At 72.9% G+C, this 57671-nt stretch carries 46 protein-coding genes (2 of these 46 cut by a window edge); 12 read left to right on the top strand and 34 right to left on the bottom strand.

Translation table 11 applies throughout. The annotated features are described in order from the left end of the window. Positions 1–659, bottom strand: the 5' portion of a protein-coding gene (locus FGW37_RS24260; RefSeq protein ID WP_179082974.1) for an ABC transporter ATP-binding protein. 184 nt of this gene lie to the left of the window's left edge; only the first 659 of its 843 coding nucleotides appear in the window; its start codon is at positions 657–659; the stop codon falls past the left edge of the window. Between the two features lie 313 nt (positions 660–972). Between FGW37_RS24260 and FGW37_RS24255 the strand changes: the two genes are divergently transcribed. Then, positions 973–2643 carry a sensor histidine kinase gene (locus FGW37_RS24255; RefSeq protein WP_179082973.1) on the top strand — a complete coding sequence of 557 codons (1671 nt, stop codon included), beginning with the start codon at positions 973–975 and terminating at the stop codon, positions 2641–2643. 3 nt (positions 2644–2646) lie between these two features. Beyond that, on the top strand, positions 2647–3324 hold the full coding sequence (locus FGW37_RS24250; RefSeq protein WP_179082972.1) for a response regulator: 678 nt from the start codon (positions 2647–2649) through the stop codon (positions 3322–3324). A 68-nt stretch (positions 3325–3392) separates the two neighbouring features. Here the strand turns inward: FGW37_RS24250 and FGW37_RS24245 are convergent, their stop codons facing one another. Then, entirely contained in the window at positions 3393–5513 is a 2121-nt protein-coding gene (locus tag FGW37_RS24245) for a DNA gyrase/topoisomerase IV subunit B (protein WP_179082971.1), read from the bottom strand. 442 nt (positions 5514–5955) lie between these two features. Between FGW37_RS24245 and FGW37_RS24240 the strand changes: the two genes are divergently transcribed. Beyond that, positions 5956–6186, top strand: coding sequence for a DUF7455 domain-containing protein (locus tag FGW37_RS24240; protein ID WP_030368645.1), 231 nt, complete (start codon positions 5956–5958; stop codon positions 6184–6186). On the opposite strand, the gene FGW37_RS24235 is transcribed toward FGW37_RS24240, so the two are convergent. The 7 genes from FGW37_RS24235 to FGW37_RS24205 form a co-directional block, all read right to left on the bottom strand. After that, entirely contained in the window at positions 6146–7267 is a 1122-nt protein-coding gene (locus tag FGW37_RS24235) for a S1 family peptidase (protein ID WP_179082970.1), read from the bottom strand. The genes FGW37_RS24240 and FGW37_RS24235 overlap by 41 nt on opposite strands. A 179-nt stretch (positions 7268–7446) precedes the next feature. Continuing rightward, the gene (locus tag FGW37_RS24230) at positions 7447–8997 is read right to left on the bottom strand and encodes an RNA polymerase sigma factor (protein WP_281394903.1); all 1551 of its coding nucleotides are present in this window, start codon (positions 8995–8997) and stop codon (positions 7447–7449) included. 433 nt (positions 8998–9430) lie between these two features. Continuing rightward, a complete protein-coding gene (locus FGW37_RS24225; RefSeq protein WP_079110903.1) occupies positions 9431–10369 on the bottom strand; it encodes a FadR/GntR family transcriptional regulator in 939 nt (312 codons plus the stop codon). A 158-nt stretch (positions 10370–10527) separates the two neighbouring features. Further along, complete coding sequence (locus FGW37_RS24220; protein ID WP_179082968.1) at positions 10528–12447, bottom strand: ABC transporter ATP-binding protein; 1920 nt, start codon at positions 12445–12447, stop codon at positions 10528–10530. Positions 12448–12664: 217 nt separating this feature from the next. Continuing rightward, a complete protein-coding gene (locus tag FGW37_RS24215) occupies positions 12665–13426 on the bottom strand; it encodes an NUDIX hydrolase (protein WP_179082967.1) in 762 nt (253 codons plus the stop codon). Between the two features lie 89 nt (positions 13427–13515). Continuing rightward, positions 13516–15453 carry a glycogen debranching N-terminal domain-containing protein gene (locus FGW37_RS24210; RefSeq protein ID WP_179082966.1) on the bottom strand — a complete coding sequence of 646 codons (1938 nt, stop codon included), beginning with the start codon at positions 15451–15453 and terminating at the stop codon, positions 13516–13518. 230 nt (positions 15454–15683) lie between these two features. Continuing rightward, positions 15684–17096 carry a DUF4192 domain-containing protein gene (locus FGW37_RS24205; protein WP_179082965.1) on the bottom strand — a complete coding sequence of 471 codons (1413 nt, stop codon included), beginning with the start codon at positions 17094–17096 and terminating at the stop codon, positions 15684–15686. A 146-nt stretch (positions 17097–17242) separates the two neighbouring features. Between FGW37_RS24205 and FGW37_RS24200 the strand changes: the two genes are divergently transcribed. Both FGW37_RS24200 and FGW37_RS24195 read left to right on the top strand, forming a co-directional pair. Further along, positions 17243–19408: a RecQ family ATP-dependent DNA helicase gene (locus FGW37_RS24200; protein ID WP_179082964.1), complete on the top strand. Its 2166-nt coding sequence runs from the start codon at positions 17243–17245 to the stop codon at positions 19406–19408. A gap of 217 nt (positions 19409–19625) precedes the next feature. Continuing rightward, positions 19626–20204, top strand: a complete 579-nt coding sequence (locus FGW37_RS24195; RefSeq protein ID WP_179082963.1) for a hypothetical protein — start codon at positions 19626–19628, stop codon at positions 20202–20204. Positions 20205–20291: 87 nt separating this feature from the next. Here FGW37_RS24195 and FGW37_RS24190 read toward each other — a convergent pair whose 3' ends face one another. From FGW37_RS24190 to abc-f, 5 genes are all read right to left on the bottom strand, one after another. Next, positions 20292–20885, bottom strand: a complete 594-nt coding sequence (locus FGW37_RS24190; protein ID WP_179082962.1) for a hypothetical protein — start codon at positions 20883–20885, stop codon at positions 20292–20294. Positions 20886–20944: 59 nt separating this feature from the next. Continuing rightward, entirely contained in the window at positions 20945–21646 is a 702-nt protein-coding gene (locus FGW37_RS24185; RefSeq protein WP_179082961.1) for a ribonuclease HII, read from the bottom strand. Positions 21647–21744: 98 nt separating this feature from the next. After that, entirely contained in the window at positions 21745–22644 is a 900-nt protein-coding gene (locus FGW37_RS24180) for an ADP-ribosylglycohydrolase family protein (protein ID WP_179082960.1), read from the bottom strand. Between the two features lie 11 nt (positions 22645–22655). Continuing rightward, entirely contained in the window at positions 22656–23315 is a 660-nt protein-coding gene (locus FGW37_RS24175; RefSeq protein ID WP_179082959.1) for a histidine phosphatase family protein, read from the bottom strand. Between the two features lie 37 nt (positions 23316–23352). Continuing rightward, positions 23353–24969 carry a ribosomal protection-like ABC-F family protein gene (gene abc-f / locus FGW37_RS24170; RefSeq protein WP_218650599.1) on the bottom strand — a complete coding sequence of 539 codons (1617 nt, stop codon included), beginning with the start codon at positions 24967–24969 and terminating at the stop codon, positions 23353–23355. 105 nt (positions 24970–25074) lie between these two features. Here abc-f and FGW37_RS24165 point away from each other — a divergent pair, with 105 nt between their 5' ends. Then, positions 25075–25785: a TetR/AcrR family transcriptional regulator gene (locus FGW37_RS24165; protein ID WP_179082958.1), complete on the top strand. Its 711-nt coding sequence runs from the start codon at positions 25075–25077 to the stop codon at positions 25783–25785. A gap of 70 nt (positions 25786–25855) precedes the next feature. Here the strand turns inward: FGW37_RS24165 and FGW37_RS24160 are convergent, their stop codons facing one another. The 3 genes from FGW37_RS24160 to FGW37_RS24150 form a co-directional block, all read right to left on the bottom strand. After that, positions 25856–26461 carry a YdbC family protein gene (locus FGW37_RS24160; protein ID WP_179082957.1) on the bottom strand — a complete coding sequence of 202 codons (606 nt, stop codon included), beginning with the start codon at positions 26459–26461 and terminating at the stop codon, positions 25856–25858. 34 nt (positions 26462–26495) lie between these two features. After that, complete coding sequence (locus FGW37_RS24155; RefSeq protein ID WP_179082956.1) at positions 26496–27329, bottom strand: arylamine N-acetyltransferase family protein; 834 nt, start codon at positions 27327–27329, stop codon at positions 26496–26498. A 63-nt stretch (positions 27330–27392) separates the two neighbouring features. Continuing rightward, entirely contained in the window at positions 27393–27959 is a 567-nt protein-coding gene (locus FGW37_RS24150; RefSeq protein ID WP_179082955.1) for a TetR/AcrR family transcriptional regulator, read from the bottom strand. Positions 27960–28062: 103 nt separating this feature from the next. Here FGW37_RS24150 and FGW37_RS24145 point away from each other — a divergent pair, with 103 nt between their 5' ends. Further along, complete coding sequence (locus tag FGW37_RS24145) at positions 28063–28509, top strand: nuclear transport factor 2 family protein (RefSeq protein ID WP_179082954.1); 447 nt, start codon at positions 28063–28065, stop codon at positions 28507–28509. A 101-nt stretch (positions 28510–28610) separates the two neighbouring features. On the opposite strand, the gene FGW37_RS24140 is transcribed toward FGW37_RS24145, so the two are convergent. Further along, positions 28611–31505 (bottom strand): vitamin B12-dependent ribonucleotide reductase, encoded by a 2895-nt coding sequence (locus FGW37_RS24140; RefSeq protein ID WP_179082953.1) that lies wholly within the window; start codon positions 31503–31505, stop codon positions 28611–28613. Between the two features lie 112 nt (positions 31506–31617). Continuing rightward, the gene (nrdR, locus tag FGW37_RS24135; RefSeq protein ID WP_179082952.1) at positions 31618–32130 is read right to left on the bottom strand and encodes a transcriptional regulator NrdR; all 513 of its coding nucleotides are present in this window, start codon (positions 32128–32130) and stop codon (positions 31618–31620) included. Between the two features lie 559 nt (positions 32131–32689). Between nrdR and lexA the strand changes: the two genes are divergently transcribed. Continuing rightward, positions 32690–33475, top strand: a complete 786-nt coding sequence (gene lexA / locus FGW37_RS24130) for a transcriptional repressor LexA (protein ID WP_058047270.1) — start codon at positions 32690–32692, stop codon at positions 33473–33475. A gap of 90 nt (positions 33476–33565) precedes the next feature. Here lexA and FGW37_RS24125 read toward each other — a convergent pair whose 3' ends face one another. The 5 genes from FGW37_RS24125 to FGW37_RS24105 form a co-directional block, all read right to left on the bottom strand. After that, positions 33566–35545, bottom strand: coding sequence for an ATP-dependent DNA helicase (locus FGW37_RS24125; protein ID WP_179082951.1), 1980 nt, complete (start codon positions 35543–35545; stop codon positions 33566–33568). 43 nt (positions 35546–35588) lie between these two features. Next, the gene (locus FGW37_RS24120) at positions 35589–37364 is read right to left on the bottom strand and encodes an IucA/IucC family protein (protein ID WP_246430524.1); all 1776 of its coding nucleotides are present in this window, start codon (positions 37362–37364) and stop codon (positions 35589–35591) included. Positions 37365–37408: 44 nt separating this feature from the next. Further along, positions 37409–38260, bottom strand: coding sequence for a GNAT family N-acetyltransferase (locus FGW37_RS24115; protein ID WP_179082950.1), 852 nt, complete (start codon positions 38258–38260; stop codon positions 37409–37411). A gap of 108 nt (positions 38261–38368) precedes the next feature. Then, positions 38369–40417: an IucA/IucC family protein gene (locus FGW37_RS24110; RefSeq protein ID WP_179082949.1), complete on the bottom strand. Its 2049-nt coding sequence runs from the start codon at positions 40415–40417 to the stop codon at positions 38369–38371. A 27-nt stretch (positions 40418–40444) separates the two neighbouring features. Further along, entirely contained in the window at positions 40445–41917 is a 1473-nt protein-coding gene (locus FGW37_RS24105; protein ID WP_179082948.1) for a diaminobutyrate--2-oxoglutarate transaminase family protein, read from the bottom strand. Positions 41918–42166: 249 nt separating this feature from the next. Between FGW37_RS24105 and FGW37_RS24100 the strand changes: the two genes are divergently transcribed. Then, entirely contained in the window at positions 42167–43360 is a 1194-nt protein-coding gene (locus FGW37_RS24100) for a trypsin-like serine peptidase (protein WP_179082947.1), read from the top strand. A 162-nt stretch (positions 43361–43522) separates the two neighbouring features. Here the strand turns inward: FGW37_RS24100 and hflX are convergent, their stop codons facing one another. The 6 genes from hflX to miaA all read right to left on the bottom strand — a co-directional run bounded on the left by hflX (position 43523) and on the right by miaA (position 51631). Then, positions 43523–45016, bottom strand: a complete 1494-nt coding sequence (gene hflX / locus FGW37_RS24095) for a GTPase HflX (protein ID WP_179082946.1) — start codon at positions 45014–45016, stop codon at positions 43523–43525. Positions 45017–45152: 136 nt separating this feature from the next. Then, positions 45153–46640, bottom strand: coding sequence for a M1 family metallopeptidase (locus FGW37_RS24090; RefSeq protein ID WP_179082945.1), 1488 nt, complete (start codon positions 46638–46640; stop codon positions 45153–45155). Between the two features lie 168 nt (positions 46641–46808). Further along, positions 46809–48938 (bottom strand): RelA/SpoT family protein, encoded by a 2130-nt coding sequence (locus FGW37_RS24085; protein WP_179082944.1) that lies wholly within the window; start codon positions 48936–48938, stop codon positions 46809–46811. Between the two features lie 203 nt (positions 48939–49141). Next, positions 49142–50032 (bottom strand): diaminopimelate epimerase, encoded by an 891-nt coding sequence (gene dapF, locus FGW37_RS24080; RefSeq protein ID WP_425506586.1) that lies wholly within the window; start codon positions 50030–50032, stop codon positions 49142–49144. Between the two features lie 73 nt (positions 50033–50105). Next, complete coding sequence (locus FGW37_RS24075; protein ID WP_179084880.1) at positions 50106–50585, bottom strand: hypothetical protein; 480 nt, start codon at positions 50583–50585, stop codon at positions 50106–50108. 107 nt (positions 50586–50692) lie between these two features. After that, positions 50693–51631: a tRNA (adenosine(37)-N6)-dimethylallyltransferase MiaA gene (gene miaA / locus FGW37_RS24070; protein ID WP_058047261.1), complete on the bottom strand. Its 939-nt coding sequence runs from the start codon at positions 51629–51631 to the stop codon at positions 50693–50695. A 194-nt stretch (positions 51632–51825) separates the two neighbouring features. Here miaA and FGW37_RS24065 point away from each other — a divergent pair, with 194 nt between their 5' ends. Further along, positions 51826–52068, top strand: a complete 243-nt coding sequence (locus FGW37_RS24065; RefSeq protein WP_179082943.1) for a hypothetical protein — start codon at positions 51826–51828, stop codon at positions 52066–52068. A gap of 31 nt (positions 52069–52099) precedes the next feature. Further along, a complete protein-coding gene (locus FGW37_RS24060) occupies positions 52100–52348 on the top strand; it encodes an antitoxin (RefSeq protein WP_179082942.1) in 249 nt (82 codons plus the stop codon). A gap of 265 nt (positions 52349–52613) precedes the next feature. Here FGW37_RS24060 and FGW37_RS24055 read toward each other — a convergent pair whose 3' ends face one another. Both FGW37_RS24055 and miaB read right to left on the bottom strand, forming a co-directional pair. Beyond that, entirely contained in the window at positions 52614–53324 is a 711-nt protein-coding gene (locus tag FGW37_RS24055; RefSeq protein ID WP_179082941.1) for a class III extradiol dioxygenase subunit B-like domain-containing protein, read from the bottom strand. 79 nt (positions 53325–53403) lie between these two features. Continuing rightward, positions 53404–54900: a tRNA (N6-isopentenyl adenosine(37)-C2)-methylthiotransferase MiaB gene (gene miaB, locus FGW37_RS24050; protein ID WP_179082940.1), complete on the bottom strand. Its 1497-nt coding sequence runs from the start codon at positions 54898–54900 to the stop codon at positions 53404–53406. 122 nt (positions 54901–55022) lie between these two features. Between miaB and FGW37_RS24045 the strand changes: the two genes are divergently transcribed. Continuing rightward, a complete protein-coding gene (locus FGW37_RS24045) occupies positions 55023–56018 on the top strand; it encodes a TAXI family TRAP transporter solute-binding subunit (RefSeq protein ID WP_179082939.1) in 996 nt (331 codons plus the stop codon). 9 nt (positions 56019–56027) lie between these two features. Here the strand turns inward: FGW37_RS24045 and FGW37_RS24040 are convergent, their stop codons facing one another. Then, positions 56028–57464, bottom strand: a complete 1437-nt coding sequence (locus FGW37_RS24040) for a sensor histidine kinase (RefSeq protein WP_179082938.1) — start codon at positions 57462–57464, stop codon at positions 56028–56030. Positions 57465–57479: 15 nt separating this feature from the next. After that, on the bottom strand, positions 57480–57671 hold the 3' portion of the coding sequence (locus FGW37_RS24035; RefSeq protein WP_179082937.1) for a response regulator transcription factor. 516 nt of this gene lie beyond the right edge of the window; the window shows 192 of its 708 coding nt (coding positions 517–708); the start codon falls outside the window, past its right edge; it ends in the stop codon at positions 57480–57482.

Genomic DNA, 57671 nt, shown 5'->3' with positions numbered 1-57671 from the left:
ACCTTGTCGGCGAGGGCGATCGCCTCCTCCAGGTCGTGGGTGACGAAGATGACGGAAGCGGCCCGCCCGCCGGGGCGGGAGCCGCCCCACAGCTCCAGGAGCTCGTCCGACATCAGGGCCCGGGTCTGTACGTCGAGCGCCGAGAAGGGCTCGTCCATCAGCAGGATCTCCGGGTCGCCCACGAAGGTCTGGGCGAGTGCGACGCGCTTGCGCTGGCCTCCGGAGAGCTGGTGCGGATAGCGGTCGGTGAAGGCCGCGAGCCCCACGCGGCCGAGCCACTCGCGCGCCCGCTCCCGCGCCTCGGCCTTGGGCACGCCGCGGAAGCGCGGTCCCGCCATGACGTTGGACAGCACCGTCCGCCAGGGGAAGACGGCGTCCTGCTGGAAGACGAAGCCGACTTCCGGCCGGATCCCGGTCACGGGTGCGCCACCGATCAGCACCTCGCCCTCGGTCGGCTCCTCCAGGCCGCTGACCAGCGTGAGCGTGGTGGACTTCCCGCAGCCCGTGGGGCCGACGACGGCCACGAACTCGCCTTGCCCCACGGCCAGGTCGAGATCCCGTACGGCCGTATGCGAGGCGCCCGAGGGCGTACGGAACACCTTGCTCGCTCCGCGCAGCTCGATCGCCGGGGCGTGGCCCGGCGGGGTGCCGCTGATCATCGTTGCCGCCTCCTCCTGTGCAGGTTTCCGGCCATGGGGGTGGCCGGTGGTGGAGGCTAGATGTGGCGCGTGGCGCTCAGACAGCCTTGTGAGCGCTGTGCGGCTTCAGCGCACGAACCCTGTTCTGCTCGTTTTGCTCGCGGTAGAACAACGAAAGCGCCACGGAAGCGGCAACGAGGGGCAGGACCGGCTACGTTCGGTCCACAGTGCGCAAACGGAACGCCGCTGAAGCGGAGCTGGACACTCCGGTAAGCGGCCGGCCGGTCACCCGGCCGGAGGACGACATCAGAACGAGAGGGAGGGGGACACACGCATGCGCCCCCGCTGGCCCCGCCGCGTCTTCGCCGAGGTCCTGCTGGTCCAGCTGCTGATCATCACCGGGGTCGCCGGGCTCGCCGCCGGGCTCTTCCTCGCGCCTCTCGCAGCCCAGCTCGACGACCAGGCCGAGCGCCGCGCGCTGGCCATCGCCCAGGCCACCGCCGCCCAGCCCGGCATCGCGCACAGCCTGCTGGCCGGACCGCCCTCACCCGACGGGCCGGTGCAGACCGACGCCGAGCGCATCCGCCTGGCCACCGGGGCGAGTTACGTCGTGGTCGTCGACACCCGCGGCATCCGCTACTCCCACACCGTCCCCGGGCGGATCGGGCAGCGCGTCAGCACCGACCCCGGCCGGGCCCTGGGCGGGCAGGAGTGGACGGGCATCGGGCGCGGCACCCTCGGCCGCTCCGCGCGCGGCAAAGTGCCCCTGCGCGACGGCGAGGGCGCCATCGTGGGCGCCGTCTCCGTCGGCATCGCCTATGACAACGTGCACGCACTGCTGTTACGCGCCGTGCCGGGCATCCTCATGTACGCGGGTGCGGCCCTCGGCGTCGGGGCGCTCGCCGCGCTCGCCGTCTCCCGCCGCCTGCGCAAGCGCACCCACGGCATCGAACTCACCGAGATCTCCGCCCTCCTGGGCGAGCGCGAGGCCATGCTGCACGGCATCCGCGAGGGCGTCGTCGCCCTCGACCGGCACGGGCGCGTCCGCCTGCTCAACGACGCGGCCGCGCGCCTGCTGGGCATCGGCCAGGACGCCATCGGCCACCCCCTCGACCGCGTCCTGCCGCCGGGCCGCACCACGGACGTGCTGGCGGGCCGCGTGACGGGCACCGACCTGCTGACCGTACGGGACGGCCGGGTGCTGGTCGTCAACCGCAGGGACACCGCCGCCGGCGGCACCGTGGCGACGCTGCGCGACCGCACCGAGCTGGAACAGCTCCGCCGCGAGCTCGACGGCACCCGCGGCCTGACCGACGCGCTGCGCGCCCAGGACCACGAGCACGCCAACCGCCTGCACACCATCGTCGGCCTGCTGGAACTGGGCATGTACGAGGAAGCCGCCGACTTCGTCGCGGAGGTGACCGGGGCCCACCGGGCGACGGCCGAGCAGGTCACCGAGCGGGTCCGCGACCCCCTGGTGAGCGCCCTGCTGGTGGGCAAGAGCGCGGTCGCCGCGGAGCGCGGGGTGGCCCTGCGGGTGAGCCCGGCGACCCGGCTTCCCGACCGGGTCGTGGACCCGCGCGATCTCGTCACCGTGCTCGGCAACCTCGTGGACAACGCCTTGGACGCCACGGCGGGCGCCGCAGCGGCCGCCCCCACGGGAGCGCAGGGCGTGCCCCGCGACGCGCCGTTCGTGGAGGTGGAGCTGCGGGCCGTCGGGGAGACGCTCGTCGTCCGGGTGGCGGACAACGGGCCCGGGGTGCCGGCCGCGGTCCGCGAACTGGTCTTCACCGACGGCTGGTCCACGAAGGAGACCGTCCCGCACCGCCGCCGGGGCCTCGGCCTCTCGCTCGTACGGCGGCTGGCCGAGCGGTACGGCGGCTCGGTGCGGGCCGGCGAACGGGACGGCGGCGGCGCCGTGTTCACCGTGGAACTGCCCGAAGCGCTGCGCTTACCTGCCCACTCGGCCGCCCACCCGGCCCACTCAGCTCGCTCGAAGGGGTGAACGATGATCGAGGTCCTGGTCGTGGACGACGACTTCCGCGTCGCCGAGATCAACGCCGCGTACGTGGCACGGGTTCCCGGATTCCGCGTCGGCGCCAAGGCCCACAACGCGGCACAGGCCATGGCCGTGCTGGAGAAGGGCGGCATCGACCTGGTGCTGCTGGACCACTTCCTCCCGGACGAGACCGGCCTGGGGCTGGTCCGCCGGCTGCGGCAACTCGGCGACCTCACCGACGTGATCATGGTGACGGCGTCGCGCGACGTCGCGACCGTGCAGGCCGCCATGCGCTACGGGGCCCTGCAGTACCTGGTCAAGCCGTTCACCTTTCCCGGGCTGCGGGTGAAGCTGGAGGCGTACGCACAGCTGCGCCGGACCCTCGACGACGCACAGGAGGCCGGGCAGGACCAGGTCGACCGCATCTTCGGCACCCTGCGCACGGCGGCCACCAGCACGCCGCTGCCCAAGGGCCACTCGGCGCCCACGGCCGAACTGATACGCCGGGTCCTCTCCGATGCCGCGTCCCCGCTGTCGGCGCACGAGGTCGCGGCGCGGTCGGGACTGAGCCGCTCGACGGCGCAGCGCTATCTGAAGCGGCTGGAGGAGTCCGGGCGGCTGAGCCTGACCCTCAAGTACGGCGAGACGGGGCGCCCGGAGCACCGCTACGCGTGGACGGGCCGCTGAGCCGGGGCCCGGACGGGCCGGGCCCCGGAAGCGGAAACGCCGAAACGCAGCAAACGCAGCAAACGCGGTCAGGCGTCGATGCGGGAGCGGTCCAGGGTGGCAGCGGAGTTCGTGATGAACTCCTTGCGGGGTGCCACCTCGTTGCCCATCAGCAGGTCGAAGGCGCGCTCGGCCGCCTCCAGATCGCTGATGTTGATCCGGCGCAGGGTGCGGTGGCGCGGATCCATCGTGGTCTCCGCGAGCTGGTCGGCGTCCATCTCACCGAGACCCTTGTAGCGCTGGATGGCGTCCTTGTAGCGCACGTTCTTGCGCTCCAGCTCCAGCAGCGTCTGGCGCAGCTCGGCGTCCGAGTAGGTGTAGATGTACTTGTCCTGCCCCTTCTTGGGGTGGGTGAGCTCCACGCGGTGCAGCGGGGGCACCGCGGAGAAGACCCGCCCCTCCTCGACCATCGGGCGCATGTAGCGCTGGAAGAGGGTGAGCAGCAGGCAGCGGATGTGCGCGCCGTCGACATCGGCGTCGGCGAGGAAGATGACCTTGCCGTAGCGGGCCGCGTCGATGTCGAAGGTCCGGCCGGACCCCGCTCCTATGACCTGGATGATCGCGCCGCACTCGGCGTTCTTGAGCATGTCCGAGACCGACGACTTCTGGACGTTGAGGATCTTGCCGCGGATCGGCAGCAGCGCCTGGAACTCGGAGTTCCGCGCGAGCTTGGCCGTGCCGAGCGCCGAGTCGCCCTCGACGATGAACAGCTCGCTGCGCTCGACGTCGTCGCTGCGGCAGTCGGCGAGCTTGGCCGGCAGCGAAGAGGACTCCAGCGCGGTCTTCCGCCGCTGGGCCTCCTTGTGCTGGCGCGCCGCGATACGGGTGCGGGCCGCGGCGACGACCTTCTCCAGGACCGCCCGGGCCTGCTGCTTGGCGTCGCGCTTGGTGGAGGTCAGGAACGCCTTGAGCTCCTTCGCGACCACGTTCGCCACGATCCGGGAGGCGGCCGAGGTACCCAGGACCTCCTTGGTCTGCCCCTCGAACTGCGGCTCGGCCAGGCGTACGGTCACGACCGCCGTGAGCCCTTCCATGGCGTCGTCCTTGACGACGTCGTCCTCGGCGACGCGCAGCAGCTTCGACGAGCGCAGGACCTCGTTGACGGTCTTGGCGATCGAGCGCTCGAAGCCCGTCACGTGGGTGCCGCCCTTGGGGGTGGCGATGATGTTGACGAACGACCTGACCGTGCTGTCGTAGCCCGTGCCCCAGCGCAGGGCGATGTCCACGCCCAGCTCGCGGGTGACCTCGGTGGGGGTCATGTGGCCGCGGTCGTCCAGGACCGGCACGGTCTCCTTGAAGGTGCCCTGCCCGCTCAGCCGCAGCACGTCGCAGACGGCCTTGTCCTGCGCCAGGTACTCGCAGAACTCGCTGATGCCGCCGTCGTAGCGGAAGACCTCCTCGGTGGGCTGCTCGCCGTCGATGCCGCGCTCGTCGCGGACGACGATCGTCAGGCCAGGCACCAGGAAGGCGGTCTGGCGGGCCCGCCCGTAGAGGGTCTCCAGCGAGAGCTTGGCGTCCTTGAGGAAGATCTGCCGGTCCGCCCAGTAGCGGACGCGGGTGCCGGTGCGCGCCTTGGGGATCTTCTTCCCCTTGAGCAGGCCGTTGGCCGGGTCGAAGGGGGCCTCCGCGCCGGATTCGGTGAAGATGCCGGGGACGCCGCGGCGGAAGCTGATCGAGTGGGTCCTGCTGTTGCGGTCGACCTCGACGTCCAGGCGCGCGGAGAGCGCGTTGACCACCGAGGCGCCGACGCCGTGGAGACCGCCGGACGCCGCGTAGGAGCCGCCGCCGAACTTGCCGCCCGCGTGCAGCTTGGTCATGACGACCTCGACGCCCGACAGCCCGGTCTTGGGCTCGACGTCGACGGGGATGCCGCGGCCGTTGTCGCGCACCTCCACGGAGCCGTCGTCGTGGAGGAACACCTCGATGCGGTCGCAGTAGCCGCCCAGGGCCTCGTCGACGGAATTGTCGATGATCTCCCAGAGACAGTGCATGAGGCCGCGGCTGTCCGTCGAGCCGATATACATACCGGGCCGCTTGCGGACGGCTTCCAGGCCTTCGAGGACGAGCAGGTGCCGCGCGGTGTAGTTGGACCCGTCCCGGTCTGCCCCGGTCAGCAGCGCAGTGGACGGCACGGACGTTTCGGCGGTCACGCGGGTTCGCTCCTCGCTGAATTTCTTTTCGGCCCCGGTCGGGCGGGCCGGCGGCCCGGTTGCCGTTCAGAGGGTACCGATGCCTGGTAGAGCCTTTGTGCAGCCACCCGTGGGAACGCCCATGCTAGTCCAGTGATCGATCACACGTTCGATGACACGATGGAGTGACGTGCACATCACGTTCCCTTGGAGGCATGAACCATTTAGGCTCCGGGCACGTCCTGAAGAACACCGGCAAGCCGGCCGGGAGGACGAAAGCCCCCAGCGATGTGAAACCGTAGGCCTACGCAATACGGCTCATTCGCCGCCAACCGTCAAGATCTGGCCGACTCGGAAGCGACTCGGAAGGAACTTTCGAGGAAAAGCCGCGAGCGGGAACGTTTTCGGCCTGGTTGGATGTTGACCCTGGTACGACAGCTCGTCGAGCTAGAGAAGAGGCGACGTGACTACTGTTCTGACCCCCGCGAGCCCGCTGACGGCCGCTGACCGCTGCGACCGGTGCGGCGCTCAGGCCTACCTGCGCGTCGTTCTCATGAGCGGCGGTGAACTGCTCTTCTGCGCCCACCACGGGCGCAAGTTCGAGCCAGAACTCAAGAAGATCGCCGCGGAAATACAGGACGAGACGGAGCGGCTCACCGCCCCCCCGGCGTCTGCGCCCGACGAGGACCGCTGAGTCCGTAGCGGAACGCTGACACATCGCATCCGACGACGAGCGAGGTCCGGCCCTTCACAGCCGGACAGCCGCGGGCGGCTGCCCCCACACCGGGGGAAGCCGCCCGCTCTCGTACGCTCTTGCGCACCTTCGCGGCGTGGTGCTGCTGGTGTTTCTGCGGCTGCGGTGCTGTCGCCGCTGCGGCCCCTTGCTGAACGGCGGGAGCAGCCGGCTGGGCGGCCGGAGGCCGGCCCTGCGCCGCCTGCTGGGCCGGCTGGGCCGGCAGGACGCCCTCGCCGCCGTGCGCCGCCACCAGCGCCGTATAGGCCGACATCCGCGTGTACACCCCCGGATACTGCGGCTGCCCGCAGCCCGCCCCCCAGGAGACCAGGCCCACGAGCTTGCCCTGCGCCACAAGCGGGCCGCCGCTGTCCCCCTGGCAGGCGTCCCGCCCGCCGAGCGGCATCCCGGCGCACAACATGGAGGCCCGGCGGAAGACGCCGTCCGCACTCCCCGGGTACGCCCGCTCGCAGACCGCATCCTGCAGGACCTGCACCTTCGCCCCGCGCAGGATCTCCGAGTAGGTGCCGTTGCCGATCACGTCGCCCCAGCCGTAGACCGTGGCTCTGGTGCCCACCCGGTAGGCGGCGTCGCCCTGCTGCGCCACCGGGATCACATAGCTCTCCGGCACCGGGTTGCGCAGGCTGAGCACGGCCAGGTCCCCCGCATTGGTTCCCGGGTCGAACCCCGGGTTGACCCAGGTCTCCCGCGGCTCCACCTCGGCTCCGACGGCACCCCGCAGGTCATCACGGCCCACGATGACCCGCAGGTCCCTCGCCTCGCTCACGTCGACGCCGAGCACCTCGCGGCTCAGGCAGTGCGCCGCCGTGACGACCGTCCTGCGGCCCACGAGGACCCCGCCGCAGAACTGCCCGGCCCTGGCGGCCCCGAACCGCTGCCGGCTGCCCAGAGCCACCACCCAGGGCGCCTCCGAGCCCCTCACGGCCTGCCCTCCGACGACCGCACGGTCCGCCACCGCCGGGGCCGGGACCGCGAAGACCAGGGCGATCGATCCGGCCAGCAGACAGCTCAGCGAACGCATACGATCTCCTGACTCTGCGGGGTTCCTTGCACACCCAGAGTCAACCCGCACGGCGATCGGCGCATCCGGAACCTGGACGGCATGCCTCCGGATCGACGGCACTGTCACCCGTACAGCCCGCAGGGCCCGGCTCCTCGGAGAGAGGTGCCGGGCCCTGCGGGGTCGTCGTCCGTCCGGTCCTAGTCCAGGTAGTCGCGCAGGACCTGGGAACGGGACGGGTGGCGCAGCTTGGACATCGTCTTCGACTCGATCTGACGGATGCGCTCACGCGTCACCCCGTAGACCTTGCCGATCTCGTCGAGGGTCTTCGGCTGGCCGTCGGTGAGGCCGAAGCGCATGGAGACCACGCCCGCCTCGCGCTCGCTGAGCGTGTCCAGGACGGAGTGCAGCTGCTCCTGGAGCAGGGTGAAGCTCACGGCATCGGCCGGCACGACCGCCTCGGAGTCCTCGATGAGGTCACCGAACTCGCTGTCGCCGTCCTCACCCAGGGGGGTGTGGAGGGAGATCGGCTCACGGCCGTACTTCTGGACCTCGATGACCTTCTCGGGGGTCATGTCGAGCTCCTTGGCCAGCTCCTCCGGGGTGGGCTCGCGGCCCAGGTCCTGGAGCATCTGGCGCTGGACGCGCGCGAGCTTGTTGATGACCTCGACCATGTGCACCGGGATACGGATGGTGCGGGCCTGGTCGGCCATCGCGCGCGTGATGGCCTGGCGGATCCACCAGGTCGCATACGTGGAGAACTTGTAGCCCTTGGTGTAGTCGAACTTCTCGACCGCGCGGATCAGACCGAGGTTGCCCTCCTGGATCAGGTCCAGGAAGAGCATGCCGCGGCCGGTGTAGCGCTTGGCCAGGGAGACCACCAGGCGGAGGTTGGCCTCCAGGAGGTGGTTCTTGGCGCGGCGCCCGTCCTCGGCGATGATCTCCAGCTCGCGCTTGAGCTTGGGGGCGAGCTTGTCGGAGTTCGCCAGCTTGTCCTCGGCGAACAGGCCCGCCTCGATGCGCTTGGCGAGCTCCACCTCCTGCTCGGCGTTGAGGAGGGGGACCTTGCCGATCTGCTTCAGGTAGTCCTTGACCGGGTCGGCGGTGGCGCCGGCGACGGCGACCTGCTGCGCGGGAGCGTCGTCCTCGTCGTCGTCGGAGAGGACGAAGCCCTTGTTCTCGCCGGTCTCGTCCTCCTCCTCGCCCTTGCCCGGGGCCGGGGTCTCCTCGACGAGGTCCTCGTCGAGGAGCTCGTCGGCATCCTTCTTCGCGGCGGTCTTCTTGGCCGCCGTCTTCTTGACGGCGGTCTTCTTCGCCACCGTCTTCTTCGCTGCCGCCTTCTTGGTGGCAGCCTTCTTGGCGGGCGCCTCCGCGCTCTCGTCGTCGCCGTACGCCGCCGAGGCGGACGTGGCGGACGCCGAGGACGCGGCCTGCCTGGCCGTGACCGTCTTGGAGGCGACGGCCTTGGTGGCGGTGCGCTTCGCCGGGCTCTTCGCTGCGACGCTCTTGCGGGTGCGCTTGGGCGCCTCGGCGGCACTGACCATCAGCGTCACACCCTCCTCGTCGAGGACCTGGTTGAGGCTGCGCAGAACATTCTTCCACTGGGTTGGCGGAATCTGGTCAGCCTCGAAGGCCCGACGCACGTCGTCGCCGGCGATCTGCCCCTCGGCCTTTCCCTGCTCGATGAGCGCCATCAGAGACTCGGATTCGGCGATCTCCGGCGGGAGCGTACGGGATGTGCTGGCCGACACGAACAACCTCTCGGAACGATGGAAACGGCTTCCGGCCCCGGCCCGCCCTGAACGGGGAACCGGTTCCGACGACCGCCGGCATGGATGAACCGACGGCGCGCGGGTGATGAGATGCAGACGGACACAGCGCCCCGGACGAGGCCCGTATTCCCTCCGCGTCCACCACCTCTTTAGTCATCGCACTGCCTCAAGGAGCGTTACGCCCAATCCTCGTGGCCCGAGTCACACCCCAAAACGGAGTGAATGCCCGCTCAACTGGACAGAACACTCCACTTCCTGGCGTCCCGGTCCGAGTTCCGGGAGGGGCGCCGGCGCCACCGGACGGCTCACGGGTGCGGTCGTGCATCCGGCCGCACGCGTGAGCCCTGTCCCGGCCCGGCGCGTGCGGCCCTTCCGTACGAACCCACCCGTACCGCCCCGCTCCTCTCCGCGGTCAGTGCTCGCGCGGCGCGGGCACCACGCGCTCGACGTCCGGGTGGGCGATGAGCAGCTGCCTCATCGCGGCCTCGGCCCCGGCCCCGTCGCCCGCGCCGACGGCGTCGACGATGCGGAGGTGGTGCCCGACGCCGGCCTCGGTGGGGCGGTCGCAGCCGCCGGAGGGCGCGCCCGAGACGTGCAGGGCGGAGGAGACGATGCCCGCGAGGTGCTCGAGCATGCGGTTGCCGGCGACCTGCAGGAGCAGGGAGTGGAACTCGGCGTCGGCGCGCGTGAAGGTGAGGGAGTCACCCTGGGCCAGCGCGTGGCCCATGATCTCGGCCATGTCGGCCAGGCGCTGCTGGACGTCCTCGCGGCCGTGGCCGGCGGCGAGGCGGGCGGCGAGGGGCTCGATGGTCCAGCGCAGCTCGCACAGCTCGCGGCGCTGGTCCTCCCGCTGGGGGCCGAAGGCCCGCCACTCGATGATGTCGGGGTCGAGGAGGTTCCAGTCGCTGACGGGGCGGACGCGGGTGCCCACGTTGGGGCGCGCGCTGACGAGGCCCTTGGCCTCGAGGACGCGCAGGGATTCGCGGACGACGGTCCTGGAGACCTCGAAGCGCTGCCCGATCTCCTCGGGGACGAGCGGGCGGTCGGCGCCCAGGTCCCCGGAGACGATCATCTGGCCGAGCTGCTGCACGAGCTGGCCGTGCAGGCCCCGGCCCCGGCTGCCTGCGGCCCGGCGGCCGGCGCGGCTGAGCTCGGCCTCGCCGTCCCAGGCCGGCGGGGCCCCGCGGTCGTGCCCGGAGGCCTCCGCGTAGGAGTAACGGTCAAGCTCGCCCGGGCCTGCGAGGCCGGAGTCGGCGGGGCGAGCCGCGGTCATCATGGTGTGCGCAAGGGTACTCACGCCTCCTTTGTCGGCGACACCTCGAAGTCCCTTGAGGTCTTTGGTGAAAAGCACACGAAAGGGTGATCGCCCATTACCTCACAATTGACGGCCAAACGGACAGAATCGGGCACTCTCCGAGATGGCTCGTATGCGGAGCGTGATGGTGGCGGCCTGCCAACTCCGCACGTGGGAAGGGGCGTCGGGGGTCCGGAGCCCCGCGGCGGCGGCCCTCACCGAGGCCTGCCGCGGAACACCGCGAGGACATAGGCGCCGAGGAGTGCCGTGAGTGACAAAGCGAGCGCCCAGCCGACCGGTTGCGACACCAGCCGCAGGGCGGTCGAGACGCCCCGGTCCATGCCCGAGGGCCACTGCACGACCGCGGCCGCGCGCAGCCGCTCCGGGAGCCCCACGAGCGAACGGGCCGCGGGCTCGGCGAGCACGCTGCCCAGGACCGGCACCACGAGCGTCGGCACGGCGAGCACCGCGACCAGCCCGAGCGCCGCCGACCGGAAGAGCCCCGCGGCCAGCAGGCCCGCCCACGCGCAGCCCAGGGTGAGCGCGGCCCAGCCGGCGAGCAGGACGGCCCAGTCGCGCGGGAGGGAGACGACCTCGTCGCCGAAGAGCAGCCCGAGGACGCAGGCATCGAGGAAGAGGGAGGCCAGGGCGAGGAGGACGGCCGCCACGGCGGTGACGGCGAGCTTGGCGGCCAGCAGGCCGAGCCGGCGCGGGACGGTGCCCTGGTCCGGGGCGAGGGCCGGATAGCGGAACTCCTGGCCGAAGGCCATCGCCCCGATGAGGCCCGCCCCGAAGACGGCCGGCGGCAACGGCAGCAGGGCGGGCCAGCCGGTGAGCACGCGGGGCGCCGGGGCGGATCCCGCCCGGGCGAGGAGGACGGACACGAGCAGGGAGGCCGCGAGCGAGGCGGCCGCCACGATCCAGCCGGTCCGCACGCCGGTGGCACGGCGCAGCTCGTAGCGCAGCGGCCAGGCGGGGTCGGGGGCCGGGAGGCGGGGGTGGACACGGGGGAGCTCTACGGCGAGCTCGGGCGGGACGGCGGTGCCGGGTGTGCCCGCGTGTGCGGACCGCACGGCGGGGCCGGGGTGGCCGGAGGGCTCCGCTTCCCCGGCGGGCGCGGCGCTGCCCTGTGTGTCCGCACAGGGGTCTGCGGGGGCGTCTGCGACAGCCTCCGGGTGCGTCGTGCTGGGCGGCGCCGCAGCGGTGTCGGCCCGGCGGCCGTCGGCCCGCAGCAGCGGGGGCATGGGGCCGCTGTCGCCGATCTCCTCGGTCAGCCGGTGGACGAGGATTCCGTGCCGGTAGGCCGTTTCGCCCACGGCTGCGCAGGTGCTGCCGTAGACCGACAGCCGGCTGCCGCCCTCCTGCACGACCTCCACGGCCTGCCGGCCCTCGGCGGCCTCCGCCTGGTCGGCCTCGGCGGTGAGTGCGTGGGCGAGGCGGGCGGCCAGGGGCGACCGGACGGCGACACGCGGCCGCAGCCGGGTACGGGAGAACTCGGCCGCCTCCTGGTCGGCGACGAGGCGGCCGTCGTCGATGGTGACGACCCGGTCGGCGATGCGGGCCGCCTCCTTGGGGTCCTGCGAGGTGACGAGGACGGCGCCGCCGTGGTCCGCGTAGGCGCGCAGCATTCCGTGCAGCCAGGCGGTCTCGCGGGGCGAGAGCTCGTGCGCGGGCTCGTCCAGGACGAGGGTGTGCGGATCGCCGAGGAGGGCGGCGGCGATGCCGAGGCGCCGGTCCATGCCCAGGGAGAAGTCGCCGAGGTGCTGGCCGGCGAGGCCCGTCAGGCCGACGACCTCGAGGACGTCGTCGGCGCGCTCGGCGGGGACGCCGGCCGCGGCGCTGAGCATGCGCAGGTGCCCACGGGCGCTGCGGGCCGGGTGACCGGGGACGTCCCCGAGGACGACGCCGATCTCGCGGGTGGGGTGGGGGACCCGGTCGAGGGGGCGGCCGCGGAAGAGCGCGACGCCGCGGCCGGGGTCGAGGCGGAGGAGGAGGCGCAGGGCACTGGTCTTGCCCGCCCCCGGGTCACCGAGCAGGACGGTGACCCGGCCGGGGCGGGCCTCGAAGGTGAGGTCGTCGACGGCGGGGAACCGGTTGCGCTGGGGGGCGCTGGTGAGTCCGATGGCCTGGATCATGGCTTCTCTCGCGGGGCGTGAGACGGCTCGGCGGCACCCCTCGGCCCGCTCGGTGACCGAGGCGGCCGAGGGCGCGGAGGAACTGCGGGGAGGTACGGCAGCACCGTAACCCGCTATGTCCTATTTGCTACGCAATGTAGGCAGTTGTGAGGCGTGTCCCACCCCCGGGCATGCCAGAACCACGGGGCGCCCGGGACGCGCGCGTTCCCCGGCGGGACTAGGCCTCGGGGCGCAGCATGGGCGGGTTGAGGAGCGTGGCCCCGCCGGCCCGGAAGAGCTGGGCGGGACGGCCGCCCTGGCGTGTCGTCGTGCCGCCGGTGGGGACCAGGAAGCCGGGCGTGCCGGTCACCTTCCGGTGGAAGTTGCGCGGGTCCAGAGCGACGCCCCACACCGCCTCGTAGACCCGGCGCAGCTCGCCGACGGTGAACTCCTGGGGGCAGAAGGCCGTGGCCAGCGAGGAGTACTCGATCTTCGAGCGGGCGCGCTCGACGCCGTCGGCGAGGATCTGCGCGTGGTCGAAGGCGAGGGGGGTCACCTGCTCGCCGTCGCGGCCGTAGCCGACCTCCTGGTCCAGCAGGTCCTCCACCGGCGCCCAGCGCACGCTGTGCGCGTCGCCTCCGGGGCGCGGGGCGGGCAGATCGGGCGCGAGCGCCAAGTGCGCGACGCTCACCACCCGCATGCGCGGGTCCCGCTTCGGGTCGCCGTAGGTGGCGAGCTGTTCGAGATGGGCGGCGTTGGCCGGCGAGGGGCCCGCCGGGTCGTGAGCGCTCAGCCCGGTCTCCTCGGCCAGCTCCCGCGCGGCTGCGGTCGTCAGGTCCTCGTCCCCCCGCACGAAACCGCCCGGCAGCGCCCAGCGGCCCTGGTACGGCGGCTCGCCGCGGCGGACGGCCAGCGCGCACAGCGCGTGGCGGCGCACGGTGAGCACGACCAGGTCGACGGTGACAGCGAAGGGCGGAAAGGCCGACGGGTCGTAGGGCATGACGCGATCATAGTCGTCTTCCTGACGATAAACAGGGTCTTGAGCAGGGCCGGCGAGCGCCCCCTCCGCGAGCTCGGGATTCAACCGGCTCACACCCCCAGCTGCAGGCCGTCGGCGGCTTCCTCGACCATGCCGAGGCCGAGTCTGCTGATCCTCATCGCGAACGGCTGCTCCGCGATGCGCAGCCCGGTGAACCTCAGCGCACCGAGCGGCGCGGTGTGCAGCGGCCGCACCGCCACGCACCCCGCCGGGGCGTCGGGGCGCAGACCGGCGAGCGCGGTCAGCAGGTGCACCGCCCCCGCGGCGGCGACGGCCGCGGGCCGGCACGCGGCCGGGTGCGGCAGCGGCGCGCTCCCGGCGGTGCGCTGCTCCCCGGCGTACATCTCCGGCAGCCGGTGGCCGAAGGCTGCCGCCGCGTCCAAGGTGCCGCGCAGCAGGGCGCCGGCCTCCTTCTCATAGCCGGCGGAGGCCAGGCCCGCCACGGCCACGGCCGTCTCGTGGACCCGGACGGCGCCGCTGCGGTGGCCGAAGGGGTTGTGGCCGGGTTCCTTCGCCCCGAGGCTGCGCAGGCCCCAGCCGGAGTCGAGCGCCGGTCCGCCGAGCAGCCGGGCGAGCTGCTCGGTCTGCACCTTGTCGAGCAGGCCCGGTGCCTGCATTCCCCCGCCGAGCAGGCCGGTGTCGAGGAGGTGCGCGGCGGCGCTCCCCAGGTGCGGTATCCGGCGCCCCTCGGGCGTGCGGGCGGCTGCGGGGCGCCCGCCGCCCGGGTCCTCCACCCAGAAGTCCTCGCGGAAGCGTCTGCGCAGCCCGGCCGCCCAGCTGCGCCAGCTCTCGGCCCCGGGAAGGCCGTAGGTCTCCAGGAGGTCGGCCCCGAGCACGGCCGCACGGTGGGCGTGCGCCTGCGTCTCGCAGCGGTACGGCCCTCCGGGCAGGGGATCCGCGAGGTAACCCTCGTCCCCCGCCGCGGCCCGCAGCCACTCGAGGCAGCGCTCGGCCGTGGGCAGCAGCGCCTCCGCCTCCCGCTCGGGGAGCCCCCACCGCCGGGCCTCGGCCAGGACGGCGGGGAACAGCAGCGTGGCCTCGGTGCCGGTGCAGCCGGGCGGCAGGTGGGCGCCGGCGTGGCGCAGCGCCCCGGGGATCCGCCCCTTGTCGGGGCCCGGCCCCGCGATCTGCGTCCGGGCCAGGGTGCGCAGCGTGCCCGCGGCCAGCCGGACCCCGAGGGGGAGCGTCATCCGCGCCGCCCAGAGGGCCTCGGCAGGTGCGAGGCCGCAGCGCCAGGGGACGCCGGCCGCCAAATGGACGTCACCGGGGCTGCCGGGGTCGCGCACGAGCAGGGCCCGGAGGTCGTCGAGAGCGGAGGCGAGCAGTGCACCTGCCCGGGGGTCGTCGCCCTCGGCCTGCGGATCGCCCCAGGGCACCGTGGAGGCACGGCCCGGGGGGACGACCGCCTCGGGCTGGCGGACCCTGCCGGGCTGCTCGGGCAGGACGCGCAGCTCGATGCTGCGGGTGCCGCCAGGCGGGAGCTCGATCTCCCAGCAGAGCATCCCCGCCGATGCCAGGGCGTCCCCCGGAGGGGGGTCGGTGGTGACCGCCGCCTGCACCTCGCCGGTGGACCACCTAAGCCCGGAGGCGTGCACCCCGGCGGGGACCTCGGGCCCGGGGGCACCGGCCGCGACCGCGCCCAGCTCCGCGAGGTCGGTGCCGAGCGACACCTCGACGGGCAGCCGCAGGGGGCGGGTCGCAGTGCTGCGCAAAGCGATCCGCTCCACGCCCTCCGCCGTCCGCAGGCGCTCGACCGTGACGGCGGGGTCGGGGCCCGAGTCGGCAGCGGTCCGCACGGCGCCGACGAAACGGGCCCGGTCGGCGCCGAGCATGCGTCCCTGGACGGGCAGCGGCTCGGCACCTGCGATCTTCAGCCGGCAGCGGGCCAGGAGCCGGCGCCCGCTCCGGTAGAACCCGTCGAGCCCCTGCCCGGTCATCTGCCCGTGCTCCCCGGAAATCGCCAGGGCGGGCAGTGCGACGCAGATCATGGCCGTGTGTACGGGCTGCGGGGCCGGCGGACGCCCCGGAGCGGGGCGTTGCGGCGGGGCGGAACGGGGCCGGGGCGGCTGACCATGGGGGACGATGCCTTGCACTTGACTGCGCTCCCCTGTGGGTGTCACGAACCGGGACGACGGACGACGTTTGCGGGCCACCCGGATGAACGGCGGCGGCCCTGCCGAAGTCACGGTGTGCGGGGCCGCCTGTGTGGGCCACGGGTTCACTGGGACCGGTCCTCGTGGCTGTGGTCCCTCTTGCGCGTGCTCCTGCGCCGTGCGCGGGGCCTGCCCGCCGGGCCGCCCGGACCTGCGGGGCCGGTGCTGCCTCCGGGCCCGCCCGGCCTCGTCCGGCGCCGGACGGCCCTCGTGGCGCCGGTGCCCTCCGCTCCGGCCGCCGTCGCCGCGGCCGCCGCCTCGATGCGCTCCACCTCGGCCCGGACCGCGTCCTGCAGGGCGCGATCTGCTTTCTCATGGCGCAGGCACTGGCGCAGCGGCTCGGGGTCCAGCCCTTCGTTGCACGCGCGGTAGAGCAGCTGGGCGAAGACGTACTCGGGGTCGGCGCCGAGGGCCCGGCTCAGCGCGACCCTCGCCTCGGGCTGGTCGTCGGTGGCCCAGGCCACCCAGCCGGCGAGTGCGACGGGCGCGGCCGCGTACTCCGCGTACGGGGGCACGCAGCGGCGGGCGAGGGCGCGCCACAGCCGCAGGACGGCCGGGGCCTGCGGGCCCTCCATCCACTCCGCGGCGTGGTCCCGCGTGACGCGGTCCTGGAGGCCGACGATGACCGCGGCGGCCTCCTCGTCGGTCAGGAGGGAGTCGTCGCGGGCGTCGGATGCGAGGCGGCCGGGGAGGGGCGGTGCCTCCCGGAGCCGGTCGGCCAAGGCCCGCGCGAGCGTCAGGGTCTCCTGCCGTACGGGCTCGCAGCCCTCGCCGCCGAGGATGCGCGGGACCATCGCGAAGGCCGCGGCGTCCAGCGCCTTGCGCTGCCCCTCGGCACGGTCACCCGTGAGAGGTGCGTACCGCTCCTCCATCTCCCGGAGGGTGCCGCGGACCTCGATGCCCGCATAGGTGGCCGCGGCGGCCATGACCGACGTGCCCGGCAGGGAGAGGGGGGTGCCGTCAGGTGGGCAGCAGCGGGGATCGGGGCAGCAGTACGACCAGAAGCGGCCGTCGGAGATGCACAGGGCCTCGTGCACCGGCATGTCGAGCCGGCCGCAGGCACGGCGCAGGCTCTGGGCGAGCGGGCGCAGCCGCTCCATCACCTGCCGCGGGGTCCGGCCCGCGGCGGTGTCGGGATCCTGGCAGAGGAAGATGACCACGCCGTCGGGGCGATTGCCGCGCTTGCTGCTGCCGGTCAGGAGGGTTTCGGCGAGCTGGTCGCAGACGTCCGGCCATTCCTCGCCGCTGCGCGGGATGCCGAGCCTCAGCCGGCCGCCGAAGCGGCCCCGGTCACCGTGGAGGGCGACGAGGACGATGCTGTCGGTCGGGTGGAAGCCGAGCAGGTACGGGAGGGCGTCGGCCAGCTCGGCCGGCGAGCGGAGGGTGACCTGCTGCCCGGGCTCCCCTGCCGTGCCGGGCACGGCGGCGGAGGGGGAGGAGGGCGTGGACGGGCGGGCTGATTCGTCGTGCTGCGTCATGGCCCGAGAGTCCCGCGGGTCCGCCGCAGCCCGCCAGGCCTGTGGATAACTCCGGAATATGGTCCTACTAATGCTGTGGACAGCGGTTTTCCACAGCCGGGCCTGCTCGTTCGCGCATTGTCAGTGGACTCGTGTTGCATGGGGGCATGACGAACGAAGACCTCCGCGCCTCGGCCGATGCCGTCCTGGCCCGCCTCGTCGGCGACCCTACGGGCAAGGCGAGACTGCGGGAGGACCAGTGGCTGGCGATCGAGGCGCTGGTCGCCCACCACCGTCGCGCTCTGGTCGTGCAGCGCACGGGGTGGGGCAAGTCGGCGGTGTACTTCGTCGCGACGGCGCTGCTGCGTGCCCGGGGCAGCGGGCCCACGGTGATCGTCTCGCCGCTGCTCGCGCTGATGCGCAACCAGGTGGACGCCGCGGCACGGGCCGGGATCCACGCGCGCACGATCAACTCCGCCAACGTCGAGGAGTGGGACACCGTCCAGGCCGAGGTTGCCGCGGGCGAGGTCGATGTGCTGCTGGTGAGCCCCGAGCGGCTCAACAACCCCGACTTCCGCGATCAGGTCCTGCCCAAGCTCGCCGCCGCGACCGGCCTGCTGGTCGTCGACGAGGCCCACTGCATCTCCGACTGGGGCCACGACTTCCGGCCCGACTACCGCCGCCTGCGCACGATGCTCGCCGATCTTCCGCCCGGCGTCCCCGTCCTCGCCACGACGGCCACGGCCAACGCCCGCGTCACCGCCGACGTCGCCGAGCAGCTGGGCACGGGCGAGGAGTCCACGCAGGCGCTGGTGCTGCGCGGCGCGCTGGACCGGGAGAGCCTGAGCCTCAGCGTCCTGCAGCTGCCCGACGCCGCACACCGGCTGGCCTGGCTCGCCGACCACCTCGCCGAGCTCCCCGGCTCCGGCATCATCTACACGCTCACCGTCGCGGCCGCCGAGGAGGTCACCGCCTTCCTGCGCCGGTGCGGCCACACGGTGGCCTCCTACACCGGCAAGACGGAGAACGCGGACCGCCTGCAGGCCGAGGAGGACCTGCTGGCCAACCGCGTCAAGGCGCTCGTCGCCACCTCGGCGCTGGGCATGGGCTTCGACAAGCCGGACCTGGGCTTCGTGGTCCACCTGGGCTCCCCCTCCTCCCCCATCGCCTACTACCAGCAGGTCGGCCGCGCGGGCCGCGGCGTCGAGCACGCCGAGGTCCTGCTGCTCCCGGGCCGGGAGGACGAGGCGATCTGGAAGTACTTCGCCTCCCTCGCCTTCCCCTCGGAGGAGCAGGTCCGCCGCACCCTGGAAGTCCTCGCCGCATCGGACCGCCCCGTCTCCCTGCCGGCTCTGGAGCCCCAGGTCGAGCTGCGGCGTTCGCGCCTGGAGACCATGCTCAAGGTCCTCGACGTCGACGGTGCCGTGCACCGGGTGCGCGGCGGCTGGACCGCGACGGGCCGCCCGTGGACGTACGACGCCGAGCGGTACGCCTGGGTGGAGCGGCAGCGCGGGGCCGAGCAGCAGGCGATGCGCGACTACGCCGCCACGACGCAGTGCCGGATGGAGTTCCTGCGCCGTCAGCTGGACGACGAGCAGGCGGCCCCGTGCGGGCGCTGCGACAACTGCACGGGGCCGCGCTTCAGCACGGAGGTCTCCGCCGGGGCGCTCGACGCGTCGCGGGGCGAGCTGGGGCGCCCGGGCGTGGAAGTCGAACCCCGCCGGATGTGGCCCACGGGAATGCCGGCCGTAGGCGTCGACCTCAAGGGCCGCATCCCGGCCGGTGAACAGGCCGCGCCCGGCCGGGCCCTCGGGCGGCTGTCCGACATCGGCTGGGGCAACCGGCTGCGCCCTCTCCTCGCCCCGCACACTCCGGACGGGCCTGTTCCGGACGACGTCGCGGCCGCGGTGGTGACCGTGCTGGCCGACTGGGCCCGCGGGCCCGGCGGTTGGGCCTCCGGGGCGGCGGACGCCCCCGGCCGCCCCGTGGGCGTCGTCACGCTCGCCTCGCGCACCCGGCCGCAGCTGATCCGCTCGCTCGGCGAGCACATCGCCGCGGTCGGCCGGATGCCCCTGCTGGGCACGGTCGAGTACGGAGGCGCGGACACCGACACCCGGCTGCCCCGCACCAACAGCGCTCAGCGGCTGCGTGCGCTGGACGGCGCGCTGACGGTGCCGCCGGCCCTTGCGGAGGCCCTGGCCTCGGCCGGCGGGCCGGTCCTGCTCGTGGACGATCTCACCGACACCGGGTGGACGCTGGCCGTGGCCGCGCGGCTGCTGCTGCGCGCCGGTGCACCGCAGGTGTTCCCGCTGGTTCTGGCGGTGCAGGGCTAGCCGCGCACGGCACGCGGTGCGGCGGGGGCGGGCGAGGGCGGCGAGCCGCGCGCCGTCGGCCAATGGCGCCAATTGATCGTTGCCGCCCGCCCCCGGCACCGCGAGAATTGGACGCGATCCCGCTCTCGTCCGTCCACGGCCCGCCGGGGACGGCCGTCGTGGCGTGCACTCCTGCCCGGCGCCGCCCGGCCCGTGGCCACGCAGCCGAAGGAGGGTCATGGCCTTCGACTTCGTACCGCCGCCTCCCGCGGAAGCCGGGCACCGGCTGAGCCGGATGCTGGAGCCCTCCGAATGGGCCGCGGCCGGAATCCCCCTGCTGCGCAACCCGCGCGAGGTGATCAGCGGCCTGCATGCCCGTCACCTGCCGGCACCGTCGACGGCCGTCGTCGCCGTTCTCGATCACGACGAACGGCTCGCGGCCAGCGCCTCGTTCGTCCGCCGTCCCGTCCCGCCCGACGGCTGGGAGCTGCGCAACGCGCTGCTCGCCCAGCTGCGCCGGGTGATCCCGCACGACCTGCGGCGGCGCACCCCGGTGCGTACCGCCGTGCTGCTCTACTGCCGACCGGGGGAGGCTCATTGGACGGAGGAGGACGGGGCATGGATGTGGGGCCTGCGTGACGCCTGCACGCTGCACGGGCTGCGCTGCGGCGCGTACATCACGCTGACCGAGAAAGGCTGGCAGATCCTCGGCGAGGGCCGCAGCGGACGCCGGCCGCGGTCACCGGCGCATGCCCAGGCTTCCATGACGTCCGGCGGCGGCGCGCACGAGGCACACCGCCGCACGGTCGCCCGCTGACGGGTACGCGGGGACAGCACGTCCCCGGAACAGGCTCGAACCCCGCGGCCGGCACCTCTCGGAGGCGCACGACCGCCGGGTTCGCCCTCAGACGCCCGCGGAGATCAGGGCGTTGACGCGCTGCGGGTCGCCGCAGACGATCAGCAGCCCACCGGCGCGGCCCATCGCTGCGGGCAGCGCACGGGTCACCGCGTCGTCCCCGCCGCCGTTGACGGCCACGACCACGACCGGGCGCGCTCCCGCGCGCTCGGCGTCGGCAGCCGCGTAGAAGACGTCGTCGCGGGCATCGTGCTGCGCCCAGTACGACGCCTCGCCGAAGGACAGCTCGTGCGCTGCCCACGGGTGCGGGTCGCCGGTCGTCAGCACCAGGATCTCACCGGGCGCACGGCCGGTGTCGAGCAGCAGGTCGACGGCCTCGTCCGCGGCGTCCAGGGCACCCTGCGCGGAGGCGGGGATCAGCTGGACCTGCGGGCCGGCGGCCGGGGTTGCCGGCTGCGCCGCGGCGGGCCGGGACGGTGCCGGGACCGGACGGTGGGCGCCGGGGCCGGGCCGTGCCGGGGCCGGAGCCGGGCGGGGGCCAGGGACAGGGCGGGGGGTCGGCGCCGTACGGCCGGGGGCCGGCACGGCACGGGGACCCGGGACACTCTCGTGAATCTGAGGCTCCTCGGGGATGAGAGGCATGAGTTGATGTTTATCAAACGCCGGTGCGAGTCGCGTCGGCGGGTGGCGGCAAGGGCCGCTCAGAATTCGAAACCGAGCTGGCCACCGGCCTCCAGTGAAGCTGCTTCGGGGACGCTGCGAACCCGCTTGAGATGCTGCCACCTGGGCAGCGCGTCCAGATACGACCAGGAAAGCCGGTGGTGCGGGGTGGGGCCCAGCGCCTCGAGAGCGGCGCGGTGCACCGGCGAGGGGTATCCGGCGTTGTCACAGAAGCCGAAGTCCTCGTAGCCGACGCCCAGTTCCGCCATCATCGCGTCGCGCCGGACCTTGGCGAGCACGGACGCCGCCGCGACGACCACACAGGACTGGTCGCCCTTGATGACCGTACGGACCCGCCAGGGATCGCCGAGGTAGTCGTGCTTGCCGTCGAGGATCACCGCCTCGGGCCGGACGGGCAGCGCCTCCAGCGCGCGGGAGGCGGCCAGTCGCAGCGCCGCCGTCATGCCCAGTTCGTCGATCTCCTGTGGGGAGGAGTGGCCGAGTGCGTGGGTGGTGACCCAGCTCTCCAGCTGCACGGCGAGGGCGGCGCGCCGCTTGGGCGTCAGCAGCTTGGAGTCGGTCAGGCCCTCGGGAGGGCGGCGCAGTCCTGTGACGGCCGCGCACACGGTGACCGGACCGGCCCAGGCGCCCCGGCCGACCTCGTCGAGCCCGGCGACGACCTTGACTCCGGTCGTTGCGCGCAGGGAGCGCTCGACGGTGTGGGTAGGCGGTTCGTACGGCATGGCGCCAGCAAGCGTACGCCCCTACGGGTGGCCCGAGTAGCCCCGCCCCCTCCCCTTTCTTACGGTCGGTTCCATTCCGGTTCTCGCGGCCGGTTCGCCTACCGCCGGCCCGCGCCGGAAGGGAGCCAGTCCGGCAGCTCCTCGGTGCGCCGGAGCCAGTCGGCGGGCGGCGTCCCCCGCTCGCCCGCGGCGACCACTCCGCCGACGATGGCGCAGTTGGTGTCCACGTCGCCGCCCACCTGTGCGGTGGTCCAGAAGGCGGCCTCGTAAGACGTGAGGTTGCGCGCCGCGGACCACAGGGCGAACGGCACGGTGTCGTGCGCGCTGGTGCGGCGGCCGCAGCCGAGGACGGCGGCGACCGTGGTCGGGTCGCCGTAGTCGAGCATGTCCCGCGCGCGCCGGAGACCGGCCTGCACGGCGCTGCGCGGCACCAGGGCGACGACACCCTCCAGGAGCGCGTCGGGGGTCACGGGTCCGGCCGGAGCGGCGGCGATGGCCGCGGCGGCGGCCACGGCCATGGTCCCCGCCACCGCCTCGCGGTGCTGGTGGGTGGTGTACGCGGAGATCTCGGCCTGGTGCGTGGCCTGTTCCGGGTCGTCCGCGTACCAGGCGCCGAGCGGGGCGATGCGCATCGCCGCGCCGTTGCCCCAGGAGCCCTGCCCGTTGAAGAGGGCCGAGGCCAGCTCGCGCCAGTCGCCGCCCTCCCGGACCAGGCGCAGCATGCGGCCCACGGCCGGGCCGTATCCCCGATCGAAGTCGTGGTGCTCCGCGAAGGAGCGGGCGAGCGCGTCCTGGTCGATGCGCCCGTGCCCGGCGAGGACGGCCAGCACGGAGCAGGCCATCTCGGTGTCGTCGGTCCACTGCCAGGGGGACGGGGGCAGCTCGCGCCGCTTGAGTGAGGGGTAGTTGCCCGGGACGAAGAACTGGGAGCCGAGGGCGTCGCCGAGGGCCAGCCCGCGCAGGCTCGCCAGTGCGCGGTGGAATCGGTCAGCGGTCATCGGTGCGAACTCTAACCGGTGAAGCCGTACGGTTCAGGTGTGCACCAGCGCTCGAAGGGCCGATCGAGGTGGTACCGGCCGTCCGGCCCGAGGAGCAGGGCGCGGGTCTCCGCATTGCCCGGGTTCGACAAGCACTCGAACTCCGCGACCGTCCAGTGGAACCACCGCATGCAGAAGAGCCGCATGGTCAGGCCGTGGGTGACCAGCAGGACGTTGGGCGGGTGGCCGGGGTCCTCGAAGCTGCGCCACAGGCTCTCCAGGAAGGCTCCTACGCGGTCGTAGACGTCCGCTCCGGACTCGCCCTGGGCGAAGCGGTAGAAGAAGTGGCCGTAGGCGTCCCTGTAGGCCTTCTGCCTGCGCACGTCGACGAGGTCCTGCCAGTTCCCCCAGTCCTGCTCGCGCAGCCGGGGTTCCTCGCGGACGCGGACGCGGCCCGGGTCGAGCCCCAGGGCCTGGAAGGTCTGGTGGGTGCGGCGGTAGGGCGAGACGTAGGCCGAGACCCGCTCGTCGCCGAAGAGCTCGCGGAGGGGAGCCCCTGCGTCCCTGGCCTGCTGACGGCCTTTCTCCGTCAGGCTCAGGGCGTGGTCGGGCTCGCGTTCGTAGACGGTGTCGTCGACGTTGCCCACCGACTCTCCGTGCCGGATGAGAACGATGCGTCGGGGCCGTGGCATGCCGCCACCCTAGATCGAGCGCCGTCCGGCCGCCTCGCTAGCCCGTGACCAGCGCCCGGCCCGCCCGTATCTCGCACTGCCGGCCTTCGAAGCGCTGCCGCAGGTGCCGGTCGTGGGTGACCACGACCAGGGCGCCGGACCACGCGGCCAGGGCCTCCTCCAGCTGCTCGACCAGGCCGAGGGCGAGGTGGTTCGTCGGCTCGTCCAGCAGGAGGAGGTCGGCGGGCCGCGCGAGGAGGCGGGCGAGCGCCAAGCGGCGGCGCTGTCCGGCCGAGAGGGCGCCGACGGGCACGTGGAGGTCGCGCTCCCGGAAGAGCCCGTAGGACAGGAGCAGGGCCCTGTGCTCCTCCCCGGTGCCCGTCAGACCGCGGGCGAAGGCGGCGAGCAGCCGTTCCGCGGGGCGGGTCACGGGGATCTCCTGGGCGAGATAGCCGATGCTCCCCCGCCGGGTCACGGAGCCGGAGTCCGCCTCCGTGACGCCCGCGAGCAGACGGAGCAGGGTGCTCTTCCCCGCGCCGTTGGCTCCGTGCACCAGCAGCCGCTCGCCCGCGCCGATCTCCATCCGGCGGACCGCGAGCCGTTCCCCGACCCGCACGTCCTCCAGCGCCACGAGGACGCCTCCGGCCGTGCCCGCCGCCGGACGGGCGTCGAAGCGCAGGGGGTCCGGCGGGCGGGGCACGGGATTTTCCCGGAGCCGGCGCAACCGCTCCTGGGCATTGCGCACCCGGCTGGAGACCGAGGCCTGGACGCGGCCCTTGTCGCGGTCGTAGGCCATCTTGTTGCCGTCCTTGGCGGCCCGGCCCGGGGCCACGCGCCGGGCGACGGTCGCAGCGGCGCCTTCGAGCGCCGCGGTCTCGGCCGACCACTCCTCGTAGGCCTGCTCCCAGCGCCGGCGGCCTGCGGCCTGCTCCTCGACGAAGCCGGCGTATCCCCCGCCGTAGCGGACGAGGGACCTGCGGTCGGCGTCGAGCTCCACCACGGCGGTGGCGACGCGTTCGAGGAAGACGCGGTCGTGGGAGACGGCGAGGACGGTGCCGGGGTGCGCCCGCAGGGTGTCCTCGAGCCAGACCAGAGCCGCGCCGTCCAGGTGGTTGGTCGGCTCGTCCAGGAGCATGACTTCGGGGGCGGCGGCGATGAGGCAGGCGAGCCCGAGGCGCGCCTGTTCCCCTCCGGAGAGGCTGCCCAGCAGCCTCTCCCGTCCGATGTGGACGAGGCCCAAGACGTGCAGCGCCTTGTCCACCCTGGCGTCGGCCTCGTAGCCGCCGCGCGCCTCGAAGGCGCCGAGCAGCTCGCCGTACTCCCCCAGGACTTCGGGCCCGGCCTCTCCCAGGGCGGCCTCCAGCTCCCGGAGCCTGCGCTCCATGGCACGGAGGTCGGCCAGCGCCAGGTCGACGGCGTCACCCACCGTGCGGTCCGGGGGGAGCTCGGGCGTCTGCCCCAGGCGGGCCACGCCGCCCTCCGCCCCGGCGACGACGGTGCCGTCGTCGGGTGCCTCGAGGCCGGCGAGGAGCCTGAGCAGAGTGGACTTCCCGGCGCCGTTCTCTCCGACGATGCCGATCCGCTCGCCCGGCCGCACCGAGAACGTGACGTCGTCCAGGAGCGGGCGGTCGCCCCGGGACATGGACACACCGCGCAATGAAAGCTGAGTGGGCACGCGCAAACCTCCGTCGGCATCGGCGCGGGGCTCCGGGAAACCCCTGCGGGACGCGCTCCCGGCCGCACCATACCAAATGCGACCCGAGTTGCGTTACGCTCCAGCATGACACGCCCCAGTCAGCTAACGCAACAGGAGTTGCAGTTGCCTTCGACGCCTCCCTCCCCAGCGCCCCCGCCCCCCTCGGCCTCCCCCTCCCCGTCCCCCTCCTCCTCCGCGCCGGGCACGGTACGGCCCGGCGGCCGCACCGCCCGCACTCGCGCGGCCGTGCGCGACGCCGTCCTCGCGGGGCTGGTCGAGTACGGCTATCCGGGGCTCACCGTGGAGTACGTCGCCGAGCAGTCCGGCGTCCACAAGACGACGCTCTACCGCCGCTGGGGCGGCGTCGAAGGGCTCGTCGCCGACGCACTGGACCTCGCTGGAGAGGACGCGTGGACGCCGCCCGACACGGGCACCCTCAGGGGCGATCTGCACGCCCTGGCACAAGAGGTCGTCGACACCTTCGGCGACCCGGCCGCCGGAGCGGCTCCGGCGGCCTTCATCGCCGCCGCTTTCCAGTCGGAGCGGGCGGCGGAGGCCCTGCGCGCTTTCTACGCCGAGCGCTTCGCGCGCTGCGCGCCCCTGGTCGAACGAGCCGCAGCCCGCGGCGAGGTGCCGACCGGTACCGACCACGACTCCCTCGCCCGGGCCGTGTCGGCCCCGCTGTTCTTCCGGCTGTTCATCACCCGGGAGCCCCTCGACGACGCCGTCGCCGACCAGGCTGCGGACGCAGCCCTCGCCGCGGCCCGCGCGGGCGTCTTCGCGCCACCGGCCTGACGCCCGTACGAGCACAGCATTTGCGCCTTCACACGCCGGACCGGCGACCGGCCGACCGGCCGACCGGCGGTCACACCGTCCAGGAAGGCTCCAGCGCGACGATGTCGCCGCCGACCGACGCCACGTCGGCCTCGATCTGCGCACGCAGAGCGAGCCGCTCGACCCGCTCCGCGCGGTACTTCCCGTGCTCGGCCTCGGAGTTCCACACCGACAGCACCAGGAACTCCCGGCCCGGAGCCTCCCCGAAGACGCCGCGCAGCATCCCCGGGGACCCGGCCATGGCCGGGTTCCACACCTTCTCCTGCATCAGGGTGAAGTGCTCCACACGGTCCTCCCGGACCCGGCAGTGGGCGATCCGCACCACGTCCGCATCCGCGAACTGCGGCCGGAAGCCGACCTTCACGTCAAACCGGTGCTCGAACAGCCGCACTTGGGCGTTCTTGAAGGTTCCCGCCTGGGACGCCGCAAGCCGGTCGTGGGAGCGCGCCATGAAGGAGTCGTAGAACGCCCGGCTCTCCCAGAAGCCGAAAAGGTGCACCACATGCGGACGCCCTCTGCTCCAGCCTCCGCCCTGCCCCCGGAACCCGGGCTCGCCGAGCAGGCCCGCCCATTTGCGTTGTCCGCGTTCGAAGCCGCGGCGGTCGACCACGGTGCAGCGAGTCCACTTGACCAGCACCGCGCCATCGTACGGCCCGGGCGGCGGCCCGCAGTCACGTACCGGAGGACTGCACCCGTGCGAGGGTCACGCCGTCGGCCTCGTCGATCCCGATGCGGAACTCACGCGCCAGCACCTCCACCAACTCCGCCACGGGCACCTCCCGTTGCTCCTCGGAACCGTCGGGGCGGGCGGTTACGAGCATGGAGCCCACCAGACTCCGCCGTATGCCGGGCTCCGTCTGCTGTACCACCACGCGCGAGACGAAGGGCGAGTGCGGGTGCGTGGAGATGTAGTGGTTCATCACGGTGTAGTCGACCGGGAAACGTTCCTCCGGGCCGAAGGCGTACAGGTCGAACCAGCCGTCCGGATGGAGCGAGCGCAGCACCCGTACGTCCTGCGACTCCCGCTCGATGCCGAACGTCCAGCCGCCCTGCTGCGCCTGCACCCCGTCCCGGAAGGGCAGGGGCTCCAGCAGCCCCTCCCCGCCGAATCCGACGTCGCACAGCCACTGCTCGCCGTCGGCCTCGACCTTGAGTGCCATGTGGGTGACCGGGCGGAGCTTGTCACTGCCCATCCTGATCCGCGCGCCGATACCCGTGAACGAGAATCCGATGCGCTCCAGGACCGCGGCGAACAGCAGATTCTGCTCGTAGCAGTAGCCCCCGCGGCGCTGCGCCACCATCTTGTCCTGCAGCGCCTTGATGTCCAGCAGAATCGGCCGCCCGAGCAGGATTTCCAGGTTCTCGAAGGGGAAGGCGGCCACATGGCCGCGGTGCACCGCCCTCAGCGTCGCAAGGTCCGGCCGGACCGTTTCCCCGACGCCGATGCGCGCCAGATAGGTGCCGAGGTCCAGATCCCCGCCGCCCCACACGAACTCACCCGTCATTACCGCTCTCCCCTCGGCCGTTCACCCGCCAGTATTCACCCTCGGCGCGGCTTTCAACCGCCGTCAGGCGGCGCCCGCGGCCCCCAGCAATACCTCGGCGGCTTCCCGGGCCCTGCGCGCGGCGGCGGGCACTCCGGTGATCGCCGCCGTGGTGATGGCACCGTCGGCCAGGACGGCGAGTTGTTCGGCCACCGGCCCGGGCTCCGGGACGCCGGCGGCGCGCACGAGCCCGGTCAGGTACCGCAGCACCTCCGCCTTGTGGTCCCGTACGGCTTCGGCCACGGCCGGGGAGCCCGTGCCCAGTTCGCCGTACGCATTGATGAACGCACAGCCGCGGAAATCCGGCTCGCCGAACCATTCCTCCAGCCAGTCGAAGACTACGAGGGGGCGTGCAGCCGCCGAGGGGCACGCGGCGACGTACGCGGCCAAGGCGCCGCGCCAGCGCGCGTCACGGCGTCGCAGATAGGCCTCGACCAGGACCTCCTTCGACGGAAAGCGCTGGTAGAGGCGCTTGAGCGAGACCCCGGACGCTGCGCGGATCCGGTCCATCCCGACGGCCTGCACGCCGTGCTCGTAGAACAGGGATTCCGCTGCGTCGAGCAGTCGGCCGTCGGCTTCGGCGGCGTCCATTACCCCTCCCGGGCCGGCGCGGAGAACGATCGTTCTCTAGGCTAACCGAGGGCGGGAGAACGGCCGTTCTCCCCCATTCCCTCATGCGCCCGGAAGGCATGCGATGACTCAGCGTCCACCCCTGCCCCCCTTCGACGAATCCTCCGCCCGCGCCAAGGTCCAGGCCGCTGAGGACGCCTGGAACAGCCGCGACCCCGAGCGGGTCGCCCTCGCGTACACGGAGGACTGCGTCTGGCGGAACCGGCACGAATTCATCACCGGCCGCGACGAGATCCGGGCATTCCTCCGCCGCAAATGGGAGAAGGAACTGGATTACCGGCTGCGCAAGGAGCTCTGGTCGTGGTCCGGCAACCGGATATCGGTCTGCTTCCGGTACGAGTGGCACGACGCCGGCGGCCGGTGGTGGCGCAGCTACGGGAACGAGCAGTGGGAATTCGCCCCGGACGGTCTGATGCAGCGCCGCGAGGCCAGCATCAACGACGTGCCGATCACCGCGGGCCAAAGGGAATTGGGCACAGCGCCGCACGGCCCTGACGAGGGCGGGGCATGACGAAGGCGGTGGCCGGAGATTCCCTCCGGCCACCGCCTTCACTCACTGATCAGCCGCTGTTCGGCGCAGGATTCGCCGTCCGGCGCGGAGCGGCGTCCGCGTCAGCTGCAGCCGCTGGTCGAGCCGCAGCCCTCGCAGAGGTAGCAGCTGCCCGCACGGCGCATCTTCGTGCCGCAGGAGAAGCACAGCGGCGCGTCCGCGTTCAGGCCCAGCTGCATCTCCACCAGCTCGGTGGAGTTGTGGGCCTGCTTCGGCGCGGGGACCGCCGCGGCGGCGGCCGGCCGGGACGACTTCGGGGCCTCGGTCTGGCGCGGCGCGGACTGGGCGAGGCCCTCCACGTCGACGTCCTCGTCGGTCGGCTCGTAGGAACCGGTGTCGAGGTGACGCTGGCGCTCCTCGGCGGAGTGGATGCCGAGCGCCGAGCGGGTCTCGAAAGGCAGGAAGTCCAGCGCCAGACGGCGGAAGATGTAGTCGACGATCGACTGCGCCATCCGCACGTCCGGGTCGTCGGTCATGCCGGCCGGCTCGAAGCGCATGTTGGTGAACTTCGAGACGTAGGTCTCCAGCGGCACGCCGTACTGCAGACCGACCGAGACGGCGATCGAGAAGGCGTCCATCATGCCCGCGAGGGTCGAGCCCTGCTTGGACATCTTCAGGAAGACCTCGCCGAGACCGTCGTCCGGGTAGGAGTTGGCGGTCATGTAGCCCTCGGCGCCGCCCACCGTGAAGGAGGTGGTGATGCCCGGGCGGCCCTTGGGGAGGCGCTTGCGGACGGGGCGGTACTCGACGACCTTCTCCGCGACGGCGGGGGCCTCGGTCTTGGCCGCCTCCTTCTCCTTCTTCTTGGCGGAGAGCGGCTGGCCGACCTTGCAGTTGTCGCGGTAGATCGCGAGGGCCTTCAGGCCGAGCTTCCAGCCCTCGAAGTAGACCTCCTCGACCTCCTCGACGGTGGCCGACTCCGGCAGGTTCACCGTCTTGGAGATCGCGCCCGACAGGAACGGCTGCGCGGCGGCCATCATGCGCACGTGGCCCATGGCGGAGATCGCGCGCTCGCCCATGGCGCAGTCGAAGACCTCGTAGTGCTCGGGCTTCAGGCCCGGGGCGTCGATCACGTTGCCGTGCTCGGCGATGTGGGCGACGATCGCCTCGATCTGCTCCGGCTGGTAGCCCAGGCGCTTGAGCGCCTTCGGCACCGTGTTGTTCACGATCTGCATCGAGCCGCCGCCGACGAGCTTCTTGAACTTGACCAGGGCCAGGTCCGGCTCGACGCCCGTGGTGTCGCAGTCCATCATCAGGCCGATGGTGCCGGTGGGCGCCAGGACGGACGCCTGGGCGTTGCGGAAGCCGTTCTTCTCGCCGAGGCGGACGACGTCCTGCCAGGCCTCGGTCGCCGCGGCCCACACCGGGGTGTCCAGGTCGTCCATGCGCCGGGCGACACCGTTGGCGTCGGCGTGCTGCTGCATGACGCGCCGGTGGGCGTCGGCGTTACGGGCGTAGCCGTCGTACGGGCCGACGACCGCGGCCAGCTCGGCGGAGCGCTTGTAGGAGGTGCCGGTCATCAGGGAGGTGATGGCACCGGCGAGGGCGCGGCCGCCGTCGCTGTCGTAGGCGTGGCCGGTGGCCATCAGCAGGGCGCCGAGGTTGGCGTAGCCGATGCCCAGCTGGCGGAAGGCGCGGGTGGTCTCGCCGATCTTCTCGGTCGGGAAGTCGGCGAAGCAGATGGAGATGTCCATCGCCGTGATGACGAGCTCGACGACCTTGGCGAAGCGCTCGGCGTCGAACGACATGTTGCCCCCCGCGCCGGAGGCGCTATTGGACGCAGTGTCGTCGCGCAGGAACTTCATGAGGTTGAGGGAGGCGAGGTTGCACGAGGAGTTGTCCAGGTGCATGTACTCGCTGCAGGGGTTGGACGCGGTGATCCGGCCCGACTCCGGCGAGGTGTGCCAGTGGTTGATCGTGTCGTCGTACTGGATGCCCGGGTCGGCGCAGGCCCACGCGGCCTCGGCCATCTTACGGAAGAGGCCCTTGGCGTCGATCTCCTCGATGACCTCACCGGTCATCCGGGCGCGCAGCCCGAACTTCGAGCCGGTCTCGACGGCCTTCATGAACTCGTCGTTGACGCGGACGGAGTTGTTGGCGTTCTGGTACTGGACGGAGGTGATGTCGTCGCCGCCCAGGTCCATGTCGAAGCCGGCGTCGCGCAGGGCGCGGACCTTCTCCTCCTCCTTCACCTTGGTCTCGATGAAGGCCTCGACGTCGGGGTGGTCGACGTCGAGAACGACCATCTTGGCCGCGCGGCGCGTGGCGCCGCCCGACTTGATCGTTCCTGCGGAGGCGTCGGCGCCGCGCATGAAGGAGACCGGGCCGGAGGCGTTGCCGCCGGAGGAGAGCAGCTCCTTGGAGGAGCGGATGCGGGAGAGGTTCAGGCCGGCGCCGGAGCCGCCCTTGAAGATCATCCCCTCTTCCTTGTACCAGTCGAGGATCGACTCCATGGAGTCGTCGACGGAGAGGATGAAGCAGGCGGAGACCTGCTGCGGCTGCTTGGTGCCGACGTTGAACCAGACCGGGGAGTTGAAGCTGAAGACCTGGTGCAGCAGGGCGTAGGTCAGCTCGTGCTCGAAGATCTCGGCGTCCGCCGGGGAGGCGAAGTAGCCGTGCTGCTCGCCCGCCTTGCGGTAGGTCAGCACGACCCGGTCGATGAGCTGACGGAGGCTGGACTCGCGCTCGGGCGAACCCGTGGCACCGCGGAAGTACTTGCTCGTGACGATGTTGACCGCGTTCACCGACCAGAAGTCGGGGAACTCCACGCCGCGCTGCTCGAAGTTGATCGAGCCGTCGCGCCAGTTGGTCATGACGACGTCACGGCGCTCCCACACGACCTCGTCGTACGGGTGCACACCGGGGGTGGTGTGGATGCGCTCGATACGCAGACCCTTGCCGCCCTTGTTCCCCTTGGCGCGGGAACCTCGTGCCGGGCCGCTCGTCGTCTCGGTCATGCCGCCTCCCTCTACGGGCAAAACGCCCTAATGCGCCCAATTCTTCCGTGGCGCGCTATGTCTGTCTTCGCCCGGGCGCGCGGCGCGCCGGGCAGGTCTGTGGTGGCCGCTACTACTCGGCGGCCGCGGTGGGCGCGGGAACCTGCGGGTCCCCGTCGCAGTCGCCGGCGGTCGCGGCGGACCGCTGCTCGCGGAGCTCCGCGACGGCGGCCTCGAAGTCCTCGAGCGAGTCGAACGCCTGGTACACGGACGCGAACCGCAGATACGCGACCAGGTCGAGGTCCCGGAGGGGGCCGAGTATGGCGAGACCCACGTCATGAGTGGAGAGCTCGGCGCTGCCCGTGGCGCGCACCGCCTCCTCCACCCGCTGACCGAGCTGGGCCAGGGCGTCCTCGGTGACCGGGCGACCCTGGCACGCCTTGCGCACTCCGGAGATCACCTTCGTGCGGCTGAAGGGCTCGGTGACCCCGCTCCGCTTGATCACCATCAGCGACGCGGTCTCCACGGTCGTGAAACGACGGGAGCAGTCGGGGCACTGGCGCCGCCGGCGGATCGAGCAGCCGTCATCGGTGGTCCGGCTGTCGACGACGCGGCTGTCGGGGTGCCTGCAGAAGGGGCAGTGCATGGCTCTCCACCCTCCTCACCCTCGTAGGACTGTGCACGATCTTCAGCCTCGGCGGACCCTCGAACGGGGGCCTTGCGAAGCAGCCCCCAGCATAGGCGATGACGGCGGCCGCAAATGACCGGCGACGCCCCTCGACCACAACCTGTGGGCGGCTACTACCAATCAAACCACTAGATCTGGTGCCGTGTGGTGAGCCGCGCCGGACGTGTTTCGCAGTCGCGAGGACCGGTCACGACCCTACGCGAGCCGCCCCGGCAACAGGGGCACGGGGGCTTTGATGACACACTGGGGCCACCGCGGAGCCGCCGTACGGAAGGGTCCGGGGCGGACCGGCCGGGCCCTCACGAGGCCTGCACAGGGCCCGTACGGACGGGCGGACCGCTCGGTGCGCTTCGCACCGAAGGGTACCGCAATAGGTCGAATTGATCTTCAGCCGTACACCCTCAACCCTGATCACGTCAGGCAAACTTCGATATTTCACTCGAACGTGTGTTTGGCGCAACCTTTCGAAAGCAACTACCGTTGTCCAGCTAGGGAGAACATTTCGAGAGGGGCCGACGTGACCACCACCGCAGACAGCGCCACAATCACCGCCCAGGACCGCTCCCAGAACCGACTCGACCAGGCACACCCGATGAATGACGCAGCCATGAGCACCGAGGGGCAGAAGCCCGCTCGGGCCCTCCCGGGACGACCTCCAGGTATCCGGGCCGACAGCTCGGGTCTCACCGACCGCCAACGGCGGGTCATCGAAGTGATCAGGGATTCCGTCCAGCGCCGGGGCTACCCACCCTCCATGCGGGAGATCGGCCAGGCGGTGGGGCTGTCGAGCACCTCGTCCGTGGCCCACCAGCTCATGGCCCTGGAGCGCAAGGGCTTCCTGCGCAGGGATCCGCACCGCCCCCGGGCCTACGAGGTCCGCGGCTCCGACCAGCCCAGCTCGCAGCCCACGGACACCACCGGCAAGCCCGCCGCCTCCTATGTGCCGCTCGTCGGCCGGATCGCCGCGGGTGGCCCCATCCTCGCCGAGGAGTCCGTAGAGGACGTCTTCCCGCTTCCCCGCCAACTGGTCGGCGACGGCGAGCTGTTCGTCCTGAAGGTCGTCGGCGACTCCATGATCGAGGCGGCCATCTGCGACGGCGACTGGGTGACGGTCCGCCGCCAGCCCGTCGCGGAGAACGGCGACATCGTGGCCGCCATGCTCGACGGGGAGGCCACGGTCAAGCGCTTCAAGCGCGAGGACGGCCACGTGTGGCTGCTGCCGCACAACGCCGCCTACCAGCCGATTCCCGGCGACGAGGCCACCATCCTCGGCAAGGTCGTGGCGGTGCTGCGCCGCGTGTGAGCACAGGGCCGCAAGGCCGGGCCCCGGAACCACCTGCGCCGGTTCCGGGGCTCTTTTCCTTGCAGCTGCCGGAAGCAGGCCCTCGCCCTCCTAGCGACCTTCCGCCTTCGCCGCCTCGTCGATCGCCGCCAGGGAGCGACGCACCTGATTACGGTCCGTGGTGTACCAGAAATCCGGCAGGGACGACTTCAGGAAGCCGCCGTAGCGGGCCGTGGCCAGCCGGGGGTCGAGCACGGCGACGACACCGCGGTCCCCCGAGGCCCGGACGAGCCGGCCGGCACCCTGGGCCATCAGCAGCGCCGCATGCGTCGCCGCCACGGCCATGAAGCCGTTGCCGCCCGCTTCCTCCACCGCCTTCTGCCGGGCGCTCATCAGAGGATCGTCCGGCCGCGGGAAGGGCACCCGGTCCATCACCACCAGCTGGCAGCTCGGCCCCGGCACATCGACCCCCTGCCACAGCGACAGCGTGCCGAAGAGGCACGTACGAGCATCGGCGGCGAAGTTACGGATCAGCTCGCCGAGCGTCTCCTCGCCCTGCAGCAAGATCGGCACGTCGAGCCGGCCGCGCAGCTCCTCGGCCGCGGCCTGGGCGGCGCGCATCGAGGAGAACAGCCCGAGCGTCCGGCCGCCCGCGGCCTCCACCAGCTCGGCCAGCTCGTCGAGCATGTCCTTGCGGCCGCCTTCGCGGCCGGGCTGGGACAGATGCCGGGCGACGTAGAGGATGCCCTGCTTGGGATAGTCGAACGGCGAGCCGACGTCGACGCCCTTCCACTCGGGGCTCTCCGCGCCGCCGGTGCCCTCGGGGGCCAGCCCCAGGGACGCGGCCACTCCGTTGAAGTCACCGCCGAGCTTGAGCGTGGCCGAGGTGAGCACCACGGACCGCTCGCTGAAGAGCTTCTCGCGCAGCAGCCCCGAGACGGAGAGCGGGGCGACGCGCAAGGACGCCCCGAAGCGATCGTGGCGCTCGTACCAGACGACGTCGTACTCGGAGCCCTCCACGATGCGCTCGGCGACCGCGTGGATGTTCTCCACGGAAGCCAGGGCCTGCTTGCGGACCGCGTCCTCGTCCTGGACGGACTTGTCGCGGGTGTTGCCGATGGCCGAGATGACAGTCCGGGCGGCGTCGCGCAGCGCCATCAGGGCGTACTCGAGATCGTCAGGGATCTCCTCCAGCCGGCCCGGGAGGGCCAGCTCCATCAGGCGCTCGAAGCTCTCGGCCGCGGTCTGCAGGGCGTCGGCGGCCTTCTCGTCGACGAGCTTGGCCGCGCGGCGCACCGCGCGGTTGACCTGGCCGGGGGTGAGCTCGCCGGTGGCGACGCCGGTGACCCGGGAGACCAGCTCATGGGCCTCGTCGACGATGAGGACCTCGTGGCCGGGGAGCACCGGGGCGCCCTCGATGGCGTCGATGGCCAGCAGGGCGTGGTTGGTGACCACCACGTCGGCGAGCTTGGCCCGCTCCCGGGAGGCTTCGGCGAAGCACTCGGCGCCGTAGGCGCACTTCGAGGCGCCCAGGCACTCCCGGGACGTGACCGACACCTGGGACCACGCCCGGTCGGAGACGCCGGGGGTGAGATCGTCGCGGTCGCCCGTCTCGGTCTCGTCGGCCCAGTCGCGCAGGCGCAGCAGGTCCTTGCCGAGCTTGCTGGAGGGCGCCGCCGCCTCGAAGGGGTCGAAAAGGCCCTCCTCCTCGTCCTGCGGGACGCCCTCGTGCAGCCGGTGCAGGCACAGGTAATTGGACCGGCCCTTGAGCATGGCGAACTGCGGGCGGCGGCGCAGCAGCGGCTGCAGGGCGTCCACCGTCCGCGGGAGATCGCGCTCCACGAGCTGGCGCTGGAGCGCCAGCGTCGCGGTGGCCACCACCACGCGCTCGCCGTGGGCCAGGGCCGGCACCAGATAGCCGAGGGACTTGCCGGTGCCGGTGCCCGCCTGCACGAGCAGGTGGGAGTCGCCGTCGACGGCTTCGGCGACGGCTTCGGCCATGGTGACCTGACCGGGCCGCTCCGTGCCGCCCACGGCGGTGACGGCGGCGTGCAGCAGGTCGGTGAGGGAGGGCGAGGAGGAGGCAGTCATAGCTGTTCCACCCTAAGGGGCGGCACTGACATCGGCGGCGCCGTCACGGAATGTGCAGCGGATTGGGCACGGTGCCGTGGACGGCCGCGTGCGGGCGGTCCGGGCGGTCGCGGTAGCCGTCGAGGTGCAGCCGGTTGCGGTTGAGACAGAGCCGCTCGATCCGTGGGGTGAGCAGGTCGAAGGTCTCGTAGCGATCTTTCATCCGCGGGAAGCGCTCGTGGTGCCCCACGATCTCCGCCCGCACGAGCGACCAGAAGGTGGCCTCCGGCACCCCGAGCTGCTCCTCGCACAGCGGCGCGAGGTAGCGGAAGACACCGACGAAGAGGCCGGAGTGGATGAACTGCGTGAGGAAACCCGGTGGTTCGGTGAGCAGCACGGCCCTCACGTCGTCGGGCATCGAGGCGTGCTCGGGAAGGGGAACGGCGCTGATGTTGATGTCGTCGACGAAGTCCTTCACGGCGAGACGGGTGGGCACGTCGTTCTCGTCGAAGACGACGATGGCGTTCTCGCCGTGCGGGGAGAAGACGGTGCCGTAGCGGTAGAGGAAACGCAGGAGCGGCGGGAGCAGCGCGGCGAAGAGGCGGCGGAGCCAGTCGGCCGGGGCCAGGCCGGAGCGGCCGACGAGCTCGGCGGTGAAGGAGCGGCCGGCGGGGTCGGTGTGCAGCAGGGCCGCGAGGGTGCGGGCGCGCTCCCCGGGGGCGAGGGCGGGGCCGAGGGGCTCGCGCCAGATACAGCCGAGCAGCTCCTTGTACTGGTACGGGACGCCGGGCATGCGGTCGTAGAGCGGGTGCTCGACGGTCACGGAGGCGGTCTCGCCGAGGAGGATCACCCGGGTCTCGTCCCGGAGGAAGTCGTCGGAGTCGCGCAGGGACTGCACCCAGGCGGTGACCGCGGGGGCGGCGAGGGTGCGCTCGGTCGGCAGGCCGCGCCAGACGAGCGTGTTGAGGATCGAGAGCGGGAGCTTGACGGTCCGGGCGTGCGGCCGGCTGGTGTTGAGGAAGGTGCGGACGGACTGCTGGGGCAGCCGGAGGTCGTTGTCAGTGGGCAGGGGGATGATGGATCCGTCGGCGAGACAGGGCGCGAAAAGGGGGGCCACGGTCTCGTCCCACTGCCAGGGGTGGATGGGGAGCCAGAGGTAGTCGGCGGGGTCGCGGCCGTGGTCGGCGACGGTGCGGGCGTAGGCGGCGCGGGTGCCGGGGGCGAGCTCTTCGGCGTAGAGCAGATCGGGGGTGGCCAGTGCGGGGACGGCCCGGTAGTGCGCGAGGTCGCGGTGGGCGGCGATCCAGGGCAGGCGGCGCGGGGTGCGGGCCTCGGGGGCCCACCGGTCGGCGTCGGAGGCGGAGAAGCCGAGGCGGCCCTTGTTGGCGATCAGCCAAGGGTGGCCGGTCTGGTGGCCTTCCAGTGCGGCGTAGTCGAGGTCGGCGAGGTCCGCCGCACTGAGGGCGCTCGCCCGGAGGCGGGTGTCGGCGGAGAGGGTGGCGAGGAGTTCCCTGGCCAGATGGCCGGTGGTGTCACCGGAGAGGCCGAGGACGGTGTCGTGGGCGAGGGCGAGGAAGTGGAGGGGGTCCTGGGAGGGGGCGACGGAGTCCGGATCGACCCGCCAGTGGCCGTACGCGCTGCGGCGTGCGCGGAAGCGGTAGGTCACGTCCTCTGTTAAGGAGAGCCGGTAGGCGGTGGCGGGTGCCTCGGCCCCGTCGTCGGGCTCGGGGGTCAGCACGCCCTCGTAGCTGAGTTCGCCGAGCATCTTGGCGAGCAGGCGGGCACCCGCGAGGGACCAGTCGGGGCCGGCGGGACGTTCGGTCCGGGGCGAAGGAGGCAAGGGGGCTCCTTGAGTAGGCCGATGAGGGGAGGAGGCCGATGGGCCTAGAGGAGGGTGCGCAGGGCGCGGTCGCGGGCCACCAGGGCCGCGCGCTTGTCCGGAAGGTCGATTTCCGCGGTCAGCCGGAAGCCCGCGCTCAGGAACGCGGAGACGCACGGGGTGTTGCGCAGGTCGGGTTCGGCGACGACACGCCCGCAGGACGGCCGGTGGTCCAGGACGAGGTCGGCGACGGTCCGCAGCAGGCGGGTGCCGACGCCGCGGCCCCGGTCGGCGACCTTGCCGATCAGCAGGTGGATCCCGGTGTCGTGCGGGCGGGCGGGGTAGTGGCGCGCAATGGGGTCGAGGTCGGCGCGGTAGACCTCCCAGTAGCTCATCGGCACGCCGTCGAGCACTCCGAGGCAGGGGATGCTGCGGCCGTCACCGCCGGTCTGGGCGCGCAGGTGGGCCTCGGTCACGCTCTCGGGCCCGCCCAGCTTCCAGAACGCCGCGACGGCCGGGTCGTTCATCCAGCGGGTGATGAGCCGCAGATCGCGCTCGACCCGGACCGGCACGAGCTGGAAGGTGCCCGCGCCGGTGTCGGCGGGCCCCCAGTCGGCGAGGGAGTCGAGGAGGTCGGATCCCGGGCCGATGGCCCCGGCGGGCCCGCGGCCCGCGGGGATCGCGGCCGGCTCCGGGGGGCCGTGGTCGATGAGTTCGGCGAAGTCTTCGGACAGCTTCAGTTCGAGCGTGGTCTCGCTGTCGGTCGGCGGGCCGGCACCGGCGACCGCGGGGGCGCTGTCATCGACGCTCGGCCCCGCGATGCCGGCGATCGGAGGGCCGGCGATCGGAGAGCCGGCGTGGAGGTGGTCGGTGTCCGGGCGCGGGCCCGGGCCTTCGCTGGGGTCGGTGGGCGGCACGGAGACGCTCTCCTCTCGGAGGATCCCCTCGGTGTCCGGGATCCCGTGGGCCCGCGGGGGCCCGTGTCCTCAAGGGCCCCGTTCGCCCGGGGCCGGGGCTCGCGCCGGTCATCGGGCCGACGTGACCAGGGGGTTGGCGATGGTGACGTAGACGGACTGGGTGTCGACCGGGCCGACGAGCTCGTCGAGCCCCTGCAGCCTGGTCAGCATGTTGGCCTTGCAGCGCAGGGTGGGCGCTTCGAGAAGGCGGGCGGGCAGGGTGGAACGGCCGGCGGCCGGGCCGGCCACGGCGTCCTTGAGGAAGCGGCGCAGCGCGGCCAGCAGGATCTGTTCGTCGGCGAGGCGCTGTGCGCCGAACGCCCCGATCAGGCCGAGGACGTTGTTGATGCCGAGGTAGTAGGTGAACCTCTCGTCGGTGACCTCGTCGGACACGAAGGTGTCGCTCTCCGCGCCGATTCCGGGCAGCCGCCGGTCGAGGGCGTCCCGGTGGGAGGCGCGGAAGTAGTAGCCCTGGTTGTCGCGGTAGCGGCCGCCTGCGGGCCAGCCCTCCCGGTCCAGGAGGACGAGCGTGTTCTGCTGGTGGGCCTCCAGGGCGATGCCCGCCTCGCCGTCCAGCCAGAGCACGGGGCGCACGACCGCCTCCAGGTAGCGCAGGAACCACTCCGCGGAGACGGCCCCGGCGGGGCGGCCGGTGCGGTGCGCGAGGCGGGCCACGATCTGCGCGAGACGCGAGCGCATGGCCGGCACCCCGGCGGGCCCGCCGGGGTGCTCTTGGCACGCCTGGCGCCCCTGGCGCCCCTGATGCTCTTGGCACTCCTGGTGCTTTTGATACTCCTGGTGCTGCTGATGCCCCTGGTGCGCCGGACCGGGGGCGGGCCAGGGCCGCGGCGATACGAGTCCGGCGAGGCAGACGGCGTCGTCACCGGGGCCGAAGGGGTTGTGCCGGATGACGGCGTCGAGGCCGGTCAGCGGAGCACCCTCGGGGGTGTCCACGGCGAGCCAGGCGGGGTCGCGGACGACGTCGAAGCCGAGCCCGCCCGGGCAGGCCGCACGCCACTGCTCGGCGAGGCCGCTGCGCAGCAGGCGGTGCACCTCGACGCCGCGGTGCAGCTCCTTGCGGAGGTTCTCCCTGCGGGAGTTGGTGATGCGCAGGCCCAGGGAGAGCTTCAGCATCGCGGGGGCGCCGGGCCGGTGGACGGTCCGGACGGACGAGGTGGCGTACCAGGGCGCGCCGAGGGGGCCGAGGTCGTGCAGCAGGCCGGCGTCCAGGAGCCGGCGGACGCCGGGGCGGCTGCGGACGTCGTGGGCCTGCCAGGGGTGCAGCGGCAGCGCCGCGGTGTCCTCGGGCAGGCGCAGCTCCGGGCCGGCGAGCCGGGCGGCGAGGGTGACGGCGTCGACGGGCCGGCCCCGCTCGGTCCACGCCGAGTCCATGGCGAGCAGGGAGCGGTGGACGGCCATCCAGTGCAGCGGGAAGGCCCCGCGCAGCTCCGGGGAGTAGACGTGCGCCTCGGTGTCGGAGAGGCCTTCGCGGCTCTTGGGCGTGGGGTGGAGGGGATGGCCGAGGAGCAGGGACTGCTCGGCGTAGAGGAAGAGCTCGCCCGCGTCCGGGTCGGCGGGGCGGGCCCGCCGGTCGGCGAGGAAGGCCGTCGTGCGCCGCGCGGAGTCCGCCACCCTGCCGACGAGCTCCGTCGTCCCGTCCGTGCCTGCGCATCCGGCGCGGGCGGCACGGTGGGCGGTTTCGCGGCCGAGGAGCGCCGCCAGGGTGACGGCGTCGACGGCAGGGGCGTCCTCCGGCGCATCCGCCAGGGCCGGCCGGCCGAAGCGGTGCCAGCCGGCGGCGGACCAGTAGGTGACGGGGACCCGCAGGGCCGTCCCGCTCGCGGGGAAGGGCAGTTGCAGTTCGGTACCGGCGGGCCGCGGGACACCGGTCTCGCGGACCCAGCAGCGCAGGAGGTTCTCCACGGCGGCGGCGTCGGCTGCGAGGCCGGGGTCGGGGTGCTCCAGCGGGTCGGGGGCGCATGGGAGGCCCGCCTCCGCGGTCCCGTCGCGCGGGGCGCCGCCCTGGCGGGGGACGGCGGAGACCACGGGCTGCCGCTCGGGGGCCGGCTCGCGGTCCTGGCCGGCCGTGGAAGCACCGGTCCCGGTGGATGCGTTCATGCGGTGTACGGCGTGCACGTCGCGGCGTCAGGCCGGGGATGCGGCGCCTGCCTCCTTCGGTGTGCTCGGGGCGGGGATGCGGCGGCCGGGCCGGCAGACCGCGGCGACGGCGTCGGCGAGCCGCTCGAGGACCGCCTCGGCCTGCTCGTCGGTGATGGTCAGGGGCGGCAGGAGGCGGACAACGCAGGAGTGACGGCCGCCCAGCTCGACGATCAGGCCCCGGCGCAGGCACTCGCGCTGGACGGCCGCGGCCCGCTCGGGCGAGGCCGGCAGCGGTCCGGCAGCGGGGCCGTCGCCGGGGGACCGGAGCGCGGCGGTCTCCCCCGCGCGAGTGGCCGACGGTCGGCCGCCCTCCTGGCGGTCCCCCTCCGGGGCGACGAATTCGATGCCGATCATGAGTCCGGCCCCGCGGACCTCGCCGATGCAGTCGTACTCCCCCGCCAGCCGCCGCAGCCGGTCCAGCATGCGCGCGCCCAGCGAGGCGGCGCGCGCGGCCAGACCGTTCTCCCTGACGTGGCGCAGTGTGGCCGCTCCTGCGGCCATCGCGAGCTGGTTGCCCCGGAACGTGCCGGCGTGGTCGCCGGGCTGCCAGGTGTCGAGATCGCCGCGGTAGACGATGACGGCGAGCGGGAGGCTCCCGCCGATGGCCTTGGACAGGACCATCACGTCGGGCACGATCCCGCTGTGCTCGACCGCCCAGAAGGCTCCGGTGCGGCCCACGCCCGTCTGCACCTCGTCGGCGATGAGCGGGATGGAGCGTGCGGCGGTGAGGGCGCGCATCCGGCGCAGCCAGCCGTCGGGCGCGGGCAGCACGCCGCCTTCGCCCTGCACGGGTTCGACGATCATCGCGGCGGGGCGGCGCACCCCGCTCTTGGGGTCGTCCAGGAGGCTCTCGGTCCAGCGGGCGGCGAGGCGTGCCCCGCTCTCCCCGCCGACGCCGAACGGGCAGCGGTAGTCCTGCGGATAGGGCAGCCGGGTCACCCGCACGCTCGGCGCCGCACCCGAGGCGGCGAGCGCCCCCTCCGTCATGCCGTGGTAGGCCCCCGTGAAGGCGAGCATGCCGTCGCGGCCGGTGGCGGTGCGCACGAGTTTGAAGGCGGCCTCCACGGCGTCGGTGCCGGCCGGGCCGCAGAACTGGATGCGGCCCGTCTCCGCCAGCTCCCGGGGCAGCGTGGCGAACAGCTCGTCCGTGAAGGCGTCCTTGACCGGGGTGGCCAGGTCGAGCACGTGCAGGGGCGCGCCGGAGTCAAGGACGGAGCGGATGGCCTCCAGCACGACCGGGTGATTGTGCCCCAGCGCGAGCGACCCGGCCCCCGAGAGGCAGTCGAGATACCGGCGGCCGTCCGCGCCCTCGATCGTCAGCCCCCGGGCCCGCACCGGCACGATGGGCAGCGACCGGGCATACGTACGGGCGGCCGATTCGCGGGACGACTGCCGCCGGAGGATGCCTTCGTGCGCTGCGACCGAAGGCTCCGTCGGCGGTAGCTGGGTCAAGGCCACGGCTCTGGCTCCTCCTGCTGAACGCTGGTCGGCACTCCCCCGTACGTAGTAACGACGCCGCGCGCGGCGGATCACGGCCCGCCGTCAAGATCCTTCGCGGCGGAACCGAGGACCCGCCCGTTCCCGTCTCCTCACGCACCGGCATAGTGGGGCCCTGCCTCGCCCGTTGGGGCGGTGCATGACAACTCCACAGCGTGGCCGCGACATTGCGGACACGTCCGAACAGAACGATCAGGGGGAACCCACTTCATGCCATCCATCCGCAGGCCCGCGCTGGCCGCGGCCGCTCTGACGGCCGCGCTGGCGCTGACCGCCACCGCGTGCGGCCCGACCGAGGACGAGGCCGCGGGGAGCGACAAGCCCAGCGCAACCGCCTCGCAGAAGGGCGACGAGGGCCTCGAGCTGCCCAAGAACCTTCCCAGTTCCCTGAAGGACCTGGAGAAGTGGAAGAACGGCGCCTGGAAGGACTGGGACAAGGAGCAGTGGCTCCGCGAGGCCCGCGACTTCATCAACCCGATCATCAAGGGCCACTGGAAGCCCGACACGATGAAGGACGCCCGCCCCAGCGACAAGACGCTCGCCACCCAGGGCGCGCCGGGCACGGCGCCGGGCGCCTCCGGTGACCAGGGCGTGACCGACCCCGAGCCGCGGCCGGTCCAGGCCAAGTCCGTCAACGTGCCGTACCACAACAACGCGGCCCCGGTCGGCAAGGTCTTCTTCGACAGCCCCCAGGGCCACATGGTCTGCTCGGCCACCGTCGTCAAGGACCCGGCACACCCCGGCAAGTCCAACATGGTGTGGACCGCGGGCCACTGCGTGCACGCCGGCACCAAGGGCGGCTGGTACCGCAACATCGCCTTCGTACCGTCCTACAACGACAAGGGCCTGCCGGGCGCCCAGGTCAACAGCGCGCCGGTGCAGGACGTCGCCCCGTACGGCGTGTGGTGGGCGGACTGGGCGCAGACGTCCTCGCAGTGGATCAAGCAGGGCGCCGAGACCGGCGGCGCGGGTGCCCCGTACGACTTCGCCGTGCTGCACGTGAAGCCCGAGGCCGGCTCCGGCAAGTCCCTGGAGGAGACCGTCGGCAACGCCCTCACGGTCGACTTCAGCACCCCCCAGGTGAAGTCCATCCAGTCCATGGGCGCTTGGGGCTACCCGGCGGCGGCTCCCTTCGACGGCCAGAAGATGTACGACTGCATCGACAGGCCGGGCCGGCTGACGCTCGCCGCGAACGAGCCGACGATGTACCGCATCGGCTGCACGATGACCGGTGGTTCGTCCGGTGGCGGCTGGTTCGCCAAGGGGCCCGACGGCAAGGTGGTGCTGGTCTCGAACACCTCGATCGGCCCGGCCAACAGCACCTGGCTGGCCGGCCCGCGCCTGGGCCCGGAGGCCAAGGGCGTCTACAACGCCATCAGCGGGAAGTTCGCCAACCGCCGGTGACGCCGAGGCCGCCGCAGGCGCAGTAGCCGCGAGGCATCACGGACCACGTACATGCGGAAGGCCCGTTCCCCCGATTCGGGGGAACGGGCCTTCCGCATGTGACGGTGACGCCGTGGCGCGTGCGCCGCGGGATGTCAGCCGAGGGACGTCAGCTGAGGGACGTCAGCCGCGGGCGGCGGGCACGTACCGCTGGAGCTCGGCGGCGAGCTCCTCGTGCACCCGGGCCTTGAGCAGCGTGCCCTCCGGGGTGTGCTCCTCGGAGATGACCTCGCCGTCGGCGTGCGCCCGCGCGATCAGCGAACCGTGCGTGTACGGCACGAGCGCCTCGATCTCCACGGCCGGGCGCGGCAGCTCCGCGTCGATCAGGGCGAGGAGCTCCTCGATGCCCTCGCCGCTGCGCGCCGACACCGCGATCGAGTGCTTCTCGATCCGCAGCAGCCGCTGCAGGACCAGCGGGTCGGCCGCATCGGCCTTGTTGATCACGACGATCTCGGGCACGTCGACCGCGCCGACGTCGCGGATGACCTCGCGCACGGCGGCCAGCTGCTCCTCCGGCACCGGGTGCGAGCCGTCGACCACGTGCAGGATGAGATCGGAGTCGCCGACCTCCTCCATGGTGGAGCGGAACGCCTCGACGAGGTGGTGCGGCAGGTGCCGAACGAAGCCGACGGTGTCGGCGAGGGTGTAGAGCCGCCCGGAGGGCGTCTCGGCCCGGCGCACGGTCGGGTCGAGGGTGGCGAACAGGGCGTTCTCCACCAGGACGCCGGCTCCGGTGAGCCGGTTGAGCAGGGAGGACTTGCCCGCGTTGGTGTAGCCGGCGATGGCGACCGACGGGACCTTGTTCCGGCGGCGCTCCTGGCGCTTGATGTCGCGGCCGGTCTTCATCTCCGCGATCTCCCGGCGCATCTTCGCCATCTTCTCGCGGATCCGCCGCCGGTCCGTCTCGATCTTGGTCTCACCGGGGCCACGGGTGGCCATGCCGCCGCCGGACGAGCCGGAGCCGCCACCACCCATCTGCCGGGACAGCGACTGGCCCCAGCCGCGCAGGCGCGGCAGCATGTACTGCATCTGTGCGAGGGAGACCTGCGCCTTGCCCTCGCGGGACTTGGCGTGCTGGGCGAAGATGTCGAGGATCAGGGCGGTGCGGTCGACCACCTTGACCTTGACGACGTCCTCCAGCTGGATGAGCTGGCCGGGGCTGAGCTCACCGTCGCAGACGACGGTGTCGGCGCCGGACTCCAGGACGATGTCCCGCAGCTCCTGGGCCTTGCCCGAGCCGATGTAGGTGGCGGGGTCCGGCTTGTCGCGGCGCTGGATCACGCCGTCGAGCACCAGGGCACCTGCGGTCTCGGCGAGCGCGGCGAGCTCCGCGAGGGAGTTCTCCGCGTCCCTGACCGTGCCGGACGTCCAGACGCCGACCAGCACCACGCGCTCCAGGCGCAGCTGCCGGTACTCGACCTCGGTGACGTCCTCCAGCTCGGTGGAGAGGCCGGCCACGCGCCGCAGGGCCGCCCGCTCGGAGCGGTCGTACTGCTCGCCGTCGCGCTCCCCGTCGATCTCGTGGCTCCAGGCGACGTCCTCTTCCATCAGGGCGTCGGCCCGAAGGCTCTCCGGAAGGCTCTGCCGGTCCTGGGGAAGGGAAGAAGAGGAGGTCATTTGATCCTTTGCATCGTTGGGAGGTGGCGGCCGCGAATGCAGTGGCCGCACCGTCGACAACGCGCGGACGGCCCCGGAGATTCCCGGGCCGGCGGCCTCGCCGACCCGTCGATGGTCCCACGTGGTCGGCGGAGCGTCACGCGGGTTTCCGGGGCGCCTCCCGGGCCGCCTTCCAGTCGGCGTGACCCGGCATGGGCGGGGTCTTCGGGCTGTAGAGCCAGGCCTGCAGGAACTCCTTCAGGTCCTGGCCGGAGACCTGGGAGGCCACGGCGGTGAAATCCTCCGTGGTGGCGCTGGCATCGCGGTAGGCGCTGATCCACTCGCGCTCCAGCCGGTCGAACGCCGCCGCGCCGATCTTCTGGCGCAGCGCGTAGAGCACCAGCGCGCCGCCGTCGTAGACGACGGGCCTGAAGATGCTGGTCCGCTTGCCCGGGTCCGGCGGCTTGGGCAGGGCGGGCGGGCCGCCGTCGGCGCGCCAGGCGTCGGAGTGCTCGTACGCGGCACGCATCCGGACGTCGAGGGTCCGGCCGCCCTTGTGCTCGGCGTACAGCGCCTCGTACCAGGTGGCGTGCCCCTCGTTGAGCCAGAGGTCGGACCAGCTGTGCGGGCTGACGCTGTCACCGAACCACTGGTGTGCGAGCTCGTGGACCATGATGGACTCGAGGTACCAGGAGGGGATGTCGTCCCGGATGAACAGGCCGCGCTCGAAGAGCGAGAGGGTCTGCGTCTCCAGCTCGAAACCGGTCGACGCGTCGGCGATCAGCATGCCGTAGTTCTCGAACGGGTACGGCCCGACCTTTCCCTCCATCCACGCGATCTGCTCGGGCGTCTTCGACGTCCACTTCTCCACGCGCTGCCGGTCGGCGACGGGGACCACGTCCCGCACGGGCAGGCCGTGCGGCCCCGTGCGGTGCACCACGACCGAGCGGCCGATGGAGACCTGGGCCAGCTCGGTGGCCATGGGGTGCTCGCCGCGGTACGCCCAAGTGGCGTTCGCCCCGCGGACCGCACGGCCCGCGGGCAGCCCGTTGGCGACGACGGTCAGGGCCTTGGGCGCGGTGACGCGGAAGGTGAAGCGGGCCTTGTCGGAGGGGTGGTCGTTGCAGGGGAAGACACGGTGCGCGGCATCGGCCTGATTGGCCATGACCAGCCCGTCCTTCGTACGGATCCAGCCGCCGTCCTTGCTGTTGCGCGGGTCGCTGGTGTGGCGGACGACTACGGTGAACAGGCCCTCCGCCGGCAGGGCGACGGACGGCGTGACGACCAGGTCCTCCTTGGCGGAGGCGAACTTGGCGGGCATGCCGTTGACCGTCACGGAGCGGACCGTGCCGTTGCTGAAGTCGAGGTTGAGCCGGTCCAGGCCCGTGGTGGCCCGTGCGGCGATGGTGGTGACGGCGTCGAGCGGCCGGTCGTTGCCGCGGTAGTCGAAGGCGATGTCGTAAGCGGCGACCTCGTAGCCGGGGTTGCCGAGATCCGGGAAGAGGCGGTCGCCGACGCCCTGGGGGCTCGTGGTGGGTGGAGCCGCGGCGCCGACGAGGAGGGCCGAGACGGCGGCGGCGAGGACGGCGCGGCGGCGCACGGACCTCCGGCGGACCGAGGCGGGTTTCCCGGATGAGTGCGGCATGCGTCCATCGCTACCAGCGCGCAGGCCCCCCGCGGTGGCGGCACGGCGCCGCCCCACCCGTACGAGCGTGCCGGAAGGCTGTACGACAGGTACTCGTCCGGGGGACCGCTCCCCTGCCCCCTGCGAGGGACGGCACACCGCCCGGCGGCTCTCCCCCGCCTTCCCCGGCTAGAGCTGCGCGGTGGCCACCGGCCGTCCGGCCCGCTCGACGTCGTAGACCCCCGGGACCCGCCGCATGGCGCGCATCAGCTCCGGCAGCTGGGCGGCGTCCGGCAGCTGCAAGGTGTAGGTGTGGCGTACGCGCTGCTCGTGGGGCGGCTCGACGGCCGCCGAGATGACCGCCGCCCCCTCGGCCGCGATGGCCTCCGTCAGGTCGGCCAGGAGGTGCGGCCTGCTGAACGACTCGGCGCGCAGGGTGACGCGGTAGTCGCGGGCACCGCCGCCCTCCGGGCTGCTCCACCGCACCCCTACGGGCTCCCGCCCGGAGGCGACCATGCGGTGCACCGCAGGGCACTGTGCCCGGTGGACCGTCACCGCGCCCCCGCGCACGGCGAAGCCGGTCACCTCGTCGGGCGGGACGGGGGTACAGCAGCCCGCCAGCCGTACGCTCGCGGCCGCCAGGTCCGCCCCGTCGGCCGTGACGGCGACGGGCCACCGCGCGGCCGGCGCGGTGGCCCGGGGCGGCGGGCAGGGGCGGCCCGGGGCGAGCGGGACGGGCGGGGCGGGCTCCACCGCGGGATGGCTGGCCAGCCACTGCTCGATGGCGATCCGCGCGGCGGGCGTACGGGCGTGCTCCAGCCACTCCGGGGAGGGCCCGGAGGCGATGTCGCGGGACATCAGCAGCTGGAGGGTGTCACCGTCGCGCAGGACGGTGCTGAGCGTGGCGAGGCGGCCGTTGACGCGGGCGCCGATGCAGCTGTGGCCGCCGTCGCCGTGCTGCGCGTAGGCCGCGTCGACACAGCTCGCCCCGGCGGGCAGGCCGATCGTGCCGCCGTCGGCGCGGAAGACGGTGATCTCGCGGTCCAGGGCGAGCTCGTCGCGGAGGGAGGTCCAGAAGGTGTCGGGGTCAGGCGTGGCCCGCTGCCACTCCAGCAGCCGGGAGAGCCAGCCCGGCCGGGTGGGGTCGATGCGCTCCCCGTCCGTGGCGTCGGGCGTCTCGGGCGTGGCGTACGGATTCCCCAGGGCGACGACGCCGGCCTCGGCGACCTTGTGCATCTGGTGGGTGCGGATGAGGACCTGGGCGGGCTCCCCTCCGGGGCCCGCGACGGCTGTGTGAAGCGACTGGTAGAGGTTGAACTTCGGGGTGGCGATGAAGTCCTTGAACTCCGAGATGAACGGAGTGAAGCAGGTGTGCAGCTCGCCGAGGACCGCGTAGCAGTCGGCGTCCTCCGCGACGAGGACGAGCAGTCTGCCGAGGTCCGAGCCGGTCACCGCGCCGCGCTTGAGGCGCACCCGGTGCACGGAGACGAAGTGGCGCTGCTTGACGAGGACGTCGGCGGCGATGCCCGCCTCGCGCAGGACAGCCCCCACCGCCTCCGCGGTCGTCTCCAGGGTCGCGAGGCCTGCTGCGTGCCCGGTGACGAGCTCGCGGGTGCGGGCGTATTCGTCGGGGTGGAGGATCGCGAAGACGAGGTCCTCCAACTCGGTCTTGAGTGCCTGGACACCCAGCCGCTCGGCGAGCGGGATCAGTACGTCCCGCGTGACCTTGGCGATGCGGACCTGCTTCTCGGGCCGCATCACGCCCAGCGTGCGCATGTTGTGCAGCCGGTCGGCGAGCTTGATGGACATCACCCGGACGTCGTTGCCGGTGGCCACGAGCATCTTGCGGAAGGTCTCCGGCTCGGCGGCGGCGCCGTAGTCGACCTTCTCCAGCTTGGTGACGCCGTCGACCAGGAAGCGGACCTCCTCGCCGAACTGCCCGCGGACCTGCTCCAGGGTCACCTCGGTGTCCTCGACCGTGTCGTGGAGGAGGGAGGCGGTCAAGGTGGTCGTCTCGGCGCCCAGTTCGGCCAGGATCAGGGTCACGGCGAGCGGATGCGTGATGTACGGCTCGCCGCTCTTGCGGGTCTGGCCGCGGTGGGAGGACTCCGCGAGGAGATAGGCCCGCCGCAGGATGTCGAGATCGGCGCCCGGATGGTGGGCGCGGTGCACCTTGGCGACGTGGTCGATGGCGTCCGGCAGCCTGCCGCGCGCGCCCGAGCCGCCGAGCGCCGCGCGCCCCAGCCGTCTCAGGTCGAGGCGGGCGCGGCCGCGCCTGCGGCCGGGAGCAGCACCTTCGTGCGTGGCGTCTGTGCTCATGGGGGCACCTCCGGCAGCGTCGACCGGCGGTCGGCTGCACGCCTCCGTACCGGTGCTTGATGCTACCGAGCCCATCACGCGCTGCTCACCCGCTCTCGCCCAGAGTGAAACGGATCACCCATTCGAGCGAGCCACGCCGCCGGGAGTCCGGCGAACGGACCGGAAAAGAGGTAGTGCGCCCGGGAAGCCGGCCGGGGAGCGCCTCAGGCGAGCGCCGCGTCCAGCCAGGAGGGCTCGAAGGTGCCGCCCGCGACGATCACGGCGGGGCCGGTCATCTCGACCGTGCCGTCCGGCGCCTCGCTGATCACCAGGCGCCCGCCGGGGACGTCCACGGTGTACGTGACGGGCAGGCCGGTCACGGCCGGGTCCAGGCCGTCCCGGCGGGCGGTCGCGACCATCACCGCGCACGCGCCCGTGCCGCAGGAGCGGGTCTCGCCGGAGCCGCGCTCGTGGACGCGCATGGCCACGTGCTGCGGTCCTCGGTCGACGACGAACTCGACGTTGGCGCCCTCGGGGTAGGCGTCCGCGGGGGCGACGGCGGGGGCGGTGAACAGGTTCCCCGCGTCGGCGAGGTCGTCGACGAAGGTGACGGCGTGCGGGTTGCCCATGTTCACGTTGCGCGCGGGGCGGCTGCGGCCGTCGACGGTGACGGTCACCTCGCCCTCGGGGAGCACGGCCCGCCCCATGCCGACGGTGACGTCGCCGGCCGCCCCCTCGGCTCCGCCCTTGGCGATGTGGGCGTGCCGCAGGCCCGCACGGGTCGCGACGGTGAGGTCGCCCGCCTCGACAAGACCGGCGTGGTGGAGGTAGCGGGCGAAGACCCGGACGCCGTTGCCGCACATCTCGGCGATGCTGCCGTCGCTGTTGCGGTAGTCCATGAACCACTCGGCCTCGCCGACCATCGCACGCGCCTCGGGATGGGCCGCGGACCGTACGACGCGGAGCACTCCGTCGCCGCCGATGCCCGCGCGGCGGTCGCACAGCCGGGCGACGGCGGCGGGGGACAGCTCGATGCGGCCGTCGTGGTCCGGGATGATCACGAAGTCGTTCTCGGTGCCGTGACCCTTGAGGAAGGCGATCTGTGCGGTGCTCACGATTCGATGGTACGGGGGCCGCCCGCGGTCTCCCCGGCGAGGCCCCGGGCCCGCCCGCGGCCCCGGGCCGGGCTCAGCGCAGCCGCGCCACACGCCAGACGGCGAGGACGACGACCAGGGCGACGAGGGCGGCGTACGAGGCGACGTAGCGCCAGTCCGGGCGGCGCCCGGAGCCGGGGGCCGGCATGCCGGGCCAGGTGTAGCCGACCCGGCGGGCCGCCATCACCCCCCAGCCCGCGGCACAGCAGCTGATGAGCAGGCCGAGCATGGCGACGACCGGCCCGCCGTCGCCGAACTCGAAGGCGAGGGGGAAGGCGAACATGAGCGAGCCGACGGCGGCGAGCACGACGATCGGGGCCAGCTGCCAGATGCGCAGCCTGCGCTGCGGGCGCAGCTCGCGGAACGACGCGGGCGCGGCGGTGCCGGCCTCGGCGGTTCCCTCGGTGTCCTCGGGGCCGTCCGGGGTCAGCGCCTGCGGCTCTTCCCCGGCCACTGCCGGGAGCTGGCCCCTCCGCGGCGGCTGTTGCGGTCTGTCACGAGGGCCGGCCTCCATCGCCACGCGCCCTCCCAACCCGGACTTCACGGCTCGATCGAAGCTCGATGATGGCACGCCCGCGCAGACCGGAATGGCGCGCGTAGCGTCCCGATGCCATCACGTGATCAGGCTGTGACCGCCCGTTCGAGCAACGCCAGCGCGAGCCCGGGGAGTTCCGCCCTGCGGTCGGCCGCTCCGCTCAGCCAGTGCACGCGGGTGTCCTTGCGGAACCACGAGTCCTGGCGGCGAGCGAACCGCTTGGTGGCCCGCACGGTCTCGGCGCGCGCCTCGTCCTCGGTGCACTCCCCCGCCAGGAAGGCGAGCACCTGCTGGTAGCCGAGGGCGCGCGAGGCGGTACGGCCCTCGCGCAGCCCCTGGCGCTCCAGGGCGCGCACCTCGTCCACGAGCCCCGCCTCCCACATGCGGTCCACGCGCACGGTGATCCGCTCGTCCAGCTCGGGGCGCTCGACGTCGACGCCGATCTGCAGGGCGTCGTAGACGGGCTCCTCGCCCGGCAGGTTCGCGGTGAAGGGGCGGCCGGTGAGCTCGATGACCTCCAGGGCGCGCACGATGCGGCGGCCGTTGCCGGGCAGGATGGCGCGGGCGGCGGCCGGATCGGCCGCGGCGAGGCGGGCGTGCAGGGCGCCGGGGCCCTGCTCGGCGAGCTCCTCCTCCAGGCGGGCGCGGACGGCGGGGTCGGTGCCGGGGAAGTCCAGGGCGTCGATGGTGCCCTTGATGTAGAGCCCGGAGCCGCCGACGAGCACGGGTGTGCGGCCCTCGGCGAGGAGCCGGTCGATCTCCGCGCGGGCCAGCCGCTGGTACTCGGCGACGCTCGCGGCCTCGGTCACGTCCCAGATGTCGAGGAGGCGGTGCGGCACACCCTGCCGCTCCTCCAGGGTCAGCTTGGCCGTGCCGATGTCCATGCCCCGGTACAGCTGCATGGAGTCGGCGTTGACGACCTCGCCGCCCAGGTGCCGGGCGAGGGCGACGCCGAGATCGGACTTGCCGGCCGCCGTGGGGCCCACGACGGCGATGACCCGCGGGGCGGGAACTGCGTTTTTCACCGGGTTTTTCACCGGATCAGTCTCGCAAACCCCACCCGCGCCCCACGAACGAGCGACGTGACGCGGCGCTGCCGGGTTCGTTGCCTGTTGCGAGGTTCCGAGAGCCGGTTCACGGCCGGTGCCCGGTCGCGGTGCAACGGCACACCCCGGGCGGCGCGGGACTTCGCACACACCAGTAAGGTAATGGAGTAGATATGGGCGTGTTTTCAAGGTTTCGCCGCAAGCGGGACGAGGCGTCAACCGAAGAGGCGGCAACGGCCACTCTGACGGCGGAATCGGCCGATGACGCCGCAGAGACCAAGGCCGAGGCTGCCGAGTCGGAGACGTCCGGCGAGGCCGAGGCCGAGGCTTCCGCGGCCGAGGGGGTCGAGATCCCCAAGCAGCAGTCGGCGGAGAAGGCCGTCGACAGCGAGGCCGGTGAGGGCGCCCGTAAGTAGCTCTTGAACCAGAAAGACGAGGGAAGGCGCCATGGGCCTGTTGGACACACTCAAGGCCAAGCTCGCCCCTGCGAAGGACAAGATCGGCGATCTCGCGCAGCAGCACGGGGACAAGATCGAACAGGGGCTGGAGAAGGCCGCCAAGGTGGTCGACGAGAAGACCAAGGGCAAGTACAGCAGCCAGATCCACACGGGTGCCGGCAAGGCAAAGGACGCCATCGACCGGCTCGCCGAGAAGGAAGGCGGCAAGGGCGGCGGCACCGGCACCACGGCCCCCTGAGCGGCTGCCGGGAGGCCCGGCGCTGGACCCTCGTCGGCGGACGGGGCGCGGAGCGGATGCTCCGCGCCCCGTCGCTGCGTTTCCGGGTGCGCGAAGACCACCGGGGCCGGGACCGCCCGACGCCGCGGCCACCGAGACTGCCCGGGCGGGCCCGTAGAGGGGCTGTACGGCGCTCTCGCGGCCGTATAGCCCGTAGGAGGCCCCCAGGGAGCCCGAACGGCCGCGAGGCCGTCAGGGGCGGACGGAACGGGTCGGGGGCGGCCGGTTACGACCAGGCGGCCACGAAGTACCCCACCCCGTAGGGCGCCTCGTCGTACAGCAGCTGCCCCTTGAGTCCTGCGCCCACGCCGGCCCCCGCGAGGACCTGCCACGGGGCGCGTCCCGCGGCCTTGAGTTCCTGGGCGAGTCCGCCGTCGAGCGCGGCGAGCGCCGCGGTGTCCGCGGCGCCCAGTGCACGCGCCGCCTCCGCGTCGAAGTCCGCCGCCCGCTCGTCGAGGTAGCCCGGCGCCTTGAGCGTCCGGCAGGCGCTGCCGTCGCCCATCACCAGCAGGGCGGTCCGTCCGTCCCCGTCGGCCAGCTCGCGGCCTGCGGCCAGGCACCGCTCGGCCTCCAGCGTCTCTTCGACGCCCAGGCCCTCGACGGGCGCATCGGCCCAGCGCGTGCGCTCCAGCAGCCAGGCGGCGACCGCCAGGGACTGCGGCAGCTGCCGCTCCCCCGCCTGCGGGCCCTGCCCCAGGCGCACGTCGACGTCTACACCGAGTCCGCGGAACGATCCCCTGGACCCTTGCGGGTGCGGCCCGCGGCCCGGCTGCGGGGCGGGGCCGAGGACGACGAGCCGGTCGGGCCGCGCGGCGGCCAGCAAGCCCAGCGCGTCGAGGCAGGCGGCCCGCAGGCCGTCCAGCTCGGGTGCGGCCCCGGCGGCGACCTCCGGGACGAGCAGCGGCGGACAGGGGCATACGGCGGCGGCGACGAGCATGGCGGGAACGATACGCCCGCCGGACACTGCGCGCAGTCGCGGCCCGGGGCGCTCCCGGGCCGCGGACGGTGCGTTCGCGTCAGTCGCAGCCGCCGCAGCCCGCGGCGGCGGGGGCGGGGCTCGGCGCGGGGGCGCCGATGGCCGGGATGCCCAGCATCACGCCGGCCGGCTTGGCGGCGGCAGCGGCGGTGCGCTTCTCCCACGCATCGCCCGCGCGCGTGCGGCGCACGGCCTTGGCGGGGCCCTCGGCGAGCAGGTGGTGCGGGGCGGCGTAGGTGATCTCGACGGTCACCACGTCGCCCGGGCGGACCGGCTCACCGGGCTTGGTGAAGTGCACGAGGCGGTTGTCGGGCGCGCGGCCGGAGAGGCGGTGCGTGGCGTCGTCCTTACGGCCCTCGCCCTCGGCGACCATGACCTCCAGGGTGCGGCCGACCTGCTTCTTGTTCTCGTCCCAGGAGATCTCCTCCTGGAGGGCGACGAGACGCTCGTAGCGCGCCTGCACGACCTCCTTGGGGATCTGGCCCTCCATGGTGGCCGCGGGGGTGCCGGGACGCTTGGAGTACTGGAACGTGAAGGCGTTGGCGAAGCGCGCCTCGCGCACCACGTGCATGGTCTGCTCGAAGTCCTCCTCGGTCTCGCCGGGGAAGCCCACGATGATGTCGGTGGAGATGGCGGCGTCCGGCATGGCGGCGCGCACCTTCTCGATGATGCCCAGGAAGCGCTCCTGGCGGTACGAGCGGCGCATCGCCTTCAGGACGGTGTCCGAGCCGGACTGCAGCGGCATGTGCAGCTGGTGCATCACGTTCGGCGTCTCGGCCATGGCGGCGATCACGTCGTCGGTGAAGTCGCGCGGGTGCGGGGAGGTGAAGCGGACCCGCTCCAGGCCCTCGATCTTGCCGCAGGCGCGCAGCAGCTTGGAGAACGCCTCGCGGTCGCCGATGTCGGAGCCGTAGGCGTTGACGTTCTGGCCGAGCAGAGTGATCTCGCTGACGCCCTCGGCGACCAGCGCCTCGATCTCGGCGAGGATGTCGCCCGTGCGGCGGTCCTTCTCCTTGCCGCGCAGCGCCGGGACGATGCAGAACGTGCAGGTGTTGTTGCACCCGACGGAGATGGACACCCAGGCCGCGTAGGCGCTCTCACGGCGCGTCGGCAGCGTCGAGGGGAACGCCTCCAGGGACTCGGCGATCTCGACCTGCGCCTCTTCCTGGATGCGGGCGCGCTCGAGCAGCACGGGCAGCTTGCCGATGTTGTGCGTGCCGAAGACGACGTCGACCCAGGGGGCCCGCTTCACGATCGTGTCGCGGTCCTTCTGGGCGAGGCAGCCGCCGACGGCGATCTGCATCCCGGGACGCTTCGTCTTCATGGGGGCCAGCCGGCCGAGGTTGCCGTAGAGCTTGTTGTCGGCGTTCTCCCGCACCGCACAGGTGTTGAAGACGACGACATCGGCGTCGCCCTCCGCGGTGCCCTCGGGCGCACGGACATAGCCCGCGTCCTCCAGCAGGCCCGACAGCCGCTCGGAGTCATGGACGTTCATCTGGCACCCGTAGGTGCGCACCTCGTATGTCTTCGCACTCATCTCAATCGACCAGGGTACGTGGTCGCCCGGACAGCCCGCCTCTCCCTTTCCCCGCCCCCGCCCCCGCCCCCGTTCCGCCGTAACCCCTGCCGAAGCCCGGCCGGGCCTGGCAGGATCCGCCCATGCTTCCCCGTTCCCCGCGCCCTGGGCGCCGCGTCCTCCGTGCGGCCGCGGCGGGCACCGTCGTGCTCGCCTTGCTGGTGTGGTGGCTGGTGTCCCTGCACGGGGACACGTCCCCGGCCGGCCGGATGTCGTTCGCCACGGGGGTGCCGACGGGCGTGTACGCCAAGTACGGCGACCTCCTCAAGGAGGACCTGGGGCGCGACATGCCGTCCCTGGACGTGCGCCTGCGGCGCAGCCAGGGGTCGATCGACAACCTGCGGCAGCTCACCTCCGGTGAGGCGGACTTCACCCTGGCCACCGCGGACTCGGTCGCCACCTACCGGGACGAGGGGAAGCCGGGCGCAGCGGGGCTGCGCGCCTGTGCCCGGCTGTACGACGACTACATCCAGCTGGTGGTGGAGAAGTCCTCCCGGGTGCAGTCCGCCCGGGACCTGCGGGGCCTGCGGGTGGGTGTGGGGACGGACGACTCCGGAGTGCAGCTGATCACGCGGCGGCTGCTGAAGGCGGCGGGGCTCGACTTCGACAAGGACATCACGCCGGTGCGGGTCGGCATCGACAGGATGCCGGGGCTGCTGGAGCGGGGGGAGCTGGACGCGTTCTTCTGGTCCGGCGGGCTGCCCACGAACGCCGTCCAGACGCTCGGCCTGCGGCTGTCCATCCGCCTGGTGCAGCTGAGCGACCTGATCGCGCCGCTGCACGCGCAGGGGCCGCAGACGCACTACTACCGGGCCGCGGTCATGCCTGTGGACGCCTATCCGGAGCTGCGGGCGACGCAGGCGGTGAAGACGCTGGCGGTCGCGAACCTCCTCGTCACCATGGACCACGCGGATCCGGAGCTGGCGGAGAGCGTCACCCGCTCCGTGATGAACAGCAGGGACCGCATAGGGCAGAAGGTGCACGCGGCGCAGAAGGTGGATCTCCGTACGGCGATCTTCACCGACCCCCTGCAGTTGCACGCGGGGGCGCGGCGCTACTACCTGTCGGTCAAGCCCTGAAGAGCGTAACTACTTGTCCGTCAAGCCCTGAGGGGTGCCGTTCACGCTCTCACCGTGCCGCGGCACCCTGATCACCGCCCGCAGTCCGTGCGGCTCGTTGGGGGCGTACGTGAGCGTGGCGCCGCCCGCCGCGAGGAGGGCCCGGGAGATGGACAGCCCCAGGCCCGAGCCGGAGACGTTCTGGTGCCGGCTGCTGCGCCAGAAGCGGTCGCCGATGCGGGTGAGCTCCTCGTCCGTGAGGCCGGGCCCGCCGTCGGCGACCGTGATGCCGACACAGTCGCCCTCGACCTCGACGCTGACGTGGACGGGGGAGCCCCCGGGCGTGAACTTGAGCGCGTTGTCCACCACCGCGTCGAGGGCGCTGGAGAGGGCGACGGGATCAGCCCAGCCCGTCACCGCGGCCGGACCGCTGTAGGTGAGCGTCACCTGCTCGCGGTCGGCGACCGGTGACCAGGCCCCCACCCGGTCGGTGACGATCTCCGCTATGTCGGTCAGCTGGAGGTCGGCGGCGGCGTGCTCGGCGAGGGCGAGGCCCAGGAGGTCGTCGAGCACGCGCGCGAGGCGCTTGCCTTCGGCCCGCACGGAGGCGACCTCCGTGTGGCCGGTGGGGAGGTCCAGGGCGAGGAGGTCGATGCGCAGCAGGAGGGCGGCGAGCGGGTTGCGCAGCTGGTGCGAGGCGTCGGCGACGAAGGCGCGCTGCTGGTCCAGGACGGTCTCGACGTTGTCGGCCATCTCGTTGAAGGAGCGGGCGAGGCGGCGCAGCTCGGGCGGCCCGCTGTCGGCCGCGACGCGGGAGTTCAGCCGCCCCGTGGCGATGCCGTGCGTCGCGGCGTCCAGGGTCCGTACGGGCCGCAGCACCCACCCCGTGAGGCGGAACGCGGCGGCGACGGCGACGAGCATCGCGGCGGTCTCGCCCGCCACGAGCAGCATCCAGGAGTGCAGGATCCGCGAGCGCAGCTGCCCCGTGGGGGAATCGGTGACGACGACCGCGACGACGTCACCGTCGCGGATGACGGGGGAGGCGACGGCGAGCCGGCTGTGCTTCAGCGGCCACACCTGCCCGGGGTCATGGCTGCGGCGCCCCGCCAGGGCCTCCTGGAAGGCCCGCTGGCCCTCACCGGTGGACGGGACCTCCCAGCGCCTGGGGGCGACCGCCATGGCCGCTCCGTCGCGGTAGAAGATGCCGACCCGGATGTCGTAGAGCTCTTCGTAGCGCAGGAGTTCGGAGCGCAGGGTGTTGAACCGTTCGTCCGTCTCGGCCGCCTGGTCGGACGGCCGGGTGGTGACGAACTGGGCGAGGGCCGCGAAGCGGGCGGTGTCGTCGATGCGGTCGACGACCACGCGCTGCTGCTCGGCCGCGGCGATGCTGGCGGCGAGGGGGAACCCGAGGGCCAGCAGCACGCCCGCGAGCAGGACGATGAGGAGCGGAAGGAGTCGTGTGCGCACAGGCTCGGCCGGCCCTCACCGGGCCGGGACGACGATTTTGTAGCCGACCCCGCGGACTGTCTCGATCAGGGCGGGCATGCGCAGTTTGGCGCGCAGGGAGGCGATGTGCACCTCCAGGGTGCGGCCGGTCCCCTCCCAGCTGGTCTGCCATACCTCGCTGATGATCTGTTCGCGGCGGAAGACGACGCCGGGCCGCTGGGCGAGCAG

Origin of the sequence: Streptomyces rectiverticillatus (genome assembly GCF_013394065.1) — a bacterium.
Lineage (GTDB): Bacteria > Actinomycetota > Actinomycetes > Streptomycetales > Streptomycetaceae > Streptomyces > Streptomyces rectiverticillatus.
Note: the sequence above shows the minus strand (reverse complement) of the source record. Positions and strands in the feature narration are given on the sequence as shown.

Excerpts from the sequence above, each read along its gene's own strand:
- FGW37_RS24150 (WP_179082955.1), bottom strand. The coding sequence starts at position 27,959 with ATGGACGCCGCCGAAGCCGACGGCCGACTGCTCGACGCAGCGGAATCC.
- FGW37_RS24255 (WP_179082973.1), top strand. The coding sequence starts at position 973 with ATGCGCCCCCGCTGGCCCCGCCGCGTCTTCGCCGAGGTCCTGCTGGTC.
- FGW37_RS24060 (WP_179082942.1), top strand. The coding sequence starts at position 52,100 with ATGGGCCTGTTGGACACACTCAAGGCCAAGCTCGCCCCTGCGAAGGAC.
- FGW37_RS24125 (WP_179082951.1), bottom strand. The coding sequence starts at position 35,545 with ATGACTGCCTCCTCCTCGCCCTCCCTCACCGACCTGCTGCACGCCGCC.
- FGW37_RS24045 (WP_179082939.1), top strand. The coding sequence starts at position 55,023 with ATGCTTCCCCGTTCCCCGCGCCCTGGGCGCCGCGTCCTCCGTGCGGCC.
- FGW37_RS24175 (WP_179082959.1), bottom strand. The coding sequence starts at position 23,315 with ATGCCACGGCCCCGACGCATCGTTCTCATCCGGCACGGAGAGTCGGTG.
- FGW37_RS24065 (WP_179082943.1), top strand. The coding sequence starts at position 51,826 with ATGGGCGTGTTTTCAAGGTTTCGCCGCAAGCGGGACGAGGCGTCAACC.
- FGW37_RS24190 (WP_179082962.1), bottom strand. The coding sequence starts at position 20,885 with ATGCCTCTCATCCCCGAGGAGCCTCAGATTCACGAGAGTGTCCCGGGT.
- FGW37_RS24075 (WP_179084880.1), bottom strand. The coding sequence starts at position 50,585 with ATGGAGGCCGGCCCTCGTGACAGACCGCAACAGCCGCCGCGGAGGGGC.
- FGW37_RS24055 (WP_179082941.1), bottom strand. The coding sequence starts at position 53,324 with ATGCTCGTCGCCGCCGCCGTATGCCCCTGTCCGCCGCTGCTCGTCCCG.
- FGW37_RS24165 (WP_179082958.1), top strand. The coding sequence starts at position 25,075 with ATGACACGCCCCAGTCAGCTAACGCAACAGGAGTTGCAGTTGCCTTCG.
- FGW37_RS24145 (WP_179082954.1), top strand. The coding sequence starts at position 28,063 with ATGACTCAGCGTCCACCCCTGCCCCCCTTCGACGAATCCTCCGCCCGC.
- FGW37_RS24085 (WP_179082944.1), bottom strand. The coding sequence starts at position 48,938 with ATGAGCACAGACGCCACGCACGAAGGTGCTGCTCCCGGCCGCAGGCGC.
- FGW37_RS24100 (WP_179082947.1), top strand. The coding sequence starts at position 42,167 with ATGCCATCCATCCGCAGGCCCGCGCTGGCCGCGGCCGCTCTGACGGCC.
- nrdR (WP_179082952.1), bottom strand. The coding sequence starts at position 32,130 with ATGCACTGCCCCTTCTGCAGGCACCCCGACAGCCGCGTCGTCGACAGC.
- FGW37_RS24185 (WP_179082961.1), bottom strand. The coding sequence starts at position 21,646 with ATGCCGTACGAACCGCCTACCCACACCGTCGAGCGCTCCCTGCGCGCA.
- miaB (WP_179082940.1), bottom strand. The coding sequence starts at position 54,900 with ATGAGTGCGAAGACATACGAGGTGCGCACCTACGGGTGCCAGATGAAC.
- FGW37_RS24140 (WP_179082953.1), bottom strand. The coding sequence starts at position 31,505 with ATGACCGAGACGACGAGCGGCCCGGCACGAGGTTCCCGCGCCAAGGGG.
- hflX (WP_179082946.1), bottom strand. The coding sequence starts at position 45,016 with ATGACCTCCTCTTCTTCCCTTCCCCAGGACCGGCAGAGCCTTCCGGAG.
- FGW37_RS24235 (WP_179082970.1), bottom strand. The coding sequence starts at position 7,267 with ATGCGTTCGCTGAGCTGTCTGCTGGCCGGATCGATCGCCCTGGTCTTC.
- FGW37_RS24090 (WP_179082945.1), bottom strand. The coding sequence starts at position 46,640 with ATGCCGCACTCATCCGGGAAACCCGCCTCGGTCCGCCGGAGGTCCGTG.
- FGW37_RS24220 (WP_179082968.1), bottom strand. The coding sequence starts at position 12,447 with ATGATCCAGGCCATCGGACTCACCAGCGCCCCCCAGCGCAACCGGTTC.
- FGW37_RS24215 (WP_179082967.1), bottom strand. The coding sequence starts at position 13,426 with ATGCCCTACGACCCGTCGGCCTTTCCGCCCTTCGCTGTCACCGTCGAC.
- FGW37_RS24200 (WP_179082964.1), top strand. The coding sequence starts at position 17,243 with ATGACGAACGAAGACCTCCGCGCCTCGGCCGATGCCGTCCTGGCCCGC.
- FGW37_RS24195 (WP_179082963.1), top strand. The coding sequence starts at position 19,626 with ATGGCCTTCGACTTCGTACCGCCGCCTCCCGCGGAAGCCGGGCACCGG.
- FGW37_RS24180 (WP_179082960.1), bottom strand. The coding sequence starts at position 22,644 with ATGACCGCTGACCGATTCCACCGCGCACTGGCGAGCCTGCGCGGGCTG.
- FGW37_RS24210 (WP_179082966.1), bottom strand. The coding sequence starts at position 15,453 with ATGATCTGCGTCGCACTGCCCGCCCTGGCGATTTCCGGGGAGCACGGG.
- FGW37_RS24250 (WP_179082972.1), top strand. The coding sequence starts at position 2,647 with ATGATCGAGGTCCTGGTCGTGGACGACGACTTCCGCGTCGCCGAGATC.
- FGW37_RS24205 (WP_179082965.1), bottom strand. The coding sequence starts at position 17,096 with ATGACGCAGCACGACGAATCAGCCCGCCCGTCCACGCCCTCCTCCCCC.
- FGW37_RS24110 (WP_179082949.1), bottom strand. The coding sequence starts at position 40,417 with ATGAACGCATCCACCGGGACCGGTGCTTCCACGGCCGGCCAGGACCGC.
- FGW37_RS24155 (WP_179082956.1), bottom strand. The coding sequence starts at position 27,329 with ATGACGGGTGAGTTCGTGTGGGGCGGCGGGGATCTGGACCTCGGCACC.